A 57,511-nucleotide genomic window follows, 5' to 3' on the forward strand; every position below is an offset into this window, starting at 1 on the left:
CTGCGCTTGAATCCTTTGGTGTGAGAGCCTGGATTCTACCGGTGGCTGGCCCTCTGCCTATCGTTTCAAGCGTTGCACTTATTCTATGAATTCAGGCCCTTCAAACGCACACTCAACGCTTCAGCCAGTGGCACTGCTGAGGCCGGGCTCTGGCCAGACATCAGTGCGCCATCGACCACCACGTGCGGCTGCCAGTTGGCGATGCTGCTGTAGTGAGCACCACGACCCTTCAGTTCGTTTTCGAGGGAGAACAGCAGGTGGTGCAGCAACTCGACTTCGGTGTCTTCATCGTTCTTGAAGCCAGTGACTTTGAGGCCCTTAACCAGGTACTCGCCGTCGCTCTTCTTCACGTCACGCAGGATGGCCGGTGCATGGCAGACCATGGCCGTAGAAATCACGGATCAGTTTGATCACGTGGGAGTCGGACGCCAGGTCCCACAGCAGGCCGTAACCACCTGGGAAGAACACCGCATCAAAACCGCTGTAGTCGATGTTGCGCAGCTTGCGGGTGTGCTTGGCAGCGAACAGCGCAACTGGGTCAGCGAGGAAGCGCTCGGTGTATTCGGTGGTGAACGGCGCTTTCATGCTCAGCAGGTCGATGGGCGCTTCGCCGCCGGTTGGCGAGGCGAAGACCACTTCGTAACCGGCCTCGGTCAGGATGTAGTAAGGCGCGGCCAGTTCATGGAACCAGGTGCCGGTCTGCTTGCCGCTGGTGCCCATCTCATCCAGCGAGGACATAACGAGGAGGATGCGCTTCTGTTGGTTGATGTAGCTCATGGTGAATCTCCTATCGAGTTGAGAACGACGTTGAGGGCAGTGGCGAAAGGCCTGTTTGTCCCTTGAGTCGAAGCTGGCGGAGCGCACAAGAAAACCTATTTACTGCATTAGGCATTCGAGGTTCGCTGAGACCTTTAAGATCGCTGCAGCCTTCGACTTGGTGGAGATTCTGGGTTTATTCGGAGTGACCGACAAACGAGATAATGTGTTCACAACACAAAGAAAATCTTTATCTAAACGCGAGCATGAGTGACGCCAACGCAGGCTAGAGTTGGCGTCATACATGCGCGTGGAGATCGCCTTATGCAGTTCGTCAAATACCAGGCCGCTGGCAACGACTACCTCGTTTACCAGGCCGCTGAGCCTTTTGCGTTTAGCCCACAAGACATTGTCAGGATCTGCGACCGCCATCGCGGCCTGGGCAGCGATGGCATCTTGGTGCCCTTGATCGGTGCCGATAAAACCCTGTCAGTCGCGATCTACAACACCGATGGTTCACAGGCCGAGAAGAGCGGTAATGGCCTGCGCATCCTTTGTCGGTATCTGTGGGATCAGGGCGTGGTCTCGCAGGCGCCTTTTCGGGTGACCACTAAAGGCGGCGTGGTCGACTGCCAAGTGCTCGATCAAGGCACTCGAGTGTCCATTGCCATGGGCCGCGCGCGCTTTCTGACGCTGGCTGAACCCAAGGTCGTTATCGAGGGCGAGGCGCTGGAGTTGCATGCTGTGTCGATGGGCAACCCGCATTGCGTGGTGCTTGTCGCTCAGCCGACGCAGGCATTGGCCAGGCGGCTTGGGCCGCTTATCGAAAGGCTCCCGGCGTTCCCTGAACGCACCAATGTGCAGTTTGTGCGGGTGCTCAACCGCCAGCAAATTGAGGTGTACATCTGGGAACGGGGCGTGGGTTATACGCTGTCGTCGGGCACCAGCAGTTGCGCCGCCGCAGCGGTTGCGCACCAGCTGGGCCTGATGGATGCACAGGTTGAAGTGCAGATGCCGGGCGGCGTGATCGCCATCGAGTTGGACAGCGATTACCAGGTACAGATGCAAGGGCCGGTGGGCAAGGTCGGACGCTATTGGCTGGATGACGAGTGCCTTGCCTAGCGGCCCCTGTAAGCATGCCAGATTGATCCGCAACGGCATTGCTCGGGCCTAAACAGCGCTGTGCAGCCTTTGCCCTAAATCTGTGCGTGTTATCACAGCCCTGAATAACAGCACTGACTGTTTTTGCATCTTTCACTATGCTCGCCGACTTTCTTGGGTCGGTTCCTATTCAGGACCGACCCCGCAGTGGATGCAAATGCTGAGCACGGACGCGCGAATCCGATTGTGAGTGACGCGTATGGTTCGCCTAGTTCAGATGCATTTCGCGGCGTGGCGAGCTTGTTGCCTGTCGCCGCTCATTGCGATGCCGCAGGCTCTCTTGCTAGCCGCACGCCACCTTCGCTCAGCCCGCCTTGCCTCGCTAACTCACGGCGCAACACGTCGCTTTACCGCTTCGTTTGCGGCGCACGGCTGCACGCCCGCGCCACTGCCGCTCTGGGTTACCCAACCAATAAAAAAAGGTAAAAGAACATGCTCCGTGTAAGCCTGTTGTGGCTCTCGCTCCTGATGTTGAGCGGATGCCTGGATCTAGGTGGAGGAGGAGGCGGTGGCAGCAGCGGTGGCGGTGCCAGCCCAGAGCCGCGCCCACCGGTTACCGAACCACCTGTAGTAACGCCGCCAGTCGCACCGCCCGTGCAACCGCCCAGCGAGCCAGAGCCTGAGCCAGAGCCGCCCGTCGTTGTGCCGCCCACGGTGCCGGTCGTGCCACCCGTGACGCCGCCCACGGAGAACGACAGCTTTCCCGAGCCAACGGCCGCCGTGCTCGATGAAGTCAATGCGCTGGGCTTTTTTGATATCACGGCCAGCGGCGAACCGCGCCCGGTGCGCAATGACCTGAGCGGCGATCTGGCTGCCATGCTGCAGTTTGTGCAGAGCCATTCGGTCAACCCGCAGGGCAACGAAGCGAACAACATGCCGCGCCTGACCAGTGAGCGCGAAGCGCTGCTGCTGGTGACGCCCGTGCCCACCACGCAGATGCCGCAGCAATTGCGCGTGCAAGTCACGTTGGACGCAGAGCTCAAAGGCGAGTTGCTGCTCAGCCCGCCCGATGATCTGCCGCGCGCCGACCGTACCGGCACGGATGCACGCCCGGATGTGGTCTATTCGCGCCGCGCCTGGTCGGCGGTATTGCCGTGGGACTGGGTCAAGCCGGGCATGCGCCTGCAGGTAATCGATGAGCGCGGAAGGCGTGGCGAACGCGCGGCCGCAGGCTTCGACTTTGCCGCACCAGCCGAGTTGGTGGTGCAGTCAATCCGCGTCGGCATGCTCACCGAACCACCGGTCAGCGATGCGCACTGGATGCTTAACCGACCCGCTCAAGCAGCCACCGAATATTTCCAAACCGTGCCGATTTCTCGCCTGGTGGTTAGCCAATACGAGGACGTTCAACTGGACCGGGTGATGGTCGGCAGCGGCGTGATCTACGACACCGCCAGTGCGGGTGAAGGCGGCGTTTACAGCGGCGACATGCGCGAAAACACGACCAAATCCACCTTCAGTACCGGCATCAACCTGGCCAACTGGGGCATCACCAGCGCCGGCATGATCAGCCAGCAGCAACCTCAACTCACGCAATCGGCGGTCATTCACCATGCCGCGGGCATGTACAGCAACGGGCGACAAACCCACGGCCTGAGCGGCGGCAACGGCATCCTTACGCTGTACAACGCCGTGGGCAACGAGTTCAGCCACGAGATCGGCCACCACTACGGCATCGATCACTATCCGGGCGAGGTCAACGGCAACTACTTCTGGGCCGTGCACCATTACGACAGTGGCTGGGGTTACATCGCCTACCGCAAGCGCATGCGCGCCAACCTGCTGTGGGCGCGTGATAAATCAGCGGCCATGGCCGGCACGCCGGTGTTTAACGAGGCCTATGCTTTTGCCCCCGACGCCATGTCGGGCGGCGACTTCACCAGCGCGCTGTCCAGCTACACGCATTACACCGGCTACAGCACTAAAAACTGGATTCAACCGCGCCTCAACCGTGCGGTATGGGCCGCTGACTCACCCACCGGCTACCGCCAATGGGACAGCACCAGCCTGAAATTGGAAGTGGCGCAGCCGAGGGTGCCGACCTCAAATCAGGTTTGGTACAACAGCGCCGACGGTAATTATCTGAGGCCGCGCCTGTTTGCGGTGCCGGTGTTCACCCTGCTCGGCGGCTATGACCCGGTGAACAACACAGCGGTGCTCTACCCCGCCCTGCGCGGGAACTGGGGCCAGGTCTACAACCTGCCCGCGCCAGACGATAGCGCGACCAGCAAGCAATGCTGGGTGCAGGTGGATTTTGTCGGCGGCGCACGCCAGCGTATCGCCGTGGCCGCGCAGCGCATGGATAGCAATGCCAACAAACTGCACATCAACCTGGCCCAGGCCGAACGGCCACTTACGGCAAGCCTGCAATGCCGCGAGAGCGCCGCAGACAGCCCAGTCGAACTGGCCAACCTGGCCTTCGCGCAAGATCTGCCCGCCATGCCGGCACCGGTGGTGGTGGGCCGTGAAGAACGCTTCCAAGCGCTTTACCGTGAAGAGCGGCCGAAGTTGCAAGCAGCACTGGAGGCCATTGCTGCACAGCCGGTGCTGACTCTCTCCGGCGAAGCGCGCCTGCTCTATGACAGCTACGCCGACCACGCCGACGGCCTCTCGGCAAGCGCGCAACAGGTTATTCAACGCCTCAAAAAACAGGAAGAAAGCGCCCTGCGCCTGAACCGCTGGCTCGATGCCTATGGATCACGTCTGGCCAGCAACAGCGCCGCAGCCAGCGCCCTCGATAGCCTGCTGACCACCCTGCAATTCACTCAGCGCCCGCTGCTGCCGGCCGCCCAGCGCTTCACCCGTAACAACGGCGACTGCGTGCGCACGGCACTCACTGAAGGTCGCTGGAGCGCTTACGTGGCGGCCAAGGCGCAGTGCACGGACAGCGCCGAGGACACCTGGCTGACCGATGCCAGCGGGCGCATCCGCAGCCTGGCACAGCCCAACCTGTGCCTGACGGCCAGCAACGATGTCAGCCTGAGCGAGTGTGACGCCACCCGCGATGCGCAAATCTGGAACTTGGATGCCCTGCCGCTGTTGAAAAACGGCAACCGTTGCATCGACCTGGCAGGCGGCTCTACCACTGGCAAGCTGATCATGTATGGCTGCCACGGCGGAGGAAACCAGCAGTGGCTAGGTCTGAGCCTTTCAGATAACGCCCTGCTGCCACTGCTCAAGGCGCGCAACGTGGTGAACTTTGTGCAGTTCGCGCAAGGGCGCGACAAGGCCGGTGAATGATCACGGCACAGGGTCGCCTGCTGATTGCACTGCTCGGGTTATGCAGTGCATTGCCGACAGCTGCGGTGCAATTACCGCTTAGCGCCTTGGCCGCCGGCACGCCGCTGACTCTGCCAGCCGCCCAGCCCTTAAAAGGCTTGGACGACTGGCGCTTGCACGGCCTATTTCGCCAACCCGGCGGCAGCGGTTGGGCCCTACTGAACATCCCGCCTAGCCAGAACCAGCGCGTCGAGCGTGGGGCGCTGTTGCGCGATGGCATTCGTCTGGCAAGCATCGAGAACGATGGCGTCTGGCTACAGCGCGGCCAGCAGCGGGCGTTTTTGCGCCTGAGTGGCGGCGTGCAACAGAGTGCTGCCGCTCAGCCTGCACAAGAGAGCAAAGCCACATTCGCGCCCTCGGCGAACTGCCAGCAGTTGATGGCCGGCGGGGTTCCCTTGGATGAGTTGATGACAGTGGGCATGTGCCCCTGATGTTGGCCAAGCCACCTGCTCGGCTGCGCTGCACTCAACGCCAACCGGCCCGTCAGGCAGTGGCGATTAGGGCGGGAAGGCCTTAAAGATTGGCCGGGATAATCAGGCCTTTTTGCCGATAGGCTTCAATATCCACACCGAAAGCCCCGCTGTTGTGCACCTCGCGGATGCGGTAGAGGGTGCCCTTGTCGTCGCGCGCGCCATTGGCCAGGTCGATGATGCGCTCCTTGCAGGGCTGCTTCTCGGCATTCAACACGCAGAGCACTTTGGGCTTGAGTTTGCTGCCCGGCGCACAGCCGATGATGATGCCAACCTCACCATTGCTCAGCTCGACAATTTCCCCCGGCGGGTAAATGCCAATCATGCGAATAAAACAGCCGACAATTTCTTCATCAAACTGCGTGCTGGCTGCATCAAACAACACGCGTAACGACTCCAGGCTGGACTTGCCCTTGCTGTAAATGCGGTCACTGTTGATGGCGTCGTAGCTGTCGGCCACGGCAATGATCTTGGCAAAGTAAGGAATCTTGCTGGCCACCAGCCCGCGCGGATAACCCTTGCCGTCCAGGCGTTCATGGTGCGAATAGGCCACGTCCACCGTGGCGGCGGTGATCTGCTGGTTGCTCATCAGCAGCTTGCGCCCTTCGGCAGCGTGGCTCTGCATGATGCGGTACTCATCAGGTGTCAGCGCGCCGGGCTTGTTGAGGATTTCGCTGGGCACTTTGATCTTGCCCACGTCATGCAACATGCCGCACACGCCAACATGCTCCAGCTGATACTCCGGCAGGCCCAACTCTTTACCCAAGGCAATGGAAAGAATGGACACACGCAGCGAATGCTCGGCGGTGTAGTCATCGCTGTTCTTGATACGCGCCAGCCAGAGCATGGCCACCGGGTTGCGCAAAATACTCTCGACGCACTCCTTGACCACGGCCTTGACCGCCGCGACATCCAACTCCTGGCCCATTTTCACGGCCTGCAAAATGCGCAATGACTCCTCACGCGCGGCATGCCACACGGGTGATGCCTGATTGATTTCCTGGCTGAAATCGACCTTGGCAATCTCGGCTTCCAGCCTGGCAGGTTGCGCGAGATTTTCCTTGGCCTGCTGGGCTACGCCCACCGAGCGCTTGGCATCAACCCAGACGTAGTTGCACACCTCTTGCAACAGGCGGATTTCCTGCTGCTGACGAATACGAAAACCTTGAAAGAGAAAGCTGGTGTCCGTCCATGGGCGATCCAGTTCCACCACATACATGCCGATGCTGAGCTGCGCAGCTTCGACTTTGATACGGTCAGTGGGGGTGTTGTCGGCCATGCAGGCTCTCCGCAGGGAGCGGTCAAAAGGTGGCTATTAGCTATTGCCGCGCCGTGATCAGCAAATTGCTTTTGCCTATCGCGGCACTGCCGCCGCCATCGCAGCTGCAGCGCGGCTTAACATTCTGAGCATAGCCAGCCGCGCGCCACGCTGCAGACCAAGATCGACGGAGCGCGCACCCGCCTCTTAGACCGGCTTGCACACGCCCAAACGCTTGGCCAGACGCATCAGATTGGCGCGATCAATACCCAGCTCACGCGCCGCCGCAGCCCAAGCGAAATGATGACGATTGAGGCACTGGCTGATCAGCTGCTTTTGATAGGCATCCACGGCATCGCGCAGCGGGACGGGGTTTGCTGCATCCGCTGCGGCGACGTGGGCGACTTGCACAGGCCCGGACAAGACGACCGGCAGATCCAGATGGGCGCTGTCGATGCTCAAAATACGTGGCCGCTCACTGCTACCGGCCAAGGCCTTGAGCGCGGCGCGGCCAATTAAATGTTCCAGTTCACGCACGTTGCCTGGCCAGTCATAAGCCAGCAGGCTGCTTTGTGCGGCGCCGGTCAGGCGCACATTGCGCAAGCCCAGACGCGCACGGTTTTGCTCAAGAAAGAACCCCGCCAAGAGCAAGGCATCACGGCCACGCTCACGCAGCGCCGGCACCTTCAGCGGATAAACACTGAGACGATGGTAAAGATCGGCGCGAAAACGCCCAGCGCGCACCTCCTCGGCCAAGTCTCGGTTGGTGGCCGCCAGCACGCGCACATTCACCCGCTGCTCGCGGTCGGCACCGACGCGCTGCAACTGGCCGCTTTGCAGCACGCGCAGCAGCTTGGCTTGCGCCGCCAGCGGCAACTCGCCGATCTCATCAAGAAAAAGGCTGCCGCCATCGGCCAGTTCAAACTTGCCGCGCCGCTCGTTGTGCGCGCCCGTAAATGCGCCGCGCACATGGCCGAACAACTCGCTTTCCACCAGGTTATCGGGCAGCGCCGCGCAGTTGAGACTGATCAACGGCCGCATCGAACGCGGCGAAGCGGCATGCAGGGCTTCAGCCACCAGCTCTTTACCCACCCCGGTTTCGCCGCTGATCAGCACGTTCAGCTCGCTGTTGCCGACCAGGGCGATCTCCGCCAACAAAGCTTTGTGCGCGGCACTTTGCCCGATCAACTCCCGTGTGCGCTGCTGCCCAGCGACCTGCTTGTAAACCTCGGCCAATTGGTGCTCGTCCTCGGCACGCTGCTGCAAGCTGTTGATCCGTTCGCTGGCCATCACAGTGGCGGCGGCCAGGCTGGCGAACGCTTGCAGATTGTCCAGGTCGACGCGACCGAAGCTTGCCGGGTCGAGCGAGTCGAGGGTCAGCAAACCCCAGGGTTGATCCTGCACATATAGCGGGCAACCGAGGCAGTCGTGCACGGGCAGGTGACCGCGATGGCCGTCGACCAGGCCGTCATAGGGGTCGGGCATTTCACAGTCGGTGGCAAAGCGCGTCGGCCCGCGTTGCGCAAGCAGGGCCTGCAGGCGCGGGTGCTCGCTCAGTTTGAAGCGTCGGCCGAGGGTGTCAGCGCTCAAGCCCTCAACCGCCAACGGCACCAGCACCTCGCCCTCCAGCCGCAATAAAGCCACCGCATCGCACGGCAGCAGTTGCCGCAACGCTTGCAATAAACGCCGATAACGCTCGGTCTGCGGCAACTCGCGGGACAGATCAGCCACCAGCGGGATCAGCGCCGTGAGCAATGGATTTGCAGTCATATCGACACACTAGCAGTCATTAAGACTCGCTTAATACGCTGTCTAAAAGACACGTAACTTATTAAACAATTGATTTATATAGATAATTTTATTGGCACGCTTTCTGTACTGATCAGGGTGATACGAACCCACGCGCTGCGCAAGTGCAGCACGTCAACCTGACGAGGAAGCCTGTATGTTGACCGCTCCCCACACCGCCCTGATCAAAGCCACCGTGCCCCTGCTGGAGCAGGGCGGCGAAGCCCTGACCCGGCATTTCTACCAACTGATGCTCAGCGAATACCCCGAGGTGCGCGCGCTGTTCAATCAGGCGCATCAAGCGAGCGGCGGCCAGCAACGCGCCCTGGCCAATGCCGTGCTGATGTACGCCCGGCATATCGACAAACTGGAGGCACTGGGGCCGCTGGTCAGCCAGATCGTCAACAAGCATGTGTCGCTGCAAATCCTTCCCGAACATTACCCGATTGTTGGCAGCTGCCTGCTGCGGGCGATTCGTGAAGTGCTGGGCGCGGAGATTGCCACCGATGAAGTGATCGAGGCCTGGGCAGCGGCCTACGGGCAACTGGCGGACATCCTGATTGGCGCTGAAGAGGCCGCGTATGCAGCAAACGCCACGGCCGAAGGTGGCTGGCGTGGTGCACGGCGCTTCCACCTGAGTCGCAAGGTGCAGGAAAGCGAAGAGATTGTTTCGCTGTACCTGACCCCGGCCGATGGCGGTGCGCTGGTAGCGTTTCAACCGGGCCAGTACATCGGCTTGCGCCTGCTGATTGAGGGCACAGAGCAACGGCGCAACTACTCGCTTTCAGCCCTCGGCAATGGCCGTGAATACCGCATCAGCGTCAAACGCGAAGCGGGCGGCCAGGTGTCCAATTACCTGCATGACCAGTTGCAGATCGGCGACAGCCTGGAGCTGTTTGCCCCGGCGGGTAATTTCGTACTGCGCGAGTCAATCAAGCCGCTGGTGCTGATCACCGCCGGCGTGGGCATCACCCCGGCACTGAGCATGCTGGAAGCGGCGCGCAACACGGGTCGCGATATTCACTTTATCCACTGCGCGCGCCACGCCGGTGTGCACGCCTTCCGCGACTGGGTCGAGGCACAGCGCGCCGCACACCCGCAGGTGCGCCATTACGTGTGCTACAGCGAGCCGCGCGCAGGCGATCAAGCCGACGCTGAAGGTTTGCTCAGCATCGAGCAGTTGGCGCAATGGCTGCCTGAGCAACGTGATCTGGACGCTTACTTTCTGGGGCCGAAGCCGTTTATGGCGCAGGTCAAACGGCATCTGCAGCAACTCGGCGTACCCGCGGCGCAGAGCCATTACGAGTTCTTTGGCCCGGCCAGCGCACTGGACAGTTAATCAACCGTTTTAGGGGGTCATGATGTTGGCATCACTCACCTGCCCATCGCGGGCACTGCAACTGGCTAACCGCATGCTGCTGGGCGGTGTGTTGCTGTTACTGATCGGCTTAATCGGCGCGTATGGCCTGGAGGCTCACTTGAGCATCCGCAGCCTGGTGCTCGCCCATGCGCTAACTCTGATTGGGCCAAGCCTGCTCAAGCTGGGTTACGTGCTGCGCCTGGCAGCGCAACTGCAGCAGCGGGCACCGATGGCGTGCGCTGCAGCGGCTTAGAGCACGCCAGCCTCACGCAGCGCAGCGATCTGCTCGGCACTCAGGTTGAGGTAGCGGCTCAGTACCTGCTCGGTGTGTTCGCCGAGCAGCGGGGGTGCATTGCGGTAGGTCACCGGCGTCTCGGACAAACGCAGCGGGCTGGCGACTTGAGGGGTGGTACTGCCCAAGCTATTGGGCAGGTCGAGTCGCAGGCCGCGCGCTTGCACTTGGGGGTCGGCAAACACCTGCGCCAGGTCGTTGATCGGCCCGCAGGGCACGCCGGCAGTTTCCAGCAGCGTCACCCATTCGGCGGTGGTTTTAAACACTGTGGCCTGACGCAGCAGCGGTATCAGTTCGCTGCGATGCGCCACGCGCGCCTTATTGCTGGCAAAGCGAGGATCATCGGCCAACGCCGACAGGCCGGCGACCTCACACAGCTTGCGGAACTGCCCGTCGTTGCCCACGGCGATGATGAAGTTGCCATCGGCCGAGGGGAAATCCTGATAGGGCACGATATTCGGATGAGCGTTGCCCAAGCGCTTGGGCGAGACGCCGGTGTTGAGGTAATTCATCGCCTGATTGGCCAGGCAAGCCACCTGCACGTCGAGCAAGGCCACGTCGATATGCTGGCCGAGGCCGGATTGTTCGCGCTGATTGAGCGCGGCCAACACGCCGACCGTGGCATACAGGCCGGTGAGAATATCGGTGAGGGCGACGCCGACTTTCATCGGCCCAGCCCCGTCTTCGCCATCGGGCTTACCGGTCAGGCTCATCAGCCCGCCGAGGCCCTGAATCATAAAGTCGTAACCGGCACGTTTGGCGTAAGGACCGTCCTGGCCAAAGCCGGTGATTGAGCAATAAATCAGCCGTGGATTAATCGCTTTCAACGATGCGTAGTCGAGGCCGTAAGCCGCCAGGCCGCCGACCTTGAAGTTCTCCAGCAGCACATCGCAGCTCTGCACCAGCTCGCGCACCAAACGCTGGCCTTCAGGCTGGGTGAAATCCAGCGTCAGCGATTGTTTGTTGCGGTTGGCGCTTTGGAAGTAAGCCGCCTCACGCGAGTCATTGCCGTTGGCATCTTTCACATAGGGCGGACCCCAGTGGCGGGTGTCATCACCTGAACCGGGGCGCTCGACCTTGATCACCTCGGCACCGAGGTCACCGAGAATCTGCCCGGCCCAGGGGCCTGCGAGTACGCGGGACAGGTCGAGTACGCGGATATGGGATAGGGCGCCGGGCATGGGGAACCTCGTGGGAGAGAAACGTAGGACGTAGGATGGGTTAGCCGCGAAGCGGCGTAACCCATCGGGCGATCTGATGGGTATCGCTGCGCTCAACCCATCCTACGGTCTTGCAGTTTGGCGCTGCTGTTTAGAAAAAAGCCTGCAGGCCAGTCTGCGCGCGGCCAAGGATCAGCGCGTGGACGTCATGGGTGCCTTCGTAGGTGTTGACCACTTCCAGGTTGACCAGGTGGCGAGCGACGCCGTACTCGTCGCTGATGCCGTTGCCGCCGAGCATGTCGCGGGCCATGCGCGCGATGTCCAGGGACTTGCCGCAGCTGTTGCGCTTCATCATCGAGGTGATTTCCACCGCAGCGGTGCCTTCGTCCTTCATCCGGCCAAGGCGCAGACAGCCTTGCAGGGCCATGGTGATCTCGGTCTGCATGTCGGCGAGTTTCTTCTGGATCAGCTGGGTTTGCGCCAGCGGGCGGCCGAACTGTTTGCGGTCGAGGGTGTACTGACGCGCGGTGTGCCAGCAGAACTCGGCCGCACCCAGCGCGCCCCAGCTGATGCCGTAACGGGCGGAGTTGAGGCAGGTGAACGGGCCTTTCAGACCGCGCACGTCAGGGAAGGCGTTTTCTTCCGGGCAGAACACGTTGTCCATGACGATTTCACCGGTGATCGACGCACGCAGGCCAACCTTGCCGTGAATCGCCGGGGTGCTTAGGCCCTGCCAGCCTTTTTCCAGCACAAAGCCGCGAATCTCGCCGGCATCGTCTTTGGCCCAAACCACAAACACATCGGCGATTGGGCTGTTGGTGATCCACATCTTCGCGCCGGTCAGGCGGTAGCCGCCGTCGACCTTTTTCGCACGGGTGATCATCGAGCCAGGGTCGGAGCCGTGATCCGGCTCAGTCAGGCCGAAGCAGCCGATGTATTCGCCGCTGGCCAGTTTGGGCAGGTACTTTTGCTTGGTCGCTTCGTTGCCGAATTCGTAGATAGGGACCATCACCAGCGACGACTGCACGCTCATCATCGAGCGGTAGCCGGAGTCGATGCGCTCAACTTCACGGGCGATCAGGCCGTAACACACGTAGTTCAGGCCGCTGCCGCCGTATTCGGCGGGGATGGTGGCGCCGAGCAGGCCGGTGTCGCCCATCTCGCGGAAAATCTTCGGGTCGGTCTGTTCATGGCGGAAGGCTTCGAGCACACGTGGGGCCAGCTTGTCGGCGGCGAACTGCTGGGCGCTGTCACGCACCATGCGCTCTTCTTCGGTCAGTTGCTGATCCAGCAACAGCGGGTCGATCCAGTTGAAGCTTGCCTTGCCAGCCATATGCACAATCCTCGGTCGAAATGCGGGGGAGATTTGTAGGAGCCAAGGGACACCTAATCGTTGTTGGCGATCAGAGGTATCGCGAGCAAGCTCGCTCCTACACAAGAAACCATTGGAGTGATCCTAGGCGGCTTATGTCGGGTCGGCAAACGAGTAATACGCAAGCTGTTGTGCGATAAGCTCACTTCAAGATAGGTTTAGTCGGCCTATTTCCTTTAAAAATGTGAGGGTTACGCACAGATGCGCCGCAAAATCCCCAGCACCGCAGCCTTGATCGCCTTCGAGTCCGCCGCCCGTCACCAGAGTTTTACCAAAGCGGCGCAGGAGCTCAGCCTGACCCAGGGCGCGGTGTGCCGGCAGATCGCCGCGCTGGAGGCCTTCCTTAATGTCGAACTGTTTCGCCGCTCACGCCGTGGCGTGCTGCTCACCGAGGCCGGGCAGTCGTATGCCAAGCGGGTGGCCGGGCAGCTCGATGCGGTGGAGCGTGACACCCTGGCGGTAATGGGTCAGCAGGGTGCGATGAGCATCGAACTGGCGGTGGTGCCGACCTTTGGTACGCAGTGGCTGTTGCCGCGCTTGAAAGACTTTCAACGCCTGCACCCGGAAATCACCGTCAACCTGACCAACCGCACGCGGCCCTTTCTGTTTGCCGACACCGCGTTCGATGCGGCGGTGTACTTCGGTGATGGCGATTGGTCCGGCACTCGCGCACACCTGCTGATGGGCGAAAACCCCATGCCGGTGTGCAGCCCGGCCTTGCTGAACGGCCAAGCGCAATTAAGTGCTGAGCAAATCGCTCAACTGCCGCTGTTGCAGCAAACCACCCGCCCCTACGCCTGGCAGCAGTGGTTCAGCGCGCAAGGGCTGAACACCCCGCGCGACATGGCAGGTCCGCGCTACGAGCTGTTTTCCATGTTGGCCCAAGCGGCGATCCATGAGATGGGCGTGGCACTGATCCCGCCATTTCTGATCCGCCGGGAACTGGCCGAAGGCCAGCTGGTGGTGGCGCTCGATCAGGCACTGACGGATGACGACAGGGCCTATTACCTGATTGTGCCGGAGCGTAAATCCGAGTCGGCAGCGCTGAATGCCTTTCGCGATTGGTTAGTGACTGAGGCCGCGCAGTACCGCCAACAACCGGCCTAAGCCCTGCCCGGCCAGCCATATGGTTGAAAAGCGCTTAGGTAGTGAAGACAAAGTGCAACTACACGTTTAACCGACGTAAAAGCCCCTCAAAGCCTTGCAGCCACTGGCCTGAAGGCTATTTTTTACGGACTGTGCGTTACATTCCACACATCAAAGGATTCGATCAACGGTCATCCAGCTCGCGTATGACATTTACCCCCTCAAAGCGCCGTCATTGGTGGTTTAAGCCAGAAACCACGGGGCCTGCGCGCGGTATGAAAAGTAGTCATAGGCCTATAACTTGTAGTAATGCAATTTTCTAACTCCATAACTTCTTGAATGGGCTGACGTTCGCCTGCAAAATGCCGCGCCCGCCATTTTTGATCGGGATTGTGCTGATCCTCCCCCTTGCCCGCGTGCCATCCGCAGTGCGCCGGTTCACTAAAAAGATCACGCAGGAGAATTGAAGTGCACATCGGTGTTCCTCTCGAAACCCATGCCGGTGAGACGCGCGTTGCCGCGACTCCCGAAACCATCAAGAAGCTGATCGGCCAGGGCCATCAGGTGACAGTGCAAACCGGTGCCGGCGTCAGCGCCAGCATTCCGGACAGTGCCTATGAAGCCGTTGGCGCCGCTATCGGTAATGATGCCGCTGCTTTTGGTGCCGATTTGGTGCTCAAAGTAGTCGCCCCAACCGAAGCCGAACTGGCCCACATGAAAACCGGCGCAGTGCTGGTTGGCATGCTCAACCCGTTCAGCAACGAGACCATCGCGCGCATCAACGCTCGCGGCGTCACCGCTTTCGCTCTGGAGGCCGCCCCGCGTACCTCCCGCGCGCAGAGCCTGGACGTACTCAGCTCGCAAGCCAACATCGCCGGCTACAAAGCCGTGATGCTCGCGGCCAATCACTATCCGCGCTTTATGCCGATGCTGATGACCGCTGCCGGTACGGTAAAAGCGGCACGTGTGCTGATTCTCGGTGCCGGTGTGGCCGGTCTGCAGGCCATCGCCACGGCCAAGCGCCTGGGTGCGGTGATCGAAGCGTCCGATGTGCGCCCTGCGGTTAAAGAGCAGATCGAATCGCTCGGTGCCAAGTTCGTTGATGTGCCGTTCGAGACCGACGAAGAGCGCGAGTGTGCACAAGGTGTGGGCGGTTACGCTCGGCCGATGCCGGCTTCGTGGATGGAGCGTCAGGCCAAGGCGGTGCACGAAAAAGCCAAGCAGGCTGACATCGTCATCACCACCGCACTGATTCCGGGCCGCAAGGCACCGACCCTGCTGCACGAGGCCACCGTTGCCGAAATGAAGCCGGGCTCAGTAGTCATCGACCTCGCCGCTGCGCAAGGCGGCAACTGCCCGCTGACCGAAGCCGAACAGGTGGTGATCAAGCATGGCGTGACCATCGTTGGCCACAGCAATCTGGCGGCCATGGTGCCAGCCGATGCTTCGGCACTGTATGCACGCAATCTGCTGGACTTCCTCAAGCTGGTTATCGACGGCGAAGGCAAGTTCCACCTCAACCTTGAAGACGACATCGTTAGCGCGTGCCTGATGTGCCGCGATGGCAACGTCGTGCGCACTAACGGCTAAGGGGAGCATCACCGATGGATATGATTTCTGACGGTATCTACAACCTGATCATCTTCGTGCTGGCCATTTACGTGGGCTACCACGTGGTGTGGAACGTTACACCGGCCCTGCACACCCCACTGATGGCCGTAACCAACGCCATTTCCGCCATTGTCATCGTCGGTGCCATGCTGGCCGCCGCGCTGACCGTGACCCCGCTGGGTAAAACCATGGGCACCCTGGCCGTAGCCCTGGCCGCAGTAAACGTCTTCGGTGGCTTCCTGGTCACCCGACGCATGCTGGAAATGTTCAAGAAGAAAGCGCCGAAAGCCGCTGCAGTGGAGAAGCACTGAGATGAGCATGAACCTGATCACTGTTCTCTACCTCGTCGCCTCGATCTGCTTTATCCAGGCGCTTAAAGGCTTGTCGCACCCGACTACGTCGCGTCGCGGTAACCTGTTCGGCATGATTGGTATGGGCCTTGCCGTCCTCACCACCGTTGGCCTGATCTACAAGCTCGGCGCTGAACTTGCCACCGCCGGTATCGGTTACGTGATTGTCGGCCTGCTGATCGGCGGCACTGTCGGCACCGTAATGGCCAAGCGCGTTGAAATGACCAAAATGCCAGAACTGGTCGCCTTCATGCACAGCATGATCGGCCTGGCTGCGGTGTTTATCGCCATTGCTGCGGTGGTTGAGCCGCAATCGCTGGGCATTGTCGCCGCTCTGGGTGATGCCATTCCGGTGGCCAACCGTGTTGAGCTGTTCCTCGGTTCGGCCATCGGTGCCATCACCTTCTCCGGTTCGGTGATCGCCTTCGGCAAGCTGTCGGGCAAGTACAAGTTCCGCCTGTTCCAAGGCGCACCTGTGCAGTTCAAAGGTCAGCACATGCTGAACCTGGTGTTTGGTCTGGCCATTCTCGGCCTGGGCGTCTACTACAGCTTCACCGGTGATGTACGTGCCTTCGCCGCGCTGACCGTGCTGGCCTTCATCATTGGCGTGCTGATCATCATCCCGATTGGTGGTGCTGACATGCCCGTGGTGGTGTCGATGCTCAACAGCTACTCGGGTTGGGCGGCGGCCGGTATCGGCTTCTCGCTGAACAACTCGATGCTGATCATCGCCGGTTCGCTGGTGGGTTCGAGCGGTGCGATCCTCTCGTACATCATGTGCAAGGCGATGAACCGTTCGTTCTTCAACGTGATCCTCGGTGGTTTCGGTGGCGCGACTGAAGCTGCTGGCCCGGCCGGTGCTCAAGAAGCCCGCCCGGTGAAATCCGGTTCGAGCGACGACGCGGCCTTCCTGCTGACCAACGCCGACACCGTGATCATCGTTCCGGGTTACGGCCTGGCTGTGGCCCGTGCCCAGCACGCACTGATGGAACTGGCTGAGAAGCTGACCCACCGTGGCGTGACCGTGAAGTACGCGATCCACCCGGTTGCCGGCCGTATGCCAGGCCACATGAACGTATTGCTGGCTGAGGCCGAAGTGCCTTACGAGCAAGTGTTCGAGATGGACGACATCAACTCCGAGTTCGGCCAAGCCGACGTGGTGCTGGTGCTGGGCGCGAACGACGTGGTCAACCCGGCCGCGAAGACCGATCCGAAGTCGCCGATCGCCGGCATGCCAATTCTGGACGCCTACAAGGCCAAAACCGTGATCGTCAACAAGCGCTCGATGGCCAGCGGCTACGCCGGCCTGGACAACGAACTGTTCTACATGGACAAGACCATGATGGTCTTCGGCGACGCCAAGAAAGTCATCGAAGACATGGTTAAAGCGGTGGAGTAACACGCGCCGCAGCGTTGCAAGAGCCCGGCCTTCGCGCCGGGCTTTTTTGTGGGCGCGACCCTGAACGGAGCGTGCCTGCCATGGCTCACGTTAGGCCCTGCGAAAGCCCACTCAACGCCTTATCGGCATGCCGCTCTTGCAACCCGCCATGGGCATTTGGCCAAGCAAATTGTGCCGGTGACTTTTATTGCCCACTCGATCAGGAAAGATCAGCCAGCCGCTAAAAATCTGAAAAACAGGTCAGCTGTAACATCAGTGAAATATGCAACTGTACCTATAGCTAATCACTGATGAATAGATATAAAGCAGTCGCTTTACCTGCTTTATCGTTCAAAACAGCGCCATTCACTTATAAGCCGTACAGTTAATTCAATAAAATACAGCACAGTTACAAAGCAACCTATCTATTAGCTCTGCAATTCAATTCAGCTGTGGCTACAGCGCCATGGGTATGCGCTGCATAATTCCCCCATCGCAACACACCACTGACCCGCCACAAGCGGAAGGATGACCATCATGGAACGTACCCTCAGTTCCGACCTGTTTTTTGATCACAGCCAATCCACCGGCTCCAGCGCTATGCCGCTGCGTATGTTTTCCACCCTCATGCTTTGGCAGCGCCGCATCGTTAGCCGCAGCCAGCTTGCACGCCTAGACGCCCGCCTGCTGGCCGATGCCGGCATCAGCGAAGCGCAGCGTCAAAACGAATTAAGCAAGCCGTTCTGGCGTTAACGCCTGCACCACACCGATTTCTGCTCCTCCCTTATCGGGATTCTTAAAGGCTCCAGCACCCCGCGTGTTGGGGCCTTCTTTTTGTCTGGGGCTTTACCGCTCAGCCACCGCGAATCTGCACAGTGAGGCGCATGCAGGAGCGGTACAGTTATGCGAAACCTGCAACTGAGCCATAACAATAGTCGGATGCTGTCTCTGCCAAGCCAGGCTGACACCGCGCACCATTGGCTGCCTTCTCCCGTCTTTGACAAGGAATGCGCCATGGACCGTACGCTTAAACCTCAGCCCGCCTCATCGACCCCGCTAGAATGCCCGCTGTACCTGCGCGCTTACGCCACGCTCAGCAACTGGCCCGCCTGGACAGTCGCCAGTTGGCCGATACCGGCATCAGCGAAGCGCAGCGGCAGGCCGAACTGGCAAAACCCTTTTGGCGTTAGCCCCAGCTCGGCAACCATTGGCAGCCAAGAGGGTCTATTCAGCCTTAACCCCTCAGATCCAGGAGTTCATCCATGCCAATCTTCCGCCTGCTTAGCCTGACTGGCTTGCTCATGTTCAGCGCTGCTGCCTCGGCCAGTAGCCTGGTTGCCACCACGGACACCCTGGTCGGCGCGCTGAGTGAGGTTGCGCAGAGTTCATCTGACGCCACCTCGTCTCTGCGCGACAACAAAGTGGTGCTGGACGCCCGTGATGATGCGGCAGCTTTTGTCGCCAGCGAGGGGCAGATTCGCGGCGTGCAACTGGAGGCGGCCTTCGCGCACATTCGTCAGCAGGTGCCTGCCCTCCAGGGTGACGACCTGCAACTGGCAAGCGCCATCCTCAGCCTGTGATCAGCGCAGCGTTTTAGCCGAGCCGGTGTGCCCGTCGGCTTGGTAGAATGCCACCCTGTTCATCCCTGAATTGGCCGCTACCCGGAGGTTTTTATGCGCCCTGTACAATTTGCTGCTGTGGGTATCCTTACGCTGCTCGGTGCCACAGCTCAGGCCCAAACGGCTGTTGCTACCAGCAATATCATTGTGCGGGCACTGGATCGCACTCTGGATTTCACCTCAGACACCACCACCTCGATTCGCGACATGAAAGTGGTGCAGGCCGCCCGTGACGATGCGGCCAGCTTCGTCGCCAGCCAGGGACAAATCCGTGGCGTGCAACTGGAAGCGGCCATCGACACCCTGCGTCGCCACCTGCCCGAAGCGCAAAACGCCTCCGACCTGGTGCTGGCTGAAGCCATCCTGGCGCTGTGATTGGACGCCGCATCGGCTGGCTGTGGCTGACCCTGCTGGTCAGCTTCGGCAGCCAAGCCGAACTGCGCCTGAACCTGCTCGATGATGGGCTGAGCCGCAGCGAACACGTGGCCAGCCAGCAGCTGTTAGACGAAGCCCTCAACGCCCTTCCACCGTCGCTCAAACAACGACTGGGCCGCACCGTCAGCGTGCGTTGGCGCCAGCTGCCGGCGGAGGTCTATGGCCGCGCGGGCCGCTGGAGCGGTATCGAACTCAATGCGGCCTTGCTGCCCGCGCTGAGTGAGGGGCGCAGCGCACACATCCAGACGTCACGCACGCACGGCAACCAGCGCCGCGAATTGCTGGCCACCCTGCTGCACGAAATCACCCACCTGTATGACCGCGCCCAACTCTGGTCGCCCGCCAACAAGCACCTGCTGCAACAGTGCCACCGGCATGCACAAACCCTTGGCCTGGTCGGGCTGCCCGAACAGTGCCGTGGGCAAACCGCGCGACGCTTCACCCTCAGTGACGACCCTGTGCTGCTCGATCTGGCCGGCTGGCCGCAGCGCGTGGCCCGGCGGGGTGTGCGCGCGCAGGCCAATCATCAGGTCGCGCGCAGCCCGGACAGCTACGAGCTGAGCAACCCGCGCGAATTCATCGCGGTGAACATGGAGTACTTTCTGCTCGACCCCAGCTACGCCTGCAGGCGGCCTTCGCTGGCGCGCTACCTGCGCGAGCATTTCGCCTGGTCACCCGCAACGTCCACCTGCAGCGATGAGCTGGCGTACCTGAATGCCGGGCGTGATTTCAGCCGCCAACCCGTGGGACGCATCGATCCGGCGCGGGTGTATCAGGTTGATTACCTGCTCGCCGAGGCCAATAACGAACTGGCCAGCCGCTGGGGCCACAGCATGCTGCGCCTGGTCATCTGCGCGCCTGGCCGACCGCTCGGGCCGGACTGTCGCCTCGACCTGCAAGCGCACCTGGTGTTGTCGTACCGCGCCTTTGTCGATGACGTGCAGCTGTCCAGTTGGCGCGGCCTGACCGGCTCCTACCCCTCACGCCTGTTTGTCCTGCCGCTGCAGCAAGTGATCGAGGAATACACCAAAGCCGAACTGCGCAGCCTGGCCTCGGTGCCGCTCAAGCTGAATCGCCCACAGCTGGAGCAACTGGTCACGCGCGCCATGGAGCAGCACTGGAGCTACGACGGTGACTACTGGTTTGTCTCCAATAACTGCGCCGTGGAAACCCTCAAGCTACTGCGCAGTGGCACGCAGCACCCACGGTTACAGGCACTCGACAGCCTCACCCCGATCGGCCTGCTGGACAGCCTGTATGCACGTGATCTGGCTGACCGCCGCGTGCTCGACAACGAGGCAGAAGCCCTGCGCCTGGGCTATCGCTTCGACTCGTTCCGTGACCGCTATCACGCCATGTTCAGCGTGCTGCGCGAACACCTGGCCGTGCCGCAGCGCAAAGTTGAAGACTGGCTGAACCTCGCCGCCGAGCAGCGCCGGCCCTGGTTTGCCCCAGCGGATTTGCGCACCAGCGCCGCCTTGCTGTTGCTGGAGCAAGCGGCGCTGCGCCGGCAACTGCTATTGGCTCAGGATGAACTCAAACACCGTTACCTGAGCAACCGCACCGAACACGACCCGGCACTGCACACGGCCGACGGCGCGCTGCAACAGATCCTCGCCAACAGCGGCTTTCTCAGCCGCCCGGCGGAATTGCTCAACGGTGGTTACGGCCTGCCGCAACCCGGCGAATGGCAACAGCTGGAACGCCAGAGCCAGGCGCGCCAAGAGCACCTGCTTCTACTCAGCGACGCACTGGACAAGGAAGTGCGCACCTTACTGGCTCCGTCGCGCTTGGCCGAATTGAACGCCAGCGAAGCCAACCTCAAACAACTGGGCGAGCATGTGCGCGCCCTGCATAAAGCCAGTGGCGGTTTGCAGCTGCCTTAACCAGCGCTAGCGCAAAGCGGCGCTTATCAAGACTGCGGAGTGGTTCAGCTTCACTCCTTCCGGCCACGACGTGCGCAATCCCGACAGCCGCCTTGCATCGCTCTACGTGGCTGCTCAAGATGGCCGCTCATATGCGCGCGGAGGTGGCTGTGCTGGAGTTGCTGTTGGCCTTGTGGCCATTGTTTGCGCTGATCGTGGGCGGGTTTTACCTGCGCCGCTGGGCATTCCCCAATGACGCATTCTGGCCCGGTGCCGAACGCCTGAACTACTTCATCCTGTTCCCAGCGCTGTTGTTCAGCAGCCTGGCCAGCGCGCCACTGGACAATCCGGCCCTGCCGCGTCTGGCCTTGGCCGTGATGCTGGCGTTGGGCTTGGCCTGGCTGGCGCTGCTGGTGCTGCGCCGACTGCGTGGCTGGCCGGCCGGGCGCTTTGGTGCGTTCACGCAGGGCGCGCTGCGGTTTAACACCTACCTGGGCTTGGCGGCTGTCGGCAGCCTGTTTGGCCAAGCAGGGCTGACCTTAGCTGCGTTGATGCTGGCGTTAATGGTGCCCACCGTGAATGTGTTGTCGGTGTGGTCGCTGACGGCCGAGCGCGGCGTGAGTGTGCGCAGCCTGTTGCTGCCGATTGCGAAAAACCCACTGATTCTCGCCTGCCTCGGCGGTGCGCTGGTTAACCTCAGCGGGCTTGGCCTGCCGGGCGGCAGTGAACGTTTACTCGGTTTACTGGCCGCCGCAAGCCTGCCGCTGGGCCTCTTGTGCGTAGGCGCAGCACTCAAGCCTGAGCAACTGAGCGGCGAAGCCCCGGCACTGGCCAGCAACAGCCTCTTGCGCCTGTGTGCCATGCCGGTGCTGGCCTGGGCGGTGGCCTACGCCCTGCAACTCCCGGCGATGGAAACCAGCGTACTGGTGCTGTTTTTCGCCCTGCCCACCGCCCCGACTGCTTACGTGCTGACGCGCCAACTGGGCGGTGACAGCCAGCTGATGGCCGGCATCATCACCCTGCAAACCCTGCTTGCGGCGATCAGTTTGCCGCTGTTGCTTGCCGTACTGCCTTGAATATTGGCCTACGGGTGGCCGAAAGCCACCCGCAAAAAACAATGACTATCTCCTGCACCCGCGGCGCTCAGCAGGTCCCAGCCATCCGCGAACACTGCCCAAACGAACCCACTGAAGTCAACGGCGTGCTTGAATGGCTGGAGATAATGCAAAGGCAAGGACAGAACGGGTGGCCGGGCCGAGGTGCGACATCCAGCACGCCTTGAAACTAAAACCCAAAAACAACAAAGGCAGCCGAAGCTGCCTTTGCTATTGAACACGATCCTACAACCGTCGCTAGGCTTCCAACTGACGTCGCCGACGCTGCAGCCAGACCACCAGCGCAAACAGCAGCAGGCCAGGGATCCACATCAGCTCCTTGGTCCAACGGTCGGTGGGGGCGCGGACGCTGAGGATTTGCTGGTCGAATTCCAGGCCGGCTTCGGCGGCTGGGCTGGCGAAGGTGACGCTGTCGACCAGAACCTTATCGCCTTCTGCGTAGGTCATCAGGCCCAGTTTCTCCAGGCGCTCTTCACCACTCGCGCCCTCTGGCACCGGCAGCAGCAGGCTGAATTCACGCGGGTCGCCCACGTCGTTTTCACCCAGCACGCGCAGGCGCAATTGGCTGCCGACTTCGACGTCGCCCAGCGCTTGCACTAGCTCGGCAGGGGCCATGTCGCGGTAGGGGTCGTGCACGATGTCCATCCAGAAACCTGGGCGGAACAGGGTGAAGGCCACCAGCAACAGCAGCACGCTTTCGTACCAACGGCTGCGCACCAGGAAATAGCCCTGGGTGCCCGCAGCGAAAATCAGCATGGCGAGGGTCGCCACAATGAAGATCAGCACGCCGTGCCAGAAGTCCACGTCGATCAGCAGCAGGTCGGTGTTGAAGATAAACAGGAACGGCAGCGCAGCCGTGCGCAGGCTGTAGTAGAACGCCTGCACACCGGTTTTGATCGGATCACCCTTGGACACCGCCGCCGCCGCGAACGAGGCCAAACCCACCGGCGGCGTCACGTCGGCCATGATGCCGAAGTAGAAGACGAACAGGTGCACCGCGATCAGCGGCACGATCAGGCCGTTCTGCTGGCCGAGGGTAACGATCACCGGCACCAGCAGGCTGGACACCACGATGTAATTGGCAGTGGTCGGCAAGCCCATGCCCAGCACCAGGCTGAAGATCGCGGTGAGCACCAGCATCAGCAGCAGGTTGCCCATCGACAGCATCTCAACCAGATCGGCCAGCACCAGGCCAACCCCGGTTTGCGACACCGCACCGACGATGATGCCCGCCGCCGCCGTGGCAATGCCGATGCCGATCATATTGCGCGCGCCGGCAATTAGGCCTTCACGCAGGTCAATCACGCCGTCCATAAACGAGCCGTGAGCATGGGTGCCGTCGGTACGTAGCCAAGTCAGCAAAGGGCGCTGGGTGAGCAGGATGATCACCAGCATCACGCTGCCCCAGAAAGCCGACAGGCCGGGGGACAGACGCTCGATCATCAGGCACCAGACCAGCACCACCACCGGCAACAAAAAGTGCAGGCCAGAGAGCAGCACGGCACGGGTTTGCGGCAGTTTGTCGAGCGGCGCGTCTGGATCTTCGGCAGGCAGCACCGGCACGCTGGCGGCGATCTTCAGCAGGCCCAGGTAAACCAGCGCCAGCAGCGCGCCAATCCCCGGCAGGGCGTAATCACCCAGCGCCGGTTTGAGCCAGCCAAGACCGTAATACACCGCCAGCGACAGGCCGCTAATCAGCGCCGCGCCAAAGGCAAAGCCGGTCAGGCGGCGCAGCCAGGGCTTGGGCTGATGCCCGCCTACCGGCTGCAGGCCGAGCTTAAGCGCCTCCAGATGGACGATATAGAGCAGTGCGATGTAGGAAATCGCGGCGGGCAGGAAGGCATGCTTGATGATCTCGACATAGGGCATGCCGATGTACTCGACCATCAGAAAGGCCGCCGCGCCCATCACTGGCGGCATGATCTGGCCGTTGACCGACGACGCCACTTCCACCGCGCCAGCCTTCTCTGCCGAGAAGCCGGTGCGCTTCATCATCGGGATGGTGAAGGTGCCGGTAGTGACTACGTTGGCAATCGATGAACCGGAAATCAGTCCGGTCAAACCCGACGCCACCACCGCCGCCTTGGCCGGGCCGCCACGGAAGTGACCGAGCATGCTGAAGGCCAGCTGAATAAAGTAATGCCCTGCACCTGCACGTTCGAGCAGCGCGCCGAATAGCACGAAGAGAAACACGAAGCTGGTGGACACGCCTAAGGCAATGCCGAACACGCCCTCGGTGGTGATCCACTGATGGTTAGCCATGGCATTGAAGCTCACCCCACGGTGCGCCAGCAGCCCCGGCATATAAGGCCCGGCCAGGCTGTAGACCAGAAACAGCAGGGCGATGATCGCCAGTGGCGGGCCAAGCGCGCGGCGGGTGGCCTCCAGCAGCAACGGGATGCCGATACACGCGGTGATCAGATCCGCTGTGGTCAGGCTGCCCGGTCGCAGCGCGAGCTGTTGATAGAAAATAAATAAGTACGCGGCGCTGGCCGCGGCGATCAGCCCAAGGGCGATGTCCAGCAGCGGTATGCGGTCACGCGGTGACGTGCGAAACGCCGGGTAGGCGAGAAACGCCAGCAGCAGGGCAAACAAAGCCGAGTACAAACGGCAGCGACGAAGCAATCCACAGTTGAAACAGCGAGCAAAGCAGGGCCAGGCCGGCGATCACCATGCGCCATGGCCCCCAATGGGGTGCGCGCACCGGCATCCAGAGTAATCAGTTCTTCGGTGGAGAGTTGTTTGTCATGCATGGGTTGAATCTGCATTCGAGAGTACGGAAAACGGCAAAACCCGCAGCCTTGCAGCTGCGGGTTGGCTATCTGGAGACGCTGGCCTGTTTACACGGGCAGTCACGTAGCACGCATGAGCCTAGGCACAATCCGGGTAACGCGGTCCCGGATTGCGCGGGCGCTTATCCGGGCTTCACAAAGGCTTACATCCAGCCGCGCTCTTTGTAATAACGCACGGCACCTTCGTGCAGCTCTGCGCTAAGGCCGACTTTGATCATGTCGGCTTCTTTGAGGTCGGCAAATGCAGGGTGCAGACGCTTGAAGCGATCAATGTTGTCGAACACCGACTTAACCAGCTGGTAGACCATCTCCGGGCTGGCGTTGGCCGACGTGGACAGCACGGCTTTGCCGCCAATCGACGGGATCGGTGCGTCGTTGCCCTTGTACAGACCGCCTGGAATGTCGGCCTTGGTGTAGTAGCTCTTGGCAGCCAGCAGCTTGTCGATTTCAGCACCGGCCACTGGCACCAGAACGGCGTCGGTGGTGGTGGTGGCTTCCTGGATCGCACCGTTAGGGTGGCCAACGAAGTAGGTCATCGCGTCGATGTTGTTGTCGCCCAGCGCCGAAGCCTGCTCAGCCGGCTTCAATTCGGCAGCCAAGGCAAACGCGGAGCGGTCCCAGCCTTTGACCTGCATGATTTCTTCCAGGGTGTCGCGCTGGCCGGAACCGGGGTTGCCGATGTTGACGCGCTTGCCTTTGAGGTCATCGAAGCTGGCGATGTTGGCATCACGACGGGCGAGGATGGTGAACACCTCACTCTGCAGCGAGAACACCGCACGGATGTCCTCCATGGCACCTTCTTTCTCGAACGGCGCCACGCCTTTCATCGCCTTGAACTGATGATCCGACTGCATGATGCCGAAGTTGAATTCGCCACTGCGGATACCGGTAACGTTGGCCACGCCGCCACCGCTGGGCGGGGCGTTGCACTTGATGCCGTGGTCAGCTGCACCACGGTTAAGGAAGCGGCAGATCGACTGACCGGCGACGTAATAAACGCCAGTTTGGCCACCGGTGCCGATGGTGACGAATTTCTCTTCGGCCTGTACGGCGCTGCTCAAGGTCATGCCTGCGAGTGCAGCGGACAGGGCCCATGCCAGGGATTTACCTTTCATGGGAGTTCTCCTTTTTCTGTTTATTGTTGAACCGCACGCACCTTTTGAGTGCAAACGGCAGAGCGAGAGTCTAACCGCTTGGCCGCAGGATGCACGGGGTAATCCGCGCCGCCCGGTAACCAAGTATTAACGGGCCCGAGAGCCGGCTTATTCATTGCAACCAAGCCTAGACGCCTTAACCCTACCGCCAGGCCACAGCTTTGGGCAGAATCCGGGCATGGCTAAATCCACTCGCGATACCCCGAACACCTCCGTCGGCGCCAGCCTCACCTTGGCGGTGCTGCATGCCGCCAGTCGTCTGGGCGTTGAACGCAGCGCGCTGATGCAAGCCTGTGCGCTGCACGACAGCCAACTCAGCGACCCCGATGCCCGCGTGCCCTTCACCACGCAAGAGCAACTGTGGGATCAGCTCAGCCGTATCGAATGCGACGAACCCGGCCTGGCCTTGGGCCGTAACCTCGCGCCGGGGCCGTTCAGTGTGTTGGGCTATTTGCTGCAAAGCAGCCCGACCCTGGGCGATGCACTGGCGGCCGGGCTGCGCTATCAACGGTTAGTGGGTGAAGGCGGCGAAGTGCACCTGCATGAACACGGCGACGAACTGCACCTGCTCTATCGCCCGCTGCATCCCGAACTGCCGGCCACGCGCACGCGCGTGTTGGCGCTGATGGCCTGTTGGGTACAGATGTTTCATCCGCTGCTGGACACCTGGCAGCTGCTACGCGCGCAGTTTGCTCACCCCCAGCCGCACACGCTGGACAGCTACCACGCCACCTTCGCCTGCCCGCTGCAATTTGCCGCCGAGGATTACGGCATCGTCCTGCCGCGCAGCCTGACCAACGCCGCGTTGATCCAGGCCAATCCGCCCCTGCAACACCTGCTGCGCCAACATGCCGAAGCACTGCTCGCGCGCCTGCCGCGTGCGGGTTTGAGTGCGCGGGTGGTGGCCCTGCTCGGCGAACAACTGACCCGTGGCGAACCGGATCGCAGTCAATTGGCGCGCCAGCTGAACCTGAGTGAACGCACCCTGCAACGGCGTCTGGCCGATGAAGGTAGCCACTACCAACAACTGCTCAACGACACGCGCCAGCAATTGGCCGAACACCACCTGAGCAGCAGCGACCTGCCCGCCGCCGAGATCGCCCTGTTGCTCGGCTACTCAGAACCCAGCGTGTTCTTTCGCGCGTTTCGCCAATGGACGGGGCTTACGCCGGGGGAATACCGCGCTCAACGCAAGGTTCAGTAACGCGTCGACAAGCCCTGCGCCCGTAAAAACGCCAGGAACGCCTCGCGCGAGCTGTAGCGCGGGCTGAAGCCGAAGTCGTGTTTCAGGCGGCGATTGCTCAGCACCGGGCGATAGCGCAGAAAATCCACCTGTTCCGGGCCGTAGGGGCTCAGGCCCAGAGGCTTGAGGACACGCAGCGCTGTGCGAATCAACCCAGCCGGCAGCGGGCGGTAAGGCTTGTCGAGCAACTCGGCGATTTCCCTGAGCGTCAACGCGCCATCGCCTGCCAGATTGAAGATGCCGGCCCGGCCGGTGCGCAGGCCATGGCAGATGATGTCCACCACGTCCTGATCCCAGATAAACACGAAGCGACTGTCACTGCCGCGAATGCCCAGCACGGCGCGCTTTTTGAACAACTCGGTGATCTGATTATTCACCTGCCGGCCGAGGACGGTGCCGGGGCGCAGCACCAGTTGTTTGAGTTGTGGGTGCTGCACGCGTGCCTCGGCCAGCAGCATTTCTGCCTCGCGCTTGTGCTTGGCGTAGGCAAAGTGCGCATGGCCGCGCAAGGGCTGGTCTTCATCCAGCCACTCGGCATTCTGCGGGTCGTAGCCATAGGCCGCGCCGGAGCTGGTCACGATGAGTTGCTCGACGCCGTGGGCCACAGCGGCGCGAATGATCGCCTGCGTGCCGCCCACATCGATGGCATGCATCTGCGCCTCACTCATCCCCGGCGGCGGCGTGACCACCGAGGCAAGGTGCACAATGGCCTGCGGCTGGCAGGCGGCCACGCAGCGTTCCACGGCCGCCGGCTGGCTGATGTCGAGCAGCACCGGCTCGATATTAGGCTTCATACCCGCACGGTTCTGCGGGCGAATATCAGCGGCAATCAGCGTCCACAACGGATGCTGGATCGCCAACTGGTTAAGCAGTTGCTGGCCAATATAACCGGCCGCCCCTGTGATCAAGATACGCATCCACCTCTCCCGACACACCCCGGCCCCATGGCGCGCGGGCTGCGCTTACAACGACTGTGATAACCCATTGCAGGCTATCCGCAGCGGCAGGGCGCGGCAGTGGCAAGGCGGGCCAACAGGCATGACCAAAGACGACAGGCACAGGCCAAGCGTCGCCCGACACGGTATGCTCTGCGCCCGCTGTGCGCCCCGCCCCACCCCGCCGTGCCGTGCGTGTTTTGTGCCGAGTTGAGCCTATGCCCCTGATGAAACACCTGCTGTTAACGCTGATTGCGTTGATCCAGCGCCACCCTCACTTGGTGGCGCTCTTTGGCTTTGTATCGGGCGTGGCGAGCTTTCTGCTGGTGGAACGCCAAGCCGAGCTGGCACGGGTGCTGGCGTTGGTGATGCTGGTCAGCTGGTTGTGGCTGATTCTGGAAAACATCCTGCGTGAACGCATCGCCAAGCGCTTCGGTTTCGAATTGCCACCGCCCGTGCTGCGCTTCGCCACGCAGATGATCCACCAGGAGAGCCTGTTCTTCGTGGTGCCGTTCTTCTTTATCACCACCACATGGAACAGTGGCCAGTTGCTGTTCAGCGGCTTGCTGGCGGCGGCAGCGCTGATCTCCATCACCGACCCGCTGTACTACCGCTGGCTGGCTCCCAAGCGCTGGCTGTTTCTGGCTTTTCACACCCTGGCCCTGTTCGCTGTGCTGCTGACGGCGCTGCCGATCATCTTCAAACTGACCACGGCGCAGAGCTATCCGCTGGCCCTCGGCACGGCAGTGCTGCTGTCGTTTCCATCGCTGTTCTCAATCATCACGGTACGCCGCTGGTGGCGCGGGATGCTGCTGATCGGCCTGACCCTGGCCCTCGGCGCAGGCGGCTGGCTGGCGCGCACCTGGGTGCCGCCGGCCACGCTGTGGCTGACAGAGGCCGCCGTGGTGAGCCAATTGGACAGCCGCAAGCGCGCGCCGGGCGCCAGCATCAAGCAATTGAGCCTCGCGCAGTTACGCCAAGAGGGGCTGTTTGCCTACACCGCGATCAATGCGCCGCGTGGGCTTAACGAGCGGATTTATCACGTCTGGCGGCACAATGGCCACGTGATTGACCGCATTGCCGTGGACATTCACGGCGGCCGCAAAAAGGGTTATCGCGCCTGGACGTATAAACAAAACTTCCCCGAAACCGCCGTGGGCCGCTGGGATGTGCAGGTGCTGACCGAAGCCGGGCAAATGATTGGTGTGCTGCGCTTTAAAGTAGTGGAGTAACGGGTAGGCGGGCGTTGAGAAGCAAAGCGACGAAGCCCAATGCTTCTATAAGCGCCCTGCTGCGCTTAACACCAACCTACGGCTTATTGCACAGCCGATCGTGGCCGAGCACTTAGCCAAAGAACCAGTAGCAGACCAAAATCGCCGCCACCACGCCGGCAAGTTCTGCCAACAACGCACACCCCACGGCATGCCTTACGCGCTGGATGCCTACAGCGCCGAAATACACAGCCAAAACGTAGAACGTGGTTTCAGTGCTGCCCTGAATGGTCGCGGCAGCCAAGGCGGCAAAGCTGTCGACGCCGTGGGTTTGCATGGTTTCAATTAACATGGCGCGCGCCGCGCTGCCCGAGAACGGTTTGACCAATGCCGTGGGCAGGGCCTCGACAAAACGCGTGTCCCAGCCGATAGCCTCCACCAGCCAGCGAATCCCATCCAGCGCAAACTCAAGCGCGCCGGACGCGCGCAACATGCCAATCGCACAAAGCATGGCCACCAGATAGGGCAGCAGGCTCTTGGCTACGTCGAAGCCTTCCTTGGCGCCTTCAATAAACTCCTCGTACACCGCCACTTTTCGCAGCGCGCCAACCAGCAGAAACGACAACACGATGCCAAACAACGTGAGGTTGCCGGTCAGCGACGACAGCGATGCCAGCGCCGTTGCCGACATCGTCCCGAGCAGCGCCATAAAGCTACCGAGCAGCAATGCGCCTGGAATCAAATAGGCCAGCACCACCGGATCCCATAATCGCAACCGCTGCATCAATGCCACCGACAGCAAACCAACCAGCGTCGAAGCACTGGTCGCCAACAAAATGGGTAGAAAAACCAAGGTCGGGTCGGGCGCGCCTTGCTGAGCGCGGTACATAAAGATGGTCACCGGCAACAACGTCAGCGAAGAGGCGTTGAGTACCAGAAACAAAATTTGTGCATTACTCGCCGTCGTACTGCTGGGATTGAGCGTTTGCAGCGCCCGCATGGCTTTCAGGCCAATTGGCGTTGCCGCGTTATCCAGCCCCAGCCCATTGGCAGCGAAGTTCATGGTGATCAAGCCTAAGGCCGGATGACCTCGCGGCACCTCCGGCATCAGCCGCGCAAACAGCGGGCCAAGCAGTCGGGCCAAGGCGTCAACCATCCCGGCTTTTTCGGCAATACGCAGCAAGCCCAGCCAGAGCGTCAATGTGCCGAACAGCAACACCATGACCTCCACCGACAACTTGGCCATGGCAAACAGGCTTTCAACCATAGCGCCAAACACCGCCGGATCATCGCCCAATAACCAGCGCGAAAACCCGGCAATCGCCGCCACCACAAAAAATCCCAGCCATAGCCAATTAAGCATCTGCGCGTCCTTCCTCATTCAGGCAGCGATCATACCCAGCTCACCGACGAAAGACAGACGGAGCTGGCACACATCAGCTGTGCGCGGCCACAAACGCGCGAAAAGCAGCGGCATCCAGTGCCTTGGAAAACAACCAGCCCTGGCCAACGTGTGCGCCGAGGCTCAGCAACAACTGCGCCTGTGCCTCGTGCTCAATGCCTTCAGCAATCACCTTGAGGCCCAGCGCACGGGCCATCTGGATGATATGTGGAGCCACCGGGCTGCTGGCGGCATCGGAGCCGAGGGTATCGACGAAGCTTTTATCGATTTTCAGCACATCCACCGGCAACGCCTGCAAGTAAGACAGGCTGGAGTAGCCCGTGCCAAAGTCATCAATGGCTATCCGGTGACCGCTGTCGCGTTGGGCTTGCAGCAAGCTGCTGGCCAGTTGCACGTCCACCAGGCCGCGCTCCGTCACCTCGTAGAGCAACTGCTGCGCCGGCACACCGCACTCGGCGAGCAACTGCTGAGCGTGAGCAACGAAGGCGCTGCCACTGATGTCGGCGGCCGCCAGGTTAACGGAGATGTACAGCTGCGGGTGGTCACGCAGTAACGCGGCCTGCTCGTGCAGCACCAACTCGATCACGCGCCGGGTAATCGCGCATATCTGCCCACTGTCTTCGGCCTGTGGAATAAACAGATCCGGCCGTACTCGCTGACCATCGGCGCGCCGCCAACGCACCAACGCTTCGGCACCCACGCAGCGGCGGCTTTGCAGGTCCACCAGCGGCTGGTAGTCGACTTCCAGCTCACCACGGCGTAACGCCATTTGCAGGGCGCGCTCCAACGATTGATCACGGCGCAGCTGCAACGCCACCATGCGCCCCAACAGACCGGCCAGCACCAGTGCCACACCTGCCCACAGCCCACGGTAACGCCACAGCAAAGCCTGCAGACGATGGCCCTCGGCACTGACAATCAAGCGCATGCCATGGCTGTCGCCGGAACCGGTCAGGTAAACCCGCTCAGCGCCAATCAGCAAATGCTGCGGCGCAGCAATCACGCGTCGCTGCTCATCCGTCGGACGGGTGGAGCCGCCGACAAAGTCCAGCACCTGCTCGGCCTTGGGCCCGACCACCTGCACCTCGATCCCGGCCGGCATGGACAGTTGATCGCGCAGGTAGGTGAGGCTGGACGCCAACAGGTAGCCGTTATGCTCCAGCAGTAATGATGGCAGCTCGGCATTGTTCAGCTGGCTGGGTGACCACCACAACTCCACGCCATCAAACAACCAGTGCTGGTACTGACTCAGTTCGGCGCGACTGGGCAAAGGCCCCGAGCCACAGGCAGCGCCATCGGGCAGGCGATAACCGATTTCACGCACATACAGCAGAGGGCGCCGCACATCATCCAGCACCGCGCGCTGAGCGGCGCTGCAGCCTTGCGCCGCAACGCCGTCAAAGGCCTGCAGTTGGCGATAGAGTTCGTTGTAAAAGTGCTGACTGCGCTCCAGTGCCCGGTCATGCAGCACCTGCAACGCACCGCGCTCGGCCTCACGCGCTTGCCACCCCCCCACATGCCAGGCCATCCACAGCAACAAGGCCGCACTGAGCAAGGCAAACAACCAGCCCATCGGCTGTGGTCGATAAAACCGCTTTACCCAACCTGATCCCTAGTGTGCCATGTTTGCGTCCCTTGTTGTGGGTCAGTTTGCCGTCAGCCAAGCCAGTAGCGCGGCCGTTTCGGCATCTGCCTGACCGTTGTAGTTGGTTGGTCGATATTTCATCTGGAAGGCCGCCAACACATTACGCGCTGCTTCGCTGTTTTGACCATCCTGCGTCACCTCATCCAGAAACTGCCCAGGCAAATACTCGTCACACGCTATTGAATCTAAAACTCAAATGAAAACGATTCTGAAGAGGTTGACGCACAGAAATAATGGCTTACATCGCGCAGATGTTATTTCCGCATTGCCACATTGTAGGATTCGCGGATCAAAATAGGACCCCCTGACATGTCAATCCGCCTAAACGACTTGGCCCCCAACACATCACACGACAAAGGTTCATTTCGCCAAAGACTTATAAGATTGCTGACGTTAAGCGTCATCAGCTGTTTATTACTCATGGCCGATGACTTTATACAGAAAATCTTTACTGACAATAATCAGGCTGAACTGGAACTGGAATTCGTCTTCGTCGTCTGGTTATTTAGTTTGTCGCTTTGGCTGGTTGCGATGCCACGCCTGGTAACGGGCATACTGATTTTATTGGCCAGTATGCAACTGATGCAGTTAAGTCATGTCTCATTCTTTGGCGAGCCTCTTTCCGCCCCGGACATTACAAGTTTCTTTGTCGACTTCGCGGAAGTTAGAGAAACTACATTACACAGCTTTTCTGACCATTGGCATGTGCTACCCAGCGTGTTACTGCCCTACAGCCTGCTGATTTATTTACACATTGCCATACCGTCAAAAGTCGATATACCCAGAAGTCGCTGGGCATTGATTATCATCATTTTGGTATTGGGCTCAAAACCCTACAGAGCCACATACAGGGATCTCACCTCTTTTATGCCAGGCCCCACTCGCAGCGGCCTGCACAATAGCTTTAATGCGTTTGCTTATTATGGGGTTCGTCTCGCCTTTCGCCCGGCTGAAACACTGCCGCCAGCGCCATTTGCGCCCTACAAAACGCTGCCTAAAACAACTCATGCGCAGCATGTTTGGCTGGTGGTGGCTGACTCACTGAGAACTGATCGGCTAGGGGTGATGGGTTACGCTCGCAATAACACACCCAATTTAAGTCGCCTTGCCAATCAGGGCGAGCTCATTGCACGCCCCGGCATTGCCGCGGGTGTGTCCACGGCTGTTAGCCTGCCCAATTTACTCAACGTTATTCGCGAGCCCGGCCAAACGGACCTGCTGCGTTCACAGCCGCACAATCTTTTTGCTTTGGCTCGCCAGAGCGGATTCAAAACACATTGGATTTCCTCTCAGGAATCAAAACTGCTGAGTCATCTGGGTAGCAACCATTTGGATGTTTCAATTACACGTGAAGACCATCCTTTATTGTTCCTAAAACGCCATGATCATGCCCTGGTTGACTTACTAGCCAAACAAGAATGGGGCGCGCGTAATTTTGTGACCCTTAACTTGCGTACGGCCCATCTGCCTTACGAAGAAAACTATGACCAGCACACCGAAGCGCTAAATACATGGCCCACGGATTCCGACCTGCCGCGCGAACAACGCAAAGCGAATGCCTACGATAACGCGGTCAGCTACTTGGATGATGTACTGGCTGAGATCATTACTCAGTTCGATCAACTTGAAGGTGAACGCTACCTGATCATCACTGGCGATCATGGACAGTTATTGGGTGAAAACGGCCGCTGGGGGCATAATGATTTAGTGCCTCAAGTTGCTGAAGTCCCCTTATTGGTCATCGCGCGTGAAGCGGATGAAAAGAGCCTGGAGGGCCTGACCACCCAACACTGGGTAAGTCATTATGAAGCGGCGGTGTGGATTGCAGAGCGACTCGGATGGGAAATACAAAACCCTAATAAACTGGCCGGGGAGCATTTCATTCAAGGCAAACAGTTGTTTGGTGACAACATGATTAAGCGCGTGCTTGAAACACCCGACGGTTTAAACTACGAAGAGCCTGTACTGGTCAGTCGCTGGCTAAAGAAACTCAATGAAACTTCACAATAAAGGCTGCTGGCTGAAGTAATCCTGTAGCGTTCACCCGATCACTTCGCCGTCAGCCAGGCCAGCAGCGCGGCCGTTTCAGCATCCGCCTGACCGCTGTAATTGGCCGGCCGGTATTTCATTTGGAAGGCAGCCAGAACATTGCGCGTCGCCTCGCTGTAGAGGCCATCTTGCGCCACCTCTAACCCGACCTGAGCCAGACGCTGCTGGAACCAGCGCAGGTCTGGCAACTGCTGGGCGTAGACCGCTTGCAAACGCGCCACTTCGGCGGCATCGGGCCAGCGAATCAGGCCGGCCTCAGCCAAGCGCTGCCAGGGGAACAGCGGCCCCGGATCGACCTTGCGCTGCGGGGCGATGTCACTGTGGGCAATGATGCTGTCGATGGGCAGGTTGTGCCGCCGCACGATGTCTTGCAGCAACGGAATCAAGGCGTCGATCTGCGCCGGGGCGAAGGGCTGCCAGTAACGCCCGTTGGGAGTGTCGAAGAAGCCTTGATTGACCAACTCAATGCCGATGGTGGTGCCGTTGAGCCAGGTGCGACCTTGCCATTGGCTGTTGCCGGCATGCCAGGCGCGGCGGTTTTCATCCACCAGACGGTAGATAGTCGCGGGGCTATCACCGATCAGGTAATGGCTGCTCACCTCGGTTTCGGTGAGCAATTGCAGCGAGCGGGCCAGGTCGGCAGAGGTGTAGTGCAGCACGATGTACTGCACCCGGCTGTTTTGCCCAGTGGCCGTGTAACGCTCGTCGATACGTAAACCCTGGCTGCAACCGGCCAACAGCAACAGGACACTTAGGAAAATCATTCTCATGGGCTGATATGCAACACGCTTTGCAGGTTGTCCAACAGCATGTCGACGCTGAGCATGATCAACAACATGCCCATCAATCGCTCCACTGCGGTCAGTCCGCGGGGTCCGAGAAAACGTTGCAGAAACGACGCCTGCAACAGAATAAATGCCGTCGCCGCCCAGGCCAGCAGCACGGCGGCATAAAGTTCCCAAAGTGGCCCGTCGTGGGTGTTGCGCAGGGTCATCAACACCGCCAGCGCAGAAGGCCCGGCCACTGCCGGAGTCGCCAACGGCACCAGCATGGGCTCGCCATCTGGCACATCCCCCAAGACGCCTTGCGGGCCGGGAAAGATCAGGCGCATAGCGATCACAAACAAGATGATACCGCCGGCAATCGCCGTGGCTTCACGCGACAAGCCCAGGGCGCTGAGCACTTTATCGCCAAAGGTGAGAAACAGCAGCAACAAAGCCAGGGCAAACAACAGTTCGCGTGCGGCGATCCATAAGCGACGTTTGGCCTCCACGTTTTTCAGGGCGGCGATAAAGATGGCGATGTTGCCAAAGGGGTCGGTGACCAAAAAGATCAATGCAGCGATGCCGAATATTTCCATGAAGCACTCCTAACAGGTCGGCAAAGTTTAGTGCCTCCGACGGCAGAAAACGCCGTTGATTCGGCGTAAAAGCCACGCTGGTCGAGAGACTGGGCAGGGTTGGAACGAGACTGCTAAACTGTTTCTTGTACAAAATAGGAATTATGTACAACACCTGTGCTACTTCGGAGTCCAACACCATGCGCGCCATGCTGTGGTTCAAGCAGGATCTTCGTCTCGATGACCACCCCGACCTGCAAGCCGGCCTAAAGGCCGAGTGCCTGCTGCCCGTCTATGTGCTCGACCCGCAGTTACTTCAGCTCAATGACTTCGGCATGCGTCGTATGGGCGTGCACCGTGCGCGTTTTTTGCTGGAGAGCCTGGCAGCGCTGGGCGGCGAACTGCGCCAGCGCGGCTCGAACCTGCTGGTGCTGATGGGCGCCGCCGATGAGGTCATCCCCAAGCTGGTCAGTCAGTTCAATCTTGATCAGGTGCTGACTCTGGAGGAAATGGCCCCCGACGAACGCGCCGAGTTGGCTCGAGTGGCGCGTCGCCTGGGCAACATTGCGGTGCAACAGGCACCGGCCAATAACCTGCTGCGCCGCGAGGAACTGCCCTGTACGGTCGAGCAAATGCCCCATGTGTTCAGTCGCTTTCGCAGTCTGGTTGAAGACCGTCTGCATGTGTTCCAACCTCAGTCAGCGCCAGCTAAATTACCGGCCTTACCCGAGGGCGCACACGCGCTAATCCAGCCACTACCAACCCTTTCACAACTGGGTTTGGGTGAGCCGTTGAGTGTGGCCGCCAGTGCCTTTCCTTTCTCCGGTGGCGAACCGGCCGCCCTCGCCAGGCTGCGTGATTACCTTTGGCAAAGCCAAGGCGTGCGGCACTACAAAGAAACCCGCAACGGCATGATCGGCAGCGAGTACTCCTCTAAATTTTCGCCTTGGTTGGCCAACGGCAGCCTCTCTGCGCGAAGAGTGATCAGCGAGTTACGCCGCTATGAAGCGCAGCACGCGCGAAATGATTCGACCTACTGGCTGTGGGTTGAAATGCTTTGGCGGGATTTCTTTCGCTGGACGCTCATGCGCCACGGCAGCGCCCTGTTCAAGGCAGGCGGATTGAAGGCCACCGAGAACGCGTCGAACCGACTTGACCGGCGCTTTAAAGATTGGACACGCGGGCAAACCGGCATGCCACTGGTAGACGCCAACATGCGTGAGCTGGCTGCCACAGGCTTTATGTCCAACCGTGGCCGGCAAGTAGTCGCGAGTTATTTGATCAACGACTTGCAGCAAGACTGGCGTCATGGCGCTGCATGGTTTGAAGAACACTTGATTGACTACGACCCCGCCAGCAACTGGGGTAACTGGGCTTACCTGGCTGGGGTGGGCAACGACCCTCGGCAGAACCGCGTGTTCAATGCCCTGCGTCAGGCACGCACCTACGACCCAGACGCGCAGTACGTGACGTTGTGGCTACCCGAGTTACGCGACGTGCCCCAAGCGTTGCGGCACACCCCATTTTTGTTGGCAGGCGGCCATCTGCGCACGTTGGGCTACCCGCAGCTCACGCGCATACCAGAGAGTTGGAAACCTTACCTGCATCAAGTCGCGTGATGCTCGGCGTGAGTGCGGCGCAGCCTGTTGCACAGCAACACCCCGGTGCTTAGCCCAACTCAACTCGGTTGCGCCCGCCGCTTTTGGCTCGATACAGGGCTTGGTCGGCGCGCTCGAATACCTGCTCGCTGCTTTCGGCATTGGCAAAAGCCGTAAGGCCTGCCGACAGGGTGATGGTCACGCGCTCGCCACGGAAATGGAACGGGCACTGCTCAACCCCATCCAGCAGGGTCTGTAGCAATTGCTGTGCACCGTTGAGTGGTGTGGACGGGATGAGCAACACAAACTCTTCGCCACCAAAACGGGCAATGAAGTCGGTCTTGCGCAAACGTTTGGCCAACTCTCCAGCGATGATCTTTAAAACCTTGTCGCCCGCCAGGTGGCCGTACCCATCATTGATGCGCTTGAAGTGATCGATGTCTAGCACCGCCAGTGCCAGTTCACCGCCATAACGCTTCCAGCGCGCCATTTCCAATTCCAGACGCTCGCTCCAACCCGCTCGGTTGGCCAGGCCGGTGAGCGGATCAATCAACGCCTTCTGCCGCTGCTCTTCGAGGTGGTCGCGGAAGCCCTGCGCCTCCTGCTCCATTTCGGCGACTTTCTGCGTCAGGCTTTGCAGGCGCTGCGCCACTTCCGCTTCGCGTCCGTCACGCTGCTTTTGATGGGCGCTGACGGTATTGAGCAAACCATCCAGCCGCGCTTCAAGGGATTGCTTGAGGCTGTGCAGATCAACTGCATCCTGCACACTGGCTTGTAAACCGCTGACCTGTTCGCGCAGTTCCTGGTTGAAGCTGCGCGCGCTTTCGACCGACTCACTGTAACCCTCTTGCGCTTCACTGATGCTGCCCAGGAATGATTCCAGGCGCTCATTGAGCTGTTTGAGGTAACTGGCGAACTCACGCTGGCCACTGTCAGTAACGGCGAGTATCAACACTGCCAAGTCATCCAGCACAGCCACCAACTCATACCAGTTCAGCCCTTCCAGCACGCGACTTCGCAGCGCTTCAGCCTGCGGTTGGTGGCGTGCGGGCAGCTCCAGCTCGTCAAGCAAGCGCAGCAGGCTCTCACCAATATGCGGGGCGGCGGTGCTGTATCCCGGCTCGGGGGCTTCCGGCAGTGCGTAGGCGGGGTCGCCGTTAACCGGCGCAGCGCGATCCACCGGGGAACTTGGCGCTGACGGCGCAGCCAGCACACTTACTGCAAGTGCGTCTGGGGCCGCATGGGTCGGCAGTGCATCGGCAGCTATCGGCGGCTCAGCGACTACAACATCAACCGCCGCCAATGCTGCACCCGACTGCGCATCTTCCTCCGCTGGCTCTGGCAGACCGGATGTTTCAGCGGCCTCCTTGTTGCCAAACAAGCGCTGTAAAAGACCGGGGCGAACCGGATTGCTCTCAGGATCCAGCGCCGCCAAGGCCTGCTGTTGCAGGCTGCTGAGCTCGCTGAGCAGAGCCGGTAATTCACGCGGCTGACTGGCGCGTTGCTCGATGCGTTTGGCAAATTGTTTGAGGGCTTTACGTACTTCGCGCGGCGGCTCTAGGGCGAGCAGTTGGCTGGTCAGGTTGGTGACCCCCGCCACATTCATGTCGGCCCGTTCCTGACGGCGCTTTTCTGAATCCAGCACGGCTTTTTCCAGCCGCGGAATCAGTGCTGAGAGGCCGGCATCAATGTCATCGCGGCGCAGCATGTCGCGCAGCTCTTGCATGCATTGATCAACCGCTTTGTCGCTGCCTTCTGCCGCCAGCGAACTGCGCACCAAGCCTCGGCGCAACAAATCCAGACGCGTCTCCCAGCGTTGCTCAAGCTTCTCTTGCTCTTCCAGGCTTTCGAGGTATTTGCTTTTCCAGCGCTGGACATCATCGCTCATCATTGCCATCCACTGATCGGGGAGTGTTGCAGGTGGTCGTGCCAGCAGCTGACGTGCTAAGGCTTAATCAGCATAGGTGTTGCAGGCCCTGAGAGTGAAGAGGGCAAGCGAATTTGTACAGCAACAGGTAAGTGGTCAGAGATGGAGACCGGTAATACTTCACAGCGTTCAAGAGACAGTGTCGGGCTGAGGAGGATATGGTCGAGGCAGCGCTTAGGCTGCCAACTCGGGAACGTGGCCTCGATCTGCGGTGCCCACAGACCCAGATCACGGAGCGGCGAATGCTCCAGCAAATCGCTGGCATGGGTGTTCATGTCGCCCATCAACACGCGATGCCGATAGTCGCTGAGTAATTCGCGGATGTAGGCCAACTGGCGAGTGCGAGTTCGCGCACCCAACGCCAGGTGCATCATCACCACAGCAATCGCATCGGGGCCCTCGCCAAGACGCAACAACATTGCACCACGCCCGGGCGGGCCAGGCAGAGGATGGTCTTCCAGCAAGCTGGGGCGATAGCGGCTGAGCACACCATTACTGTGCTGGGCGAGATGCCCCATGTTGCGATTGAGTTGTTGATACCAGTAAGGGAAGGCTCCCAGGTGCGCCAGGTGCTCGACCTGATTGAGGTAACCCGAGCGCAGGCTGCCTCCATCAACTTCCTGCAAGGCCACCAGATCAAAATCGCCAAGCAGATCGCCAATGCGCTGCAAATTGCCATTGCGGCCGGCATGCGGCAGCAGGTGTTGCCAGCTACGCGTCAGGTAATGGTGATAGCGCTGGGTACTGATACCGACCTGAATATTGAAACTCAGCAGGCGCAGGCTGCCATTTGCTGGCAAGCCGTGCTGCGCATCACAACGTGGATTGACCTGCGGGTCACACAGGTCAATTCCTCGTTTAGCGGGCCAACGCCTGAGCATGGGCGTGCGTCCCGTTTCGCCCGCTTACTGCGCGGCGCGCTCTTTGGCGATCAGGTGATCGGCCACTTGCAGCGCTTGTTGCGCACCACCGGAGCTGCTGATGTCGAAACGGTACTTGCCGCCGACGATCATCACCGGCACACCGGTGATCTGGTAGGCCATGGCGAGCTTCTTGGCTTTTTCCAGCTGGCTCTTCACGCCGAAGGAGTTATAGGTTTTCAGGAAGGCAGCTTTGTCGATGCCCTCAACAGCCAGGAAGTCGGCCATTTCTTCGGGCGTGGCCAATTTCTTGCCCTGCACGTGGATGGCATCAAACACGGCGGCGTGAACCTTGTGCTCCGCTTTCATCGCCTCAAGGGTCACAAAGAGCTGGCCGTGAACGTTCCACATGCCGCCAAACATGGCCGGAATACGCACAAAATTGACGTCTTCAGGCAGCTTGTCCACCCACGGATTAAGGGTGTTCTCAAACTGGTAGCAATGACCGCAGCCGTACCAGAACAACTCAACCACTTCAATTTTGCCGGGCTTGGAAACAGGCACTGGGTTATTCAGCTCAACATACTGTTTGCCGGCTTCAATCGGCTCGGCGTGAGCACTCAGGCCAAACAGACTGGCGGTGACAAGAGTGGCGCTGAGGATCAGGTTACGCATGCATTACTCCTTGGCTATGGATGGCGCGTGAAAGCGAACGGCGGTTCGACCCGCGAGGCTAACAGTGGTTCCACTGATTGTAGAGATTGTCGCTGTCGTGCTGCGATGCAAACAATAAAAAAGGGGCGGCATCAGCCACCCCTTTTGTTTACAGCATGTCGCAAGCCTGGATCAGTGCAGACCCTGGATGTAGCTGGACAGCGCTTCGATGTCCTTGTTGCTCAGCTTGGCCGCGATGGCGCGCATGATCATGCTTTCGCCGTCATTGGTGCGGTTGCCTTCGCGGAAGTCTGTCAGCTGTTTGGCGACGTAAGTAGCGTGCTGGCCAGCCAGTTTCGGGAAACCAGCCGCTGCAAGGCCGCTGCCATCCGGGGCGTGACAGCCGATGCAAGCTGGCATGCCTTCATCCAGCTTGCCGCCGCGGAACAGTGCCTGTCCTGCCTCAACCAGTTTCGGGTCAGCTGCGCCAACACTCATTTGCTGGCTGGCATAGAACGCGGCGATATCCGCCATATCCTGATCACTCAGGTTATCCAGCAAACCGGTCATCTCAACAATTGGCCGTGCACCGGACTTGATGTCCTTTAGCTGTTTGAGCAAGTACCGCTCGCCTTGCCCGGCCAGTTTCGGGAAGTTCGGTGCAGCACTGTTGCCATCGGCAGCATGGCAGGCACCACACATAACAACCTTACCCTGACCGGCTTCAGCATTGCCTGCGGCATGTGCAAAACCGGTAATGCCCAGGGTCAACAGCAGACTCACGAGTACTTTGTTCATCAGCTAATCCAATTTACGGCTAAGAGAAAGAGTTTATAAGCCGGGCTTACTCGGTCATCAACTTAATGACCGCTTTGTAATCCTCGGCTGTACAGTCCATGCACAGTCCACGCGGTGGCATGGCCCCCAAACCATTGGTCACGCTCTGCACCAAAGCATCAGTGCCTTTGGCCAGACGCGGTTCCCACGCGGCTTTATCGCCACGCTTTGGCGAGGTTGGGATTTGCCCATTATGGCAAACACCGCAAGAACGGGCGTACACCGCTTCAGGGTCTTGGGCCGCATGAGCACCCACATGAGCACCCATGGTAACCAGCATGGCAGCAGCTACAGTCAGCAATTTTTTCATCAGATCAACCTCATCAGGAGGGGAACGTACTGCTTTCTATGGGCAGATGATCTAAATCGTTCCCGTGAACACTTGTCCAACGGTTGGGAGAAAGCGCACACAAAATCTGCGTCATTATATACTGGCAACATTGAAACGGAAACGACGCTGCTTGCTAGGCTACACCAGCAAAGGCAGGCTGCGCGCAAATGTCGCAAGGGCATCGCGCCTGTAACGCCTCTTCACGCTCGCCCTCACGGAAATCCAGATGCAAGCCAAGAACCCCATTATCGGTCTGTGCCAACAGGCCAGCTTTCTTATCAGCGCGGCCAAGGTCGATCAGTGTCCGGAGGATTTTGGTCATGAAGTGGCCTTTGCCGGGCGTTCCAACGCCGGTAAATCCAGCGCCCTTAATACCCTAACCCACGCTAGCCTAGCGCGCACGTCAAAGACACCTGGGCGCACCCAGTTGCTGAACTTTTTCAAACTGGATGAAGAGCGCCGTTTGGTTGACCTACCAGGCTATGGCTACGCCAAGGTGCCCATCCCACTGAAACTGCACTGGCAAAAACACCTGGAAGCTTACCTGGGCAGCCGGGAAAGCCTGCGCGGGCTGATGCTGATGATGGATATCCGCAAGCCTCTGACCGAGTTCGACATCCTCATGCTGGATTGGTCAGTGGCCAGCGAAATGCCCATGCATATCCTCCTGACCAAAGCCGACAAGTTGGCGTTCGGCGCAGCCAAAAATGCGCTGCTCAAGGTGCAACAGGACATTCGCCAGCGCTGGGGCGACCGCGTCAGCATCCAGTTATTCTCCGCCCCCAAACGTATGGGCATCGAAGACGCGCAGGCTGTGCTGGCCGAATGGCTGCAATTGGGTGAATTTGCGCTGCCAGATGACGAAGAAAGCGAAGCCTGATTCATGTTGCGTGCGCACAAGAGGCTGACGCCATGTCCGGTGAGCGGGTGCTTCGCCGGACGGTAATAGCCAACTGAACAGAGCGCGGGAGAGGATGGTCGGGCAAAAATGACCGGGAATCATTTTTGACGTCGCGCAGCGACGGCCCGCAGGGTGGCAGCCAATGAATGCTAGGCAAAAAAAACCCCAAACTTCTTATGGGGGAGGGAAGTTCGGGGTTTAACGTCTGAACTGCTAGGGGGAGTTCAGAATCTGCCAACACTTAACACAACTAGGAGCAATGAAGGGCTGTCTAGGCCGTTCATAAGCTCTGACTGGTCGGTCTGGCAGAAAGTTCAAAAAGCGCTTTGAATCGATTGGCTATAAAAACCATATAGCTAATGCCATAAAGTCACAGCGCCCGTTTTAGCAGGCGCTGAATTATGGATATCAGTGCGCTTCATCCCAGTTGTCACCCACACCCACTTCGACCAAGAGCGGCACATCCAGCGCGGCGGCGTTGCCCATCAGCGGCTTGATCTGCTCGGTGACTTGCTCCACCAACTCTTCGCGCACCTCCAGCACCAGTTCATCGTGCACCTGCAGGATGACCCTCGCATCCAGGCCCGACTCACTCAACCAGTTGTCTACCGTCACCATGGCGCGCTTGATGATGTCCGCTGCCGTGCCTTGCATCGGTGCGTTGATCGCGGTGCGCTCGGCCCCTTTGCGCAACGCCGGGTTCTTCGCGTGGATATCCGGCAGGTACAGGCGACGGCCGAACAGGGTTTCGACATAGCCTTGCTCGGACGCCTGCTCGCGAGTGCGCTCCATGTAAGCCAGTACGCCGGGATAGCGGTGGAAATACACGTCGATATAGGCCTGCGCTTGCTTGCGATCACAACCAATTTGCTTGGCCAGGCCGAAGGCGCTCATGCCGTAAATCAAACCGAAGTTGATCGCCTTGGCGCTGCGGCGTTGATCGGTGGTGACAGCCTCCAGCGGCACGCCGAATACTTCAGCCGCGGTGGCTTTGTGCACGTCACGGCCATGGCGGAAGGCATCCAGCAAGCCTTCATCCTGAGCCAGATGCGCCATGATGCGCAGCTCGATTTGCGAGTAGTCCGCCGCCAACAGCTTGTAGCCCTTGGGCGCGACAAACGCCTGGCGAATACGCCGACCTTCGGCGGTGCGAATTGGGATGTTTTGCAGGTTCGGGTCGGAGGATGACAAACGCCCGGTGGCGGTAACCGCCTGGTGGTAGCTGGTGTGAATGCGCCCGGTACGTGGGTTGATCTGCTCCGGCAAACGGTCGGTATAGGTGCTTTTCAGTTTGCTTAAGCTGCGGTACTGCATCAGCACTTTAGGCAGTTCAAAATCTTGTTCAGCCAATTCGGCCAGCACCGCTTCAGCCGTGGAGGCCTGACCCTTGGCGGTTTTGCTGATCACCGGCAAACCGAGCTTCTCGTAGAGAATCACCCCAAGCTGTTTGGGCGAAGCCAAGTTGAATTCTTCCCCGGCGATCTCAAACGCCTGACGCTCCAGCGCCACCAGCTTTTCGCCCAACTCATTACTTTGCAGGCCCAGCAGCTTGGCATCCACCAGCGCACCTTGGCGCTCGATACGCGCCAGCACCGGCACCAGCGGTATTTCGATTTCTTGCAGCACCTTGGCCAGGCTCGGTTCTGCCGAGAGCTTGGCCCACAGGTGTTGATGCAAACGCAGGGTCACGTCGGCATCTTCGGCGGCATAAGGCGCTGCCTGTGCCAGATCAATCTGGTCAAAGGTCAGCTGCTTGGCGCCCTTACCGGCGATGTCTTCGAAACGGATGTTGCTGTGATCGAGATACTTGAGCGCCAGGCTGTCCATGTCGTGACGGGTGGCGGTGGAGTCCAGCACGTAGGATTCGAGCATGGTGTCGAACATTACGCCCTGCACGTGGATCGGCGTTGAGGCATTGGCGAGGATGTTGATGTCGTACTTGGCGTGCTGACCGACCTTGGCCTTGTGCGGATCTTCCAAAATCGGCTTGAGCGCCTTAAGCACCGCATCACGGTCCAGCTGCGTCGGCACGCCCATATAAGAATGCGCGACCGGGATATACGCTGCTTCGCCAGCCTTAACCGCAAAGGACAGGCCGACCAATTGCGCCTTTTGTGCATCCAGGCCGGTGGTTTCGGTGTCGAAGGCGATCAGCTCGGCGTTGCGCAGCTTCTCCAGCCAAACCTCGAACTGCGCCTGCTCCAGAATGCACTGGTAATCACCCAATGCTGCCACTGCGGGCAACTCGCCAACCGCCGCATCAGCGGTTGGCGCCTCAGCAACGGCTGGAGCTGGCACGACTGTAGGGGCGGCACTGGGGGCGAGGACAAACAGGTCATCGGCAGGCGCTGCGACCGGTGCCTTGACCGCCGGGGCCGGATTGCTGCGCAGCAGTTCATCACGCCAGGTTTTGAATTCCAACTCGACGTAAAGCTCCAACAGCGCCGGCACATCCATAGCGCTCGGGTGCAGCGACTCGATGGCGATATTCAGCGGCACATCCAGTTTGATGGTGGCCAGCTGATAAGACAGGTAAGCCATGTCCTTATGCTCGATGAGTTTGGCCGGCAAGTTCTTGGCTCCACGAATCGGCAGCTCCGGCACTTTTTCGAGGTTGGCGTACAACACATCGAGGCCGCCACCGATACCGACCAGCAAGCCCAGCGCGGTTTTTTCACCCACACCCGGCACACCGGGAATGTTGTCGACCTTGTCGCCCATCAGCGCCAAGTAGTCGATGATCAGCTCAGGACCGACACCGAATTTCGCTTTTACGCCATCGATGTCGTAGACGCTTCCGGTCATGGTATTGACCAGCGTAACGTGCGGGCAAACCAGCTGAGCCATGTCCTTGTCGCCGGTGGAGATGACCACGTCGCGGCCTTCAGCGGCGCATTGGCGGGCCAGGGTGCCGATCACGTCATCGGCTTCGACGCCTTCGACACACAGCAACGGATAACCCATCGCCCGTACGCTTGCATGCAGCGGCTCGACCTGTACACGTAGTTCATCGGGCATCGACGGGCGATTGGCTTTGTAATCGGCAAACAGTTCGTCGCGAAAGGTCCCGCCTTTGGCATCGAACACCACGGCAAACGGGCTTTTCGGGTACTGCTTGCGCAGGCTCTTGAGCATGTTCAGCACACCCTTGACCGCGCCGGTTGGCAGGCCTTTGGAGGTGGTCAACGGCGGCAGGGCGTGGAAGGCGCGGTACAGGTAAGACGAACCGTCAACCAGAACGAGAGGGGCTTGACTCATGAGCAGGATCAACCTTTTCAGCGGGGGCAGCGGTAACAGGCTGTTGGAAACGTTAGCGAGGCCGGCAAGACCAGGCAAAAACAGGCGAGGACGCGGAGTTTACGTGCTGTACATGAGCATCCGAGCCTGTTTTTAACGCAGGATTGCCAACGCAGGTAGTTTCTCAACAGCCTGTTAGAATGGCTGCACCATAGCAATCAAAGGGACAAGGTTATCATGCGCACACTCAATCGCCTGTTGTTGGCCACTCTGCTGGCATTCACCACCGTGGCCGCCCACGCCGAAGACCCGGTGACGGCCGATCCGGATGTGACCATTCGCCAGGACGGCGACCGCACCATCACCGAATACCGGCAGAACGGCTTTCTCTACGCGATCAAGATCACACCGAAAAAGGGCAAGCCCTACTTCCTGGTGCGCGCCGATGGCAGTGAAGGCAACTTTATCCGCTCCGACCAGCCCGACATGCTGATTCCGCAGTGGGAAATCTTTAAGTGGTAAGGCGTTAATCCATGTCTGTGTTTACCCCGCTTGAGCGACCTGAGCTTGAGGCGTTTCTCGCCCCTTATGAACTGGGTCGCCTGCGCGACTTCCAGGGCATTGCGGCAGGCAGCGAGAACAGCAATTTCTTCGTCAGCCTGGAACGCGGGGAATACGTACTGACCCTGATCGAGCGGGGGCCGAGCAGCGATCTGCCGTTCTTTATCGACCTGCTTGATGTACTGCACGGTGCGGGCCTGCCCGTGCCCTATGCCCTGCGCACAACTGCAGGCGAGGCGCTGCGCAGCCTGGCCGGAAAACCGGCGCTGCTGCAACCGCGCTTGGCCGGTAAGCACGTGCACGCCGCCAATGCGCATCATTGCCAGGAAGTCGGCGCGTTGCTGGCGCGTATTCACTTGGCTACGCGGGCGCAACCGCTGCCGCGCAAAAGTGACCGGGGATTGGACTGGATGCTGGCCGAAGGGCCGAGTCTGGCTCTGCAGCTACCCGATGAACAGCTGCCATTGCTGCGTGATGCCTTGGCCGAAATCCAGACGCTCAAGCCACGCCTGCTCGCCTTGCCACAAGCCAACCTGCATGCCGACCTGTTCCGCGATAACGTGCTGTTTGACGGCAACCACCTAGCCGGTGTGATTGATTTCTACAACGCCTGCTCGGGTCCGATGCTTTACGACTTGGCGATTGCCCTGAACGATTGGTGCTCACACGAGGATGGCAGCCTCGACCCCAAACGCGCGCAAGCGCTGCTGGGTGCCTACGCCGGGTTGCGAGCATTCACGGCGGCGGAAGCAGAATTGTGGCCCGCCATGCTGCGCATTGCCTGTGTGCGCTTCTGGCTGTCGCGATTGATTGCCTCTCAGTCCTTTGCAGGGCAGGACGTGCTGATCCACGACCCAGACGAATTTCGGCGTCGTCTGGCGCAGCGCCAACACATCGAGCTGACGCTGCCGTTCGCGTTCTAAGGTGTGGCTATGCCTAGGTGGGCTGAACGGCTGTGCAGCCCACTCGACTTACAACGCCTCCAGACACCCTGCCAACTCGCCCGCTAGGTTTTCCAGCAGGGTTTCATAGCCGCTGGCTTCGGCGGCTAGGTTGCCGCCCATAGCATCCAGCTCCGCCAGGGTGACGGGCAGGCCGGCGGTCAGGGTTTGCGCCAAGCGCGGACGGAACGGTGGCTCGCTAAACACGCAGCTAGGGCCAGCCTGTTGCAGGCGCTCGCGCATAGCGGCGACGTGCTGAGCGCCCGGCTGAACTTCACCCAGTACGCTAAAGACACCGGCATGCTTGAGGCCGTAGGCGGCCTCAAAATAGTCGTAGGCTTCGTGGAAGACGAAGTAAGGCTTGCCGGCCAAGCCGCTCAAGCGGCTTTTCAAACGTTGATCCAGCGCATCCAGTCGCTGAGCAAAAGCCTCGGCATTGGCCTGATACCGCGCGGCATTGGCCGGATCGAGTTGCGCCAGGTCGGCAGCCATTTTGTGGGCGATCACCCGGCCATTGGCGGGCAGCAACCACAGATGCGCGTCAAGACTGCCGGGACGATGATCGTGGTCATGCTGATCCGCAGGCTGGCCATGATCGGCGTGATCGGCGTGATCGGCGTGATCATGATGAGCGTCGGCCTTTTCAGCGTGGCTATCGCCAAAATGCCGCAAGGTCATACCGGGCACGTCTTGCACCGCCACGTTTGGCTTGCTGCGACCTTCCAATACACGCGGCAGGAAGCTCTCCAGATCAGGGCCGATCCAATAGAGCAGGTCGGCCTCACGCACCCGGCGCACGTCCGAGGGACGCAGCGCGTAATGATGCGGCGAGGCGCCCGGTGGCAGCAGCACCTCGGGCTGGCCAACGCCATCCTGCACGGCGGCAGCGATCAGTTGCAGCGGTTTGATGCTGGTCAGCACGCGCGGCTGAACCTGCGCCAAAGCCGGCACACTCACGGCAAAAGTAAGCAACAGCAGGCCTAAGGCCGGAAAAAGACGCAACACGGGAAGCACTCAAACAGGAAGGAACGGGTAATATAATAACGTCCCCCACCTGATTCGTCGTTGCCCATGACTCAAGCACCGCTGGCTTCACGCCCCCATGACCATTCCCGCTGCGTTAGCCATGCCCTGGCTGAGGCCGAAAGCATCTGCGCGCGCCAGGGTTTGCGCCTGACGGCACTGCGCAAGCGCGTACTGGAGCTGGTTTGGGCCAGCCATAAACCGCTCGGCGCTTACGACATTCTAGGCGTGCTGAGCGAAGAAGACGGCCGCCGCGCCGCGCCGCCAACGGTGTACCGAGCGCTAGATTTTCTTTTGGAAAACGGCCTGGTGCACCGCATTGCCTCGCTGAACGCCTTTGTCGGCTGCAGCCACCCGGAGCACGCCCACCAGGGTCAATTTCTGATTTGCCGGGGCTGCCATGCGGCCATTGAACTGGAACAACCGCTGATCAGCCAGGCCATTGTCAACGCCGCCAGCGGGGTCGGCTTTGCCGTGGAAGGGCAAACAGTGGAAGTGGTCGGCCTCTGTGCAGGCTGCCGGACACCGTCATGAGTGACGCACTGATCCGCCTGAGCGGTGTGGGCGTGACCTTCGCCGGGCAACGCGTGCTGGATGATGTGCAACTGAGCGTAAAGCCCGGCGAGATCGTCACGCTGATTGGCCCCAACGGCGCAGGCAAAACCACCCTAGTACGGGCCGTGCTCGGCCTGCTCAAACCCGATACCGGCAGCGTCTGGCGTAAAGCCAAACTGCGCGTGGGCTACATGCCGCAAAAGCTGCACGTGGATGCCACGCTGCCCCTCTCCGTGCTGCGCTTTCTGCGCTTGGTACCGGGCGTGACACGCACGGATGTGCAAGCGGCGCTGGCCGAAGTGGGTGCCGAGCAGGTGATCGACAGCCCACTGCAAAGCATCTCCGGCGGCGAACTGCAGCGCGTGCTGCTGGCCCGCGCGCTGTTACGCAAGCCCGAATTGTTGGTGCTGGATGAGCCGGTGCAGGGCGTCGATGTCGCCGGTCAGGCGGAGTTGTACCGGCTGATCACGCAACTGCGCGACCGCCACGGCTGCGGTGTGCTGATGGTGTCGCACGACCTGCATCTGGTGATGAGCACCACCGATCAGGTGGTCTGCCTGAACCGTCACGTGTGCTGCTCCGGGCACCCCGAGCAAGTCAGCTTCGACCCGGCCTTTGTCGAGTTATTTGGCGAAGATGCCAAGAGCCTGGCCATCTACACCCACCGCCATGATCACGCCCACGACCTGCACGGCGCAGTGGTCAACGACCCTGCCAGCGGCCTGAGCATCAAAGGCCCAGTCAAACCACATATTCACGGAGATGGCTGCACGCATGGCTGATTTTCTACTAAATGCCTTGCTTGCCGGCCTGGCGCTGGCGCTGGTTGCCGGCCCGCTGGGTTCCTTTGTGGTGTGGCGGCGCATGGCCTATTTCGGCGACACCCTGTCGCATGCCGCGCTGCTCGGCGTGGCCTTGGGGTTGATGCTCGACGTCAGCCCAACCTTGGCCGTCACCGTGGGCTGCGTGCTGCTGGCCGTGTTGCTGGTCACCCTGCAAAGCCGCCAACCGCTGGCCTCCGACACCTTGCTCGGCATCCTCGCGCACAGCACGCTGTCACTGGGTCTAGTGGTGCTGAGCTTTATGCGCGATGTACGCATCGATCTGATGGGTTATCTGTTTGGTGATTTGCTCGCCGTCGGCCCTACTGATCTGGCCTGGATCATCGGCGGCAGCGCGCTGGTTTTGGTGCTGCTGGCCTTGCTCTGGCGACCGCTGCTGGCGATCACCGTGCACGAAGAATTGGCGAGGGTGGAGGGGCTGCCTGTGGCGGCGATTCGCCTGAGCCTGATGCTGCTGATCGCCGTGGTGATTGCCGTGGCGATGAAAATTGTCGGCGTGCTGCTGATCACCTCCCTGCTGATCATTCCTGCCGCCGCCGCCCAGCGCCATTCGCGCACGCCGGAACAGATGGCCTTCGGCGCCAGTTTGATCGGGATTGCCGCCGTATGCGGCGGGCTGAGCCTGTCGTGGTTTCAGGACACCCCCGCCGGGCCGTCAATTGTGGTGACCGCCGCCGCCCTGTTCTTATTGAGTTTCGCTCTGCCACGGCGTGCGGCCTGAACGGTTGGTACAGGCCTTGGACGCAGTGTAGACTTGCGCGTTTTTTGCACAATCCGAGACGCGCAGCAATGAAATCGTTCGTTTTCCGTGGATTTCCCTTGATCCTGGTTCTGCTGCTGGCGGGCTGTCAAAGCTCGCCGCAGCAGCCGGCCAACCTGCCGGTCGATGACTTGGTCAGCGCCTTTCGCCAGCTCGACCAGAGCCTGGCCAGCGGCGACCTGAGCGGTGCCGAAAGCCAACTCGGCAGCCTGCAACAACGCGCCGCCGGGGATACGCGCCTGGAGCAATACCAACGCCAGTTGAGCGAAGCCCACCTGCAGCAGGGGCGAAAAGCCCTGCAAGCCGGTGATCTGGATAGCGCCACCCAAGCCCTGAGCCGCGCGCGCAGCCTGATGCCACAAGCGCCGGCATTGACCCAAGGCCTCGATGCAGCCATTGCCAGCGCGCGTGAAGCTGAACTCGCCGCCGCTGAACAGCAGCGCCGCGCCGAAGCAGACGCGGCAGCCCTCGCCGAGCGCGAACGCCTTGAACAAGCGCGCCAACTGCGCCTGGCGGCTGAACGCCAAGCCGCCGCCCTGCAAGCCACTGCATTACCCAATGCACCGGTCGTCGAAGAGCCAGCACCGGCAAAGCCGCAAGCGCGCTTGATCGACCCCAGCGCCGCGCGCAGTGTGATTGCCCTGCCTATGCTGGACAGTCAGGACAACGCCCGCCTGCGCAGCCTGCTCGATGCAGTGGCCGCCGATGTGGTGACCTTTCGCTGCGCGGTGCGCATCGAAGTACGCGAAGCCAAGGATTTCCCCTGGGTCGCTTCACTGCTCAATGCCCGCATCAAACGTCTGGACCCCACGTTCAGCGCGCGCCTGAGCCATGTGGTCAACCCGGATAAAGCGCCGCAACTGGTCCTCAGCCCACAGCTGTAAGGACCTGCAGGCCACTCGAGCGGACGTAGCGGTCGTTTGCCAGCAGCCGACACACCCCGTCGGACGCGACGCTCAATAATGCAATTTAGCTATAACCATAGGTCTACAAAGATTTTTGCGACCTAAACAGCGCCGGGTAGACTAGCCGCCCGATTCGGCCTACCCGGCAACTCCCAAACCCAAAAGGTTTAACGCGTGATCAATTTTCATCAGGTCCATAAGGCGTATCGCGTCAATGGCCAGGATATCCCCGCCCTGCAACCGAGCGACCTGCACATTGCCCGTGGCGAGGTGTTTGGCATCATCGGTCACTCCGGTGCCGGCAAAAGCACCTTGTTGCGCCTAATCAATCGTCTGGAAGAGCCGTCCGGCGGGCGCATCGAAATCGACGCTGAAGATGTCACAGCACTCGACGCTACGGGCCTGCGACGCTTCCGCCAGCAAGTCGGGATGATCTTCCAGCACTTCAATCTGCTGTCGTCCAAGACCGTTGCCGACAATGTGGCCCTGCCACTCAAGCTGGCCGGCGAACTGCCGCGCAGTGCGATCAACGCCCGCGTGACCGAGTTGCTGGCCCGCGTCGGCCTGCAAGATCACGCCCACAAATACCCGGCACAGCTCTCCGGCGGTCAGAAGCAGCGTGTCGGCATTGCCCGCGCCCTGGCCACCGAGCCAAAAATTCTGCTGTGCGACGAGGCCACCAGCGCTCTCGACCCGCAAACCACCGCCTCGGTGCTGCAACTGCTCACCGAGATCAACCGTGAGCTGAACCTGACCATCGTGCTGATCACCCATGAGATGGATGTGATCCGCCGCGTCTGTGACCGCGTGGCCGTGATGGATGCCGGGGTGATCGTCGAATCCGGTCCGGTAGCCGAGGTATTTCTGCACCCACAACACGCCACCACCAAGCGCTTCGTGCAGGAAGCCGAGCAGGTTAACGAAAACGAACAGCACGATGATTTTGCCCATGTGCCGGGCCGCATTCTGCGCCTGACCTTTCAGGGTGAAGCCACTTACGCGCCACTGCTGGGCACGGTGGCGCGTGAGACCGGGGTGGATTACAGCATCCTCGCCGGGCGCATCGACCGCATCAAAGACACCCCCTACGGCCAACTCACCCTGGCCCTCACCGGCGGCGATATTGACGCCGCGCTGGCGCGCTTTGACGCGGCGGATGTGCATTTGGAGGTGCTGCGCTGATGGATGCCTTATTGACCCGCCTGTTACCCAACGTTGACTGGACAGAAATCGGCTACGCCAGCCTCGACACCCTGAGCATGCTCGGCGGTTCCATGCTGTTTACCGTCCTGCTCGGCCTGCCGCTGGGCGTGCTGCTGTTCCTCACCAGCCCACGGCAGATGTTCGAGCAAAAAGCCTTCTATGGCCTGCTGTCATTGCTGGTGAACATCCTGCGCTCGGTGCCGTTTGTGATTTTGCTGATCGTGATGATCCCCTTCACGGTGATCGTCACCGGTACCTCACTCGGCGTTGCCGGGGCCATCCCACCGCTGGTGGTCGGGGCCACGCCGTTCTTCGCTCGCCTGGTGGAAACCGCGCTGCGCGAAGTCGACCGCGGCATCATCGAAGCCACGCAGGCCATGGGCGCAACCACCCGACAAATCGTGGTCAATGCCCTGCTGCCCGAAGCGCTACCGGGCATCATTGCCGCGATCACCGTCACAGCAATCACTTTGGTGTCCTACACCGCCATGAGCGGCTTGATTGGCGGCGGTGGCCTCGGCGATTTGGCCGTGCGCTATGGCTATCAGCGCTACCAGCCGGACGTCATGGCCGTCACCGTGATTCTGCTGCTGGTGCTGGTGCAAGTGCTGCAAACCGTCGGTGACAAACTGGTGGTGCACTTCTCACGTAAATAAATTCCGCCCGGTGCCAGCCGGCTGGCACCGACGCTGACATCTTGCGGCCACCCGCCGCGCTACACGATCCCACAAGGAGTTTCACCATGAAAAAACTGCTCGCTGCTGTCGCGGCACTGGCTGCCTTCTCGGCCCAGGCCGAAAGCCTGAACATCGCCGCCACCGCCGTACCCCACGCGGAAATTCTCGAATTCGTTAAACCGACCCTGGCTGCCGAAGGGGTTGAGTTGAACATCAAGGTATTCACCGACTACGTGCAGCCCAACGTGCAAGTGGCGGAAAAGCGCCTGGACGCCAACTTCTTCCAGCACCAGCCGTATCTCGATGAGTTCAACAAAAGCCGTGGCACTGAGCTGGTCAGCATTGCCGGTGTGCACGTTGAACCCTTTGGCGCGTACTCGAGCAAACACAAAAGCCTGAACGACCTGCCGCAAGGCGCCAACGTGGTGATCCCCAACGACGCCACCAACGGCGGCCGCGCGCTGCTGCTGCTGCAAAAGGCCGGGGTGATCACCCTGAAGCCGGAAGCCGGCATCCTTGCCACGACGAAAGACATCGTTGAGAACGCCAAAGCCATCAAGGTGCGTGAACTGGAAGCCGCCACCCTGCCGCGCGTGCTGACTCAGGTAGACCTGGCGCTGATCAACACCAACTACGCCCTGGAAGCCAAGCTCAACCCAACCAAAGACGCACTGGCCATCGAAGGCAGCGACTCGCCGTACGTCAACATTCTGGTTGCCCGCGCCGACAACAAAGACAACGCCGGCCTGCAGAAACTGGCCAAGGCACTGAACAGCGATGCAGTTAAAGCCTTTATCGCCGAGAAGTACCAAGGTGCGGTGGTGCCGGCGTTCTAAGACGTCGCGCAGGCATTCATAACGCCAAACCCCGCTCGAAAAAAATGCCGTTCACTCATCAGGGTGAACGGCATTTTTGTTGGCAGTGCGCTCAACAGCGCAAGGCAGGTGGATCAGGGACGATCCAGCAGACTCGGTAGCTGCGCGACCAGTTTGGCGTTGTTGATCGGCGCACGGATAAAGCCACGCTGCTTGCCATCCGGCCCGAGCAGCACCAGGTTGCCGCTGTGGTCGACGGTATAGTTCTCTTTGCTGGTATCGGCCGGAATAAACGGAATGCTTACGCCATTGGCCAGCTTCTGGATGGTGGCTTGCTCACCCGTCAGGCCAATAAAGCCGGCATCGAAATAATCCAAATACTTCTTCAACTGCTCCGGCGTGTCGCGATGCGGGTCCACCGTGACCATGATGATGCGCAGCTTACTCAGCGTCGCTGGCGGTAATTGACCTTGCAGCTGACGCAACTGAGCGAGGGTGGCCGGGCAGATGTCCGGGCAGAAGGTGTAGCCGAAGAACAGCAGGCTCCATTGATCCTTGAGCTGGTCGACGGCCACCGTCTGGCCATCCTGATTGGTCAGGCTCAGTTCCGGCAGACTTCGGCTCTGAGGCAGCAGCACAATACCGGCATCCAGCAACACAGTCGGATCGCCCTGTCCTTTGCTGTTCAGCACCTTGTTAACGGTCAATCCCAGCACCAGCGCAACGAGGGTGACAAGGACAAATACGGTGGTCTGGGTTCGAGTCATGGGGCCTCAGAGATTGAGCAGCAGGTAGTGATCCACCAGCAGGGCGATAAACAGCGCGAAAAGATACCAGATGCTGTATTTGAAAGTGTTGATCGCCGCATGCGGCCGGCTGTCACGGTACAGCACAGTGGCCCAATAGAGGAACCGCCCACCCAGCAGCACCGCGCACGCCAGATAGAGCATGCCGCTCATGTGAATGGCGTAGGGCAGCAAAGTCACGGCAAACATCACCAGGGTGTACAGCAGGATGTGCACCTTGGTGTAGTGCTCGCCATGGGTCACCGGCAGCATGGGGATATCGGCCTTGGCGTACTCCTCCTTGCGGTGAATGGCCAGCGCCCAGAAGTGCGGCGGCGTCCAGGCGAAGATGATCAGCACCAACAGCAACGGCTCGGCGCTAATGTGCCCGGTTACAGCGACCCAGCCGAGCAACGGTGGCGCAGCCCCGGCCAGCCCACCAATGACAATGTTCTGCGGCGTAGCACGCTTGAGAAAACCGGTGTAGAGCACCGCATAGCCCAGCAGGGATGCGAGGGTCAGCCAGGCCGCCAGCTCGTTGGTGAAGGTCAGTAGCAGCGCCATCCCGGCCACCGCCAAGAGCAGGGCGAAACCCAACGCGGCGCTGGGCGAGATGCGCCCGGCCGTCACGGGACGTTTGAGGGTGCGCGCCATGATCGAGTCAATGCGCCGATCAACCACATGGTTCACCGCCGCCGCCGCACCGGCACACAAGCCAATGCCGAGGTTGCCGAAGATCAGAATCTGCCAGGAAACCCCCGCTCGGGTGGCGAGGAACATGCCAACCAGTGAGGTGATCAGCATCAGCACCACGACCCTGGGTTTGGTCAGCTCCAGGTAATCACGCCAGCCGGCATGGGCTTGTTGTTCGCGCGCAAGAGTAGCCATAGGGTCTCTCCTTTTATTCTTGTTATTTGCTCGGTATCGCGGCAAATCCGCGAGGCGCCTCGGATACGGCTGCGCGCTGCCACAGGCGGCTGCGCAATCGATAGTTGATCAATACCAAGGTTAGCAGCAGGGCGGCGCCACCGAGGTTATGTGCCACCGCCACCAGCAGCGGCAGGTGGAACACCACATTACTGATACCCAAGCTGACCTGTACCAGCAGAGCCAATAACAGCAGGGCCGCCAAGCGCGGTTGGGCCCGCTGTTTAAGCTGCCACGCCAGTGCCAGCAGTACCAGGGTGACCAACACGGCCCCGATACGGTGACTCATGTGGATGGCGGTGCGCGCATCACTGTCGAGCTGTCCGCCGAGGTAGTTCGGACCGATGTGCTGAGTCAGGTGGAAACCGTTGGCGAAATCCATCGCAGGCCACCACTCGCCATGGCAGGTGGGCAAATCAACACAGGCCACGGCGGCGTAGTTACTGCTGACCCAACCGCCAAGCGCAATCTGCCCGATGACCAGCAACAAGGCGGCAGCAGCCAACGCGCGCAGGCGCGGGGTCACGTCCAGCGGCGGGAAGCGACCGGACAGGCGCAAGGTCAGTAAAAACAACAAACTGAGCGTGGCAAAGCCGCCAAGTAGGTGTGCCGTTACCACCTGAGGCCAGAGCTTGAGGGTGACGGTCCACATGCCAAAAGCCGCTTGCAGGGTCACTAGCGCCAGTAAAGCCAAGGGCAGTTTCAGCGGTTGCTCGACGTTGCTGCGACGACGCAGCGCATGCACAGCCAACCCCAGAATGACCAAACCCAGCGCGCCAGCAAAATAACGGTGGATCATTTCGTACCAGCCCTTGGCCACTTCCACGGGGGCATCGGGAAAGCGCGCTTCGGCGATGGTCTGCTTATGCTCGCTCATAGGCACACCGATAAACCCATAACAGCCCGGCCAATCCGGGCAACCCAGGCCGGCATGGGTCAGGCGGGTGTAGGCGCCCAACACCACCACCAGCACCGTCAGGACAGTGGCAAACAGAGCAAAGCGGTATCCGGGTTTGGCCATCTGGAACTCCTTGTGGTTAACCTTGA

48 protein-coding genes and 4 pseudogenes are annotated in these 57,511 nt (G+C 60.5%); 29 read left to right on the top strand and 23 right to left on the bottom strand.

Annotated elements, in window-relative coordinates; translation table 11 throughout:
* Positions 1–83: 83 nt before the first annotated feature.
* Positions 84–777, bottom strand: a pseudogene (locus AUK77_RS18985) (type 1 glutamine amidotransferase domain-containing protein).
* Between the two features lie 303 nt (positions 778–1,080).
* On the opposite strand from AUK77_RS18985, the gene dapF reads away from it, so the two are divergent.
* From dapF to AUK77_RS17235, 3 genes are all read left to right on the top strand, one after another.
* A complete protein-coding gene (gene dapF / locus AUK77_RS17225) occupies positions 1,081–1,878 on the top strand; it encodes a diaminopimelate epimerase (protein WP_296132169.1) in 798 nt (265 codons plus the stop codon).
* Between the two features lie 471 nt (positions 1,879–2,349).
* Positions 2,350–5,157, top strand: a complete 2,808-nt coding sequence (locus AUK77_RS17230; RefSeq protein ID WP_296132171.1) for a M66 family metalloprotease — start codon at positions 2,350–2,352, stop codon at positions 5,155–5,157.
* A complete protein-coding gene (locus AUK77_RS17235; protein WP_296132174.1) occupies positions 5,154–5,627 on the top strand; it encodes a hypothetical protein in 474 nt (157 codons plus the stop codon). The genes AUK77_RS17230 and AUK77_RS17235 overlap by 4 nt, the downstream gene beginning before the upstream one ends.
* An 82-nt stretch (positions 5,628–5,709) precedes the next feature.
* On the opposite strand, the gene AUK77_RS17240 is transcribed toward AUK77_RS17235, so the two are convergent.
* Complete coding sequence (locus tag AUK77_RS17240; protein WP_296132177.1) at positions 5,710–6,945, bottom strand: HD-GYP domain-containing protein; 1,236 nt, start codon at positions 6,943–6,945, stop codon at positions 5,710–5,712.
* Between the two features lie 186 nt (positions 6,946–7,131).
* Positions 7,132–8,694, bottom strand: a complete 1,563-nt coding sequence (norR, locus tag AUK77_RS17245; RefSeq protein WP_296132179.1) for a nitric oxide reductase transcriptional regulator NorR — start codon at positions 8,692–8,694, stop codon at positions 7,132–7,134.
* Between the two features lie 175 nt (positions 8,695–8,869).
* On the opposite strand from norR, the gene hmpA reads away from it, so the two are divergent.
* Together hmpA and AUK77_RS17255 are read left to right on the top strand one after the other, a co-directional pair.
* Positions 8,870–10,051 (top strand): NO-inducible flavohemoprotein, encoded by a 1,182-nt coding sequence (hmpA, locus tag AUK77_RS17250; RefSeq protein ID WP_296132182.1) that lies wholly within the window; start codon positions 8,870–8,872, stop codon positions 10,049–10,051.
* A 22-nt stretch (positions 10,052–10,073) separates the two neighbouring features.
* Positions 10,074–10,325: a transmembrane sensor/regulator PpyR gene (locus tag AUK77_RS17255; protein ID WP_296132184.1), complete on the top strand. Its 252-nt coding sequence runs from the start codon at positions 10,074–10,076 to the stop codon at positions 10,323–10,325.
* Here AUK77_RS17255 and AUK77_RS17260 read toward each other — a convergent pair.
* Together AUK77_RS17260 and AUK77_RS17265 are read right to left on the bottom strand one after the other, a co-directional pair.
* On the bottom strand, positions 10,322–11,545 hold the full coding sequence (locus AUK77_RS17260; RefSeq protein ID WP_296132187.1) for a CaiB/BaiF CoA-transferase family protein: 1,224 nt from the start codon (positions 11,543–11,545) through the stop codon (positions 10,322–10,324). The genes AUK77_RS17255 and AUK77_RS17260 overlap by 4 nt on opposite strands.
* A gap of 130 nt (positions 11,546–11,675) precedes the next feature.
* The gene (locus AUK77_RS17265) at positions 11,676–12,857 is read right to left on the bottom strand and encodes an acyl-CoA dehydrogenase (protein ID WP_296132190.1); all 1,182 of its coding nucleotides are present in this window, start codon (positions 12,855–12,857) and stop codon (positions 11,676–11,678) included.
* A 240-nt stretch (positions 12,858–13,097) separates the two neighbouring features.
* Here AUK77_RS17265 and AUK77_RS17270 point away from each other — a divergent pair, with 240 nt between their 5' ends.
* The 10 genes and pseudogenes from AUK77_RS17270 to AUK77_RS17315 all read left to right on the top strand — a co-directional run bounded on the left by AUK77_RS17270 (position 13,098) and on the right by AUK77_RS17315 (position 22,316).
* Positions 13,098–14,003, top strand: coding sequence for a LysR family transcriptional regulator (locus AUK77_RS17270; protein WP_296132191.1), 906 nt, complete (start codon positions 13,098–13,100; stop codon positions 14,001–14,003).
* Between the two features lie 447 nt (positions 14,004–14,450).
* Positions 14,451–15,572 carry a Re/Si-specific NAD(P)(+) transhydrogenase subunit alpha gene (locus AUK77_RS17275; RefSeq protein ID WP_296132194.1) on the top strand — a complete coding sequence of 374 codons (1,122 nt, stop codon included), beginning with the start codon at positions 14,451–14,453 and terminating at the stop codon, positions 15,570–15,572.
* Positions 15,573–15,586: 14 nt separating this feature from the next.
* The gene (locus tag AUK77_RS17280) at positions 15,587–15,904 is read left to right on the top strand and encodes an NAD(P) transhydrogenase subunit alpha (RefSeq protein ID WP_090378897.1); all 318 of its coding nucleotides are present in this window, start codon (positions 15,587–15,589) and stop codon (positions 15,902–15,904) included.
* 1 nt (position 15,905) lies between these two features.
* Entirely contained in the window at positions 15,906–17,342 is a 1,437-nt protein-coding gene (locus tag AUK77_RS17285) for an NAD(P)(+) transhydrogenase (Re/Si-specific) subunit beta (RefSeq protein WP_296132196.1), read from the top strand.
* Between the two features lie 516 nt (positions 17,343–17,858).
* Complete coding sequence (locus AUK77_RS17290; protein WP_296132199.1) at positions 17,859–18,074, top strand: DUF1127 domain-containing protein; 216 nt, start codon at positions 17,859–17,861, stop codon at positions 18,072–18,074.
* A 326-nt stretch (positions 18,075–18,400) separates the two neighbouring features.
* Positions 18,401–18,511 (top strand): annotated as a pseudogene (locus AUK77_RS17295) (hypothetical protein); the annotation flags it as partial.
* Positions 18,512–18,583: 72 nt separating this feature from the next.
* Positions 18,584–18,901: a DUF2388 domain-containing protein gene (locus AUK77_RS17300; protein ID WP_296132201.1), complete on the top strand. Its 318-nt coding sequence runs from the start codon at positions 18,584–18,586 to the stop codon at positions 18,899–18,901.
* A gap of 93 nt (positions 18,902–18,994) precedes the next feature.
* Positions 18,995–19,315 (top strand): DUF2388 domain-containing protein, encoded by a 321-nt coding sequence (locus AUK77_RS17305; protein WP_296132205.1) that lies wholly within the window; start codon positions 18,995–18,997, stop codon positions 19,313–19,315.
* Positions 19,312–21,261, top strand: a complete 1,950-nt coding sequence (locus AUK77_RS17310; RefSeq protein WP_296132206.1) for a DUF4105 domain-containing protein — start codon at positions 19,312–19,314, stop codon at positions 21,259–21,261. The genes AUK77_RS17305 and AUK77_RS17310 overlap by 4 nt, the downstream gene beginning before the upstream one ends.
* Positions 21,262–21,380: 119 nt before the next feature.
* Positions 21,381–22,316, top strand: a complete 936-nt coding sequence (locus AUK77_RS17315) for an AEC family transporter (protein WP_296132209.1) — start codon at positions 21,381–21,383, stop codon at positions 22,314–22,316.
* Positions 22,317–22,592: 276 nt separating this feature from the next.
* On the opposite strand, the pseudogene AUK77_RS17320 reads toward AUK77_RS17315, so the two are convergent.
* Both AUK77_RS17320 and AUK77_RS17325 read right to left on the bottom strand, forming a co-directional pair.
* Positions 22,593–25,108: pseudogene (locus tag AUK77_RS17320) on the bottom strand (TRAP transporter permease).
* Between the two features lie 182 nt (positions 25,109–25,290).
* Positions 25,291–26,262 (bottom strand): TAXI family TRAP transporter solute-binding subunit, encoded by a 972-nt coding sequence (locus tag AUK77_RS17325; protein ID WP_296132211.1) that lies wholly within the window; start codon positions 26,260–26,262, stop codon positions 25,291–25,293.
* A gap of 217 nt (positions 26,263–26,479) precedes the next feature.
* Here AUK77_RS17325 and AUK77_RS17330 point away from each other — a divergent pair, with 217 nt between their 5' ends.
* Positions 26,480–27,505: an AraC family transcriptional regulator gene (locus tag AUK77_RS17330; protein WP_296132212.1), complete on the top strand. Its 1,026-nt coding sequence runs from the start codon at positions 26,480–26,482 to the stop codon at positions 27,503–27,505.
* Here the strand turns inward: AUK77_RS17330 and AUK77_RS17335 are convergent.
* Entirely contained in the window at positions 27,499–28,461 is a 963-nt protein-coding gene (locus AUK77_RS17335; protein WP_296132213.1) for an SDR family oxidoreductase, read from the bottom strand. The genes AUK77_RS17330 and AUK77_RS17335 overlap by 7 nt on opposite strands.
* A 236-nt stretch (positions 28,462–28,697) precedes the next feature.
* On the opposite strand from AUK77_RS17335, the gene AUK77_RS17340 reads away from it, so the two are divergent.
* Positions 28,698–29,711, top strand: a complete 1,014-nt coding sequence (locus AUK77_RS17340; protein WP_296132216.1) for a DUF5924 family protein — start codon at positions 28,698–28,700, stop codon at positions 29,709–29,711.
* Between the two features lie 112 nt (positions 29,712–29,823).
* Here AUK77_RS17340 and AUK77_RS17345 read toward each other — a convergent pair whose 3' ends face one another.
* The 3 genes and pseudogenes from AUK77_RS17345 to AUK77_RS17355 all read right to left on the bottom strand — a co-directional run.
* Positions 29,824–31,053, bottom strand: a complete 1,230-nt coding sequence (locus AUK77_RS17345) for a spore maturation protein (RefSeq protein WP_296132218.1) — start codon at positions 31,051–31,053, stop codon at positions 29,824–29,826.
* A gap of 73 nt (positions 31,054–31,126) precedes the next feature.
* Complete coding sequence (locus AUK77_RS17350; protein WP_296132221.1) at positions 31,127–32,665, bottom strand: EAL domain-containing protein; 1,539 nt, start codon at positions 32,663–32,665, stop codon at positions 31,127–31,129.
* Between the two features lie 72 nt (positions 32,666–32,737).
* Positions 32,738–32,842: pseudogene (locus AUK77_RS17355) on the bottom strand (N-acetylmuramoyl-L-alanine amidase); the annotation flags it as partial.
* Between the two features lie 204 nt (positions 32,843–33,046).
* Between AUK77_RS17355 and AUK77_RS17360 the strand changes: the two are divergent.
* Positions 33,047–34,747: a sulfatase-like hydrolase/transferase gene (locus tag AUK77_RS17360; protein ID WP_296132222.1), complete on the top strand. Its 1,701-nt coding sequence runs from the start codon at positions 33,047–33,049 to the stop codon at positions 34,745–34,747.
* Between the two features lie 38 nt (positions 34,748–34,785).
* Here the strand turns inward: AUK77_RS17360 and AUK77_RS17365 are convergent, their stop codons facing one another.
* Both AUK77_RS17365 and AUK77_RS17370 read right to left on the bottom strand, forming a co-directional pair.
* The gene (locus AUK77_RS17365) at positions 34,786–35,556 is read right to left on the bottom strand and encodes an N-acetylmuramoyl-L-alanine amidase (RefSeq protein WP_296132225.1); all 771 of its coding nucleotides are present in this window, start codon (positions 35,554–35,556) and stop codon (positions 34,786–34,788) included.
* The gene (locus AUK77_RS17370) at positions 35,553–36,146 is read right to left on the bottom strand and encodes a MarC family protein (RefSeq protein WP_296132227.1); all 594 of its coding nucleotides are present in this window, start codon (positions 36,144–36,146) and stop codon (positions 35,553–35,555) included. Before AUK77_RS17370 ends, AUK77_RS17365 begins: the two co-directional genes overlap by 4 nt.
* Before the next feature lie 179 nt (positions 36,147–36,325).
* On the opposite strand from AUK77_RS17370, the gene AUK77_RS17375 reads away from it, so the two are divergent.
* Entirely contained in the window at positions 36,326–37,744 is a 1,419-nt protein-coding gene (locus AUK77_RS17375) for a DASH family cryptochrome (RefSeq protein ID WP_296132229.1), read from the top strand.
* A 49-nt stretch (positions 37,745–37,793) separates the two neighbouring features.
* Here the strand turns inward: AUK77_RS17375 and AUK77_RS17380 are convergent, their stop codons facing one another.
* The 5 genes from AUK77_RS17380 to AUK77_RS17400 all read right to left on the bottom strand — a co-directional run bounded on the left by AUK77_RS17380 (position 37,794) and on the right by AUK77_RS17400 (position 42,311).
* The gene (locus AUK77_RS17380) at positions 37,794–39,614 is read right to left on the bottom strand and encodes a diguanylate cyclase (protein ID WP_296132232.1); all 1,821 of its coding nucleotides are present in this window, start codon (positions 39,612–39,614) and stop codon (positions 37,794–37,796) included.
* Between the two features lie 53 nt (positions 39,615–39,667).
* Positions 39,668–40,531, bottom strand: coding sequence for an endonuclease/exonuclease/phosphatase family protein (locus AUK77_RS17385; RefSeq protein ID WP_296132234.1), 864 nt, complete (start codon positions 40,529–40,531; stop codon positions 39,668–39,670).
* 24 nt (positions 40,532–40,555) lie between these two features.
* Positions 40,556–41,185, bottom strand: coding sequence for a thiol:disulfide interchange protein DsbA/DsbL (locus tag AUK77_RS17390; protein ID WP_296132235.1), 630 nt, complete (start codon positions 41,183–41,185; stop codon positions 40,556–40,558).
* A 171-nt stretch (positions 41,186–41,356) separates the two neighbouring features.
* The gene (locus AUK77_RS17395) at positions 41,357–41,962 is read right to left on the bottom strand and encodes a c-type cytochrome (RefSeq protein ID WP_296132240.1); all 606 of its coding nucleotides are present in this window, start codon (positions 41,960–41,962) and stop codon (positions 41,357–41,359) included.
* A gap of 46 nt (positions 41,963–42,008) precedes the next feature.
* The gene (locus AUK77_RS17400) at positions 42,009–42,311 is read right to left on the bottom strand and encodes a c-type cytochrome (protein ID WP_296132243.1); all 303 of its coding nucleotides are present in this window, start codon (positions 42,309–42,311) and stop codon (positions 42,009–42,011) included.
* 247 nt (positions 42,312–42,558) lie between these two features.
* Here AUK77_RS17400 and yihA point away from each other — a divergent pair, with 247 nt between their 5' ends.
* Positions 42,559–43,212 carry a ribosome biogenesis GTP-binding protein YihA/YsxC gene (yihA, locus tag AUK77_RS17405; RefSeq protein WP_296132244.1) on the top strand — a complete coding sequence of 218 codons (654 nt, stop codon included), beginning with the start codon at positions 42,559–42,561 and terminating at the stop codon, positions 43,210–43,212.
* 429 nt (positions 43,213–43,641) lie between these two features.
* Here the strand turns inward: yihA and polA are convergent, their stop codons facing one another.
* Positions 43,642–46,491 (bottom strand): DNA polymerase I, encoded by a 2,850-nt coding sequence (gene polA / locus AUK77_RS17410; protein WP_296132246.1) that lies wholly within the window; start codon positions 46,489–46,491, stop codon positions 43,642–43,644.
* Between the two features lie 216 nt (positions 46,492–46,707).
* On the opposite strand from polA, the gene AUK77_RS17415 reads away from it, so the two are divergent.
* A complete protein-coding gene (locus AUK77_RS17415) occupies positions 46,708–46,992 on the top strand; it encodes a DUF2782 domain-containing protein (RefSeq protein WP_296132251.1) in 285 nt (94 codons plus the stop codon).
* 11 nt (positions 46,993–47,003) lie between these two features.
* Positions 47,004–47,954 (top strand): homoserine kinase, encoded by a 951-nt coding sequence (locus AUK77_RS17420; RefSeq protein WP_296132254.1) that lies wholly within the window; start codon positions 47,004–47,006, stop codon positions 47,952–47,954.
* Positions 47,955–48,002: 48 nt separating this feature from the next.
* On the opposite strand, the gene znuA is transcribed toward AUK77_RS17420, so the two are convergent.
* Positions 48,003–48,950, bottom strand: coding sequence for a zinc ABC transporter substrate-binding protein ZnuA (znuA, locus tag AUK77_RS17425; protein ID WP_296132312.1), 948 nt, complete (start codon positions 48,948–48,950; stop codon positions 48,003–48,005).
* Between the two features lie 93 nt (positions 48,951–49,043).
* Between znuA and zur the strand changes: the two genes are divergently transcribed.
* The 7 genes from zur to AUK77_RS17460 all read left to right on the top strand — a co-directional run bounded on the left by zur (position 49,044) and on the right by AUK77_RS17460 (position 54,773).
* Positions 49,044–49,529 carry a zinc uptake transcriptional repressor Zur gene (zur, locus tag AUK77_RS17430; protein ID WP_296132256.1) on the top strand — a complete coding sequence of 162 codons (486 nt, stop codon included), beginning with the start codon at positions 49,044–49,046 and terminating at the stop codon, positions 49,527–49,529.
* Positions 49,526–50,332 (top strand): zinc ABC transporter ATP-binding protein ZnuC, encoded by an 807-nt coding sequence (znuC, locus tag AUK77_RS17435; protein WP_296132259.1) that lies wholly within the window; start codon positions 49,526–49,528, stop codon positions 50,330–50,332. The genes zur and znuC overlap by 4 nt, the downstream gene beginning before the upstream one ends.
* Positions 50,325–51,113, top strand: coding sequence for a zinc ABC transporter permease subunit ZnuB (znuB, locus tag AUK77_RS17440; RefSeq protein ID WP_296132262.1), 789 nt, complete (start codon positions 50,325–50,327; stop codon positions 51,111–51,113). Before znuC ends, znuB begins: the two co-directional genes overlap by 8 nt.
* A 68-nt stretch (positions 51,114–51,181) precedes the next feature.
* Positions 51,182–52,036 carry a PA5502 family lipoprotein gene (locus AUK77_RS17445; RefSeq protein WP_296132264.1) on the top strand — a complete coding sequence of 285 codons (855 nt, stop codon included), beginning with the start codon at positions 51,182–51,184 and terminating at the stop codon, positions 52,034–52,036.
* A 195-nt stretch (positions 52,037–52,231) separates the two neighbouring features.
* Positions 52,232–53,239: a methionine ABC transporter ATP-binding protein gene (locus tag AUK77_RS17450; RefSeq protein WP_296132268.1), complete on the top strand. Its 1,008-nt coding sequence runs from the start codon at positions 52,232–52,234 to the stop codon at positions 53,237–53,239.
* Entirely contained in the window at positions 53,239–53,916 is a 678-nt protein-coding gene (locus AUK77_RS17455; protein WP_296132270.1) for a methionine ABC transporter permease, read from the top strand. The genes AUK77_RS17450 and AUK77_RS17455 overlap by 1 nt, the downstream gene beginning before the upstream one ends.
* 86 nt (positions 53,917–54,002) lie before the next feature.
* Positions 54,003–54,773 (top strand): MetQ/NlpA family ABC transporter substrate-binding protein, encoded by a 771-nt coding sequence (locus tag AUK77_RS17460; protein ID WP_296132273.1) that lies wholly within the window; start codon positions 54,003–54,005, stop codon positions 54,771–54,773.
* 113 nt (positions 54,774–54,886) lie between these two features.
* Here the strand turns inward: AUK77_RS17460 and AUK77_RS17465 are convergent, their stop codons facing one another.
* From AUK77_RS17465 to AUK77_RS17475, 3 genes are read right to left on the bottom strand one after another with little or no spacing between them, the layout of a single operon-like run.
* Positions 54,887–55,519 carry an SCO family protein gene (locus AUK77_RS17465; protein WP_296132275.1) on the bottom strand — a complete coding sequence of 211 codons (633 nt, stop codon included), beginning with the start codon at positions 55,517–55,519 and terminating at the stop codon, positions 54,887–54,889.
* A gap of 6 nt (positions 55,520–55,525) precedes the next feature.
* Entirely contained in the window at positions 55,526–56,425 is a 900-nt protein-coding gene (gene cyoE / locus AUK77_RS17470) for a heme o synthase (RefSeq protein ID WP_296132277.1), read from the bottom strand.
* Between the two features lie 22 nt (positions 56,426–56,447).
* Positions 56,448–57,485: a COX15/CtaA family protein gene (locus AUK77_RS17475; RefSeq protein WP_296132280.1), complete on the bottom strand. Its 1,038-nt coding sequence runs from the start codon at positions 57,483–57,485 to the stop codon at positions 56,448–56,450.
* Positions 57,486–57,511 lie beyond the last annotated feature (26 nt).

This window comes from Pseudomonas sp. Ga0074129 (genome assembly GCA_001465025.1).
GTDB lineage: Bacteria > Pseudomonadota > Gammaproteobacteria > Pseudomonadales > Pseudomonadaceae > Aquipseudomonas.

Bases quoted from the DNA above. Each gene is read 5' to 3' on its own strand.
- dapF (WP_296132169.1), top strand. From the start codon at position 1,081: ATGCAGTTCGTCAAATACCAGGCCGCTGGCAACGACTACCTCGTTTAC.
- AUK77_RS17230 (WP_296132171.1), top strand. From the start codon at position 2,350: ATGCTCCGTGTAAGCCTGTTGTGGCTCTCGCTCCTGATGTTGAGCGGA.
- AUK77_RS17235 (WP_296132174.1), top strand. From the start codon at position 5,154: ATGATCACGGCACAGGGTCGCCTGCTGATTGCACTGCTCGGGTTATGC.
- AUK77_RS17240 (WP_296132177.1), bottom strand. From the start codon at position 6,945: ATGGCCGACAACACCCCCACTGACCGTATCAAAGTCGAAGCTGCGCAG.
- norR (WP_296132179.1), bottom strand. From the start codon at position 8,694: ATGACTGCAAATCCATTGCTCACGGCGCTGATCCCGCTGGTGGCTGAT.
- hmpA (WP_296132182.1), top strand. From the start codon at position 8,870: ATGTTGACCGCTCCCCACACCGCCCTGATCAAAGCCACCGTGCCCCTG.
- AUK77_RS17255 (WP_296132184.1), top strand. From the start codon at position 10,074: ATGTTGGCATCACTCACCTGCCCATCGCGGGCACTGCAACTGGCTAAC.
- AUK77_RS17260 (WP_296132187.1), bottom strand. From the start codon at position 11,545: ATGCCCGGCGCCCTATCCCATATCCGCGTACTCGACCTGTCCCGCGTA.
- AUK77_RS17265 (WP_296132190.1), bottom strand. From the start codon at position 12,857: ATGGCTGGCAAGGCAAGCTTCAACTGGATCGACCCGCTGTTGCTGGAT.
- AUK77_RS17270 (WP_296132191.1), top strand. From the start codon at position 13,098: ATGCGCCGCAAAATCCCCAGCACCGCAGCCTTGATCGCCTTCGAGTCC.
- AUK77_RS17280 (WP_090378897.1), top strand. From the start codon at position 15,587: ATGGATATGATTTCTGACGGTATCTACAACCTGATCATCTTCGTGCTG.
- AUK77_RS17285 (WP_296132196.1), top strand. From the start codon at position 15,906: ATGAGCATGAACCTGATCACTGTTCTCTACCTCGTCGCCTCGATCTGC.
- AUK77_RS17290 (WP_296132199.1), top strand. From the start codon at position 17,859: ATGGAACGTACCCTCAGTTCCGACCTGTTTTTTGATCACAGCCAATCC.
- AUK77_RS17300 (WP_296132201.1), top strand. From the start codon at position 18,584: ATGCCAATCTTCCGCCTGCTTAGCCTGACTGGCTTGCTCATGTTCAGC.
- AUK77_RS17305 (WP_296132205.1), top strand. From the start codon at position 18,995: ATGCGCCCTGTACAATTTGCTGCTGTGGGTATCCTTACGCTGCTCGGT.
- AUK77_RS17315 (WP_296132209.1), top strand. From the start codon at position 21,381: ATGGCCGCTCATATGCGCGCGGAGGTGGCTGTGCTGGAGTTGCTGTTG.
- AUK77_RS17325 (WP_296132211.1), bottom strand. From the start codon at position 26,262: ATGAAAGGTAAATCCCTGGCATGGGCCCTGTCCGCTGCACTCGCAGGC.
- AUK77_RS17330 (WP_296132212.1), top strand. From the start codon at position 26,480: ATGGCTAAATCCACTCGCGATACCCCGAACACCTCCGTCGGCGCCAGC.
- AUK77_RS17335 (WP_296132213.1), bottom strand. From the start codon at position 28,461: ATGCGTATCTTGATCACAGGGGCGGCCGGTTATATTGGCCAGCAACTG.
- AUK77_RS17340 (WP_296132216.1), top strand. From the start codon at position 28,698: ATGCCCCTGATGAAACACCTGCTGTTAACGCTGATTGCGTTGATCCAG.
- AUK77_RS17345 (WP_296132218.1), bottom strand. From the start codon at position 31,053: ATGCTTAATTGGCTATGGCTGGGATTTTTTGTGGTGGCGGCGATTGCC.
- AUK77_RS17350 (WP_296132221.1), bottom strand. From the start codon at position 32,665: ATGGGCTGGTTGTTTGCCTTGCTCAGTGCGGCCTTGTTGCTGTGGATG.
- AUK77_RS17360 (WP_296132222.1), top strand. From the start codon at position 33,047: ATGTCAATCCGCCTAAACGACTTGGCCCCCAACACATCACACGACAAA.
- AUK77_RS17365 (WP_296132225.1), bottom strand. From the start codon at position 35,556: ATGAGAATGATTTTCCTAAGTGTCCTGTTGCTGTTGGCCGGTTGCAGC.
- AUK77_RS17370 (WP_296132227.1), bottom strand. From the start codon at position 36,146: ATGGAAATATTCGGCATCGCTGCATTGATCTTTTTGGTCACCGACCCC.
- AUK77_RS17375 (WP_296132229.1), top strand. From the start codon at position 36,326: ATGCGCGCCATGCTGTGGTTCAAGCAGGATCTTCGTCTCGATGACCAC.
- AUK77_RS17380 (WP_296132232.1), bottom strand. From the start codon at position 39,614: ATGATGAGCGATGATGTCCAGCGCTGGAAAAGCAAATACCTCGAAAGC.
- AUK77_RS17385 (WP_296132234.1), bottom strand. From the start codon at position 40,531: ATGCTCAGGCGTTGGCCCGCTAAACGAGGAATTGACCTGTGTGACCCG.
- AUK77_RS17390 (WP_296132235.1), bottom strand. From the start codon at position 41,185: ATGCGTAACCTGATCCTCAGCGCCACTCTTGTCACCGCCAGTCTGTTT.
- AUK77_RS17395 (WP_296132240.1), bottom strand. From the start codon at position 41,962: ATGAACAAAGTACTCGTGAGTCTGCTGTTGACCCTGGGCATTACCGGT.
- AUK77_RS17400 (WP_296132243.1), bottom strand. From the start codon at position 42,311: ATGAAAAAATTGCTGACTGTAGCTGCTGCCATGCTGGTTACCATGGGT.
- yihA (WP_296132244.1), top strand. From the start codon at position 42,559: ATGCAAGCCAAGAACCCCATTATCGGTCTGTGCCAACAGGCCAGCTTT.
- polA (WP_296132246.1), bottom strand. From the start codon at position 46,491: ATGAGTCAAGCCCCTCTCGTTCTGGTTGACGGTTCGTCTTACCTGTAC.
- AUK77_RS17415 (WP_296132251.1), top strand. From the start codon at position 46,708: ATGCGCACACTCAATCGCCTGTTGTTGGCCACTCTGCTGGCATTCACC.
- AUK77_RS17420 (WP_296132254.1), top strand. From the start codon at position 47,004: ATGTCTGTGTTTACCCCGCTTGAGCGACCTGAGCTTGAGGCGTTTCTC.
- zur (WP_296132256.1), top strand. From the start codon at position 49,044: ATGACTCAAGCACCGCTGGCTTCACGCCCCCATGACCATTCCCGCTGC.
- znuC (WP_296132259.1), top strand. From the start codon at position 49,526: ATGAGTGACGCACTGATCCGCCTGAGCGGTGTGGGCGTGACCTTCGCC.
- znuB (WP_296132262.1), top strand. From the start codon at position 50,325: ATGGCTGATTTTCTACTAAATGCCTTGCTTGCCGGCCTGGCGCTGGCG.
- AUK77_RS17445 (WP_296132264.1), top strand. From the start codon at position 51,182: ATGAAATCGTTCGTTTTCCGTGGATTTCCCTTGATCCTGGTTCTGCTG.
- AUK77_RS17455 (WP_296132270.1), top strand. From the start codon at position 53,239: ATGGATGCCTTATTGACCCGCCTGTTACCCAACGTTGACTGGACAGAA.
- AUK77_RS17460 (WP_296132273.1), top strand. From the start codon at position 54,003: ATGAAAAAACTGCTCGCTGCTGTCGCGGCACTGGCTGCCTTCTCGGCC.
- AUK77_RS17465 (WP_296132275.1), bottom strand. From the start codon at position 55,519: ATGACTCGAACCCAGACCACCGTATTTGTCCTTGTCACCCTCGTTGCG.
- cyoE (WP_296132277.1), bottom strand. From the start codon at position 56,425: ATGGCTACTCTTGCGCGCGAACAACAAGCCCATGCCGGCTGGCGTGAT.
- AUK77_RS17475 (WP_296132280.1), bottom strand. From the start codon at position 57,485: ATGGCCAAACCCGGATACCGCTTTGCTCTGTTTGCCACTGTCCTGACG.